Genomic DNA, 57,671 nt, shown 5'->3' with positions numbered 1-57,671 from the left:
ATTGCCTCGATCGCGGTGTCGAGGTGCAGGCTGACCCCTTCGCCTTCCAGATAGGAGGCTATGGTCTGCGCCGTGATCGAACTGACCGCGCGGCCAAGCAGGCGCGGGGCAAGTTCAACGACACTGACAGAAAGGCCCCGCGCGGCCAGCATGGCGGCGGCCTCCAGCCCGATGAAGCCGCCGCCGATGACGACCACGCGGCGCGCGCCGGGCAGATCGGCGCGCAGCGCGCGGGCATCCTCGGCCGTGCGCAGGCTGTGGACGCCGTCGAGCTCCGCGCCGGGGACGGTGAGCTTGCGCGCCCGCGTCCCGGTCGCCAGCACCAGCTTGTCATAGTCGAGGGCGCTTCCGTCGGAACAGATCAGTCGTTTCCGTTCCCGCTCAACGCGCACCACCTCCCGCCCGAGATCGAGCGCGATGTCGTTTTGGTCAAAGAATGCTTCGCCACGCAGTGGTTGCAGCGGCGCGTCCGGCGTTTTCATGAACGACTTGGACAGGGGCGGTTTGTGATAGGGCAGGTCCGGGTCAGCAGAGATAAGACGGACACGCCCCTCATACCCCGTCTCGCGCAGGCTTGCGGCAAGTTGCACGCCGCCATGACCTGCGCCGATAATAACCGTTCCTGGCATGATCAACGCCCCATGACCTTGAAGACCGTGCCTTCGATTTCGGTTGTCACCTCGATCTGACAGATCAGGCGGCTGGTCTCTCGCATCTCTTCGGCAGTGAATTCCAGCGTGTCGGCCTCGTCGCTTTCCATTTCGGGCAAGCCCCCCGGCGCCTCGCAGACAAGGCAGTGGCAGGTTGCGCACATGCACGACCCGCCGCATTCGGCGGCAATGCCCTCGATCCCGGCGGCTGTTGCGGCCTGCATCACGCTTTGGCCTCCATCCGCCTCGATTTCGCGGCGGTTTCCGGACGGTTCGATGAATGTAAGTTTGGTCATGGGGTCCTCAGATGAATTGCCGGCCGCCGTCGACGACCAATGTCTGCCCGGTCACAAAACCGGCTAGATCGGAGGCGAGGTAGAGCGCGCCGCCGACCATGTCTTCGGCCTGGGCAGCCCGCTTGAGCGCGCCCCGGTTGACGCCATAGCTCTCGGCGCCTTCGATCAACTCGAGGCTGGCCTCGGTCAGAGTGAAGCCCGGCGCCAGCACGTTGGCGCGGATCGGCACGTCGCCCAGCTCGCGCGCCATCGAGCGGGTCATCGCGATCACCGCACCCTTGGAGGCGACGTAGTGCATCCACTGCGGCGAGCCGGAAAACACCGTCGCCGAGGCAACGTTGACGATGGCGCCGCCACCTGCCTCGCGCATCAGCGGGGTCAGGGCACGGCTCATTTGCCACACACCCTTGACGTTGACTTCCATGACCTTGTCCCAGGTCGCTTCGTCGATCTCTTCGAAATCGCGCCGTTCGAGCCCGGCGTAGATCGCGGCGTTGTTGACCAGGATGTCGACGCCGCCAAGCATTGTGCGGGCCAAGTCGGCAAGCGCGCGGCAACTGTCGCCACGGGTGACATCCACCTCGGCGCCATGTGCCTCGGCCCCGGTTTCGGCGATCTGCGCGGCGGTTGCACGCGCACCATCGACATTGATATCGGCCACGATGACACGTGCACCAGCCCCGGCGAACCCTTCGGCAAAGGCTCTGCCCAGACCGCCCGCCGCGCCGGTCACGACCACGCGTTTGTCCGTCAATCCCAGATCACTCATCAGCCGCCTCTCCCATGTATCGATTGATTTGTGCCTCGGCCTTGATCGCCACGCACATTCCCTCAGCAAAGGCCCGTCCGGCGGCAGTCAGCATGTAGGGGTTGGACACCTGCTCCAGCGTTTCGACATGCTCGACCGGCGAGGTATCGTACCAGCCGCAAATCGTCTTCACGCCGTGCGGTGTCGCCCGCCAGCCCTTGTCGGCGTCTTTCATCACCGCATCGTTCACCGAGCGCGCCTGTTTGGTGGTGTCATGGCCGTCGATGATCGCCAGCACGGCCTCGACATCGACCCCCTCGGGGCGGTGGCGTTCCAGGATCTCGCGGGCGATCTCGACGCCGTGGATCTCGTGCTCGCGCACGAGGTCCTTGCGGGTCGGGTTTCGCCCAATGGCGAGCAACAGAAGCTCGGGATCGATCCGTTTCCAACCGACATCGTGCAGGAGGATCGCCGGCAGCACCACGCTCTCATCCGCTTGCGGCATTTCCGCCAGCAGCGCACGGGCCAGTCCATAGGCAACGATCGTGTGCTCGTCGTTGTTGCGCACGTCGAGATAGGGTTTGGCGTCCTGCCACAGGGGCAAATCGCGCGGCAGAATGACGCCCTCGTCGATCATTCCGGCACCTCGTAGCTGAGATACATGGTCTTGTATTCGAGGTAACTTTCGACCCCGTAGCGGCCCTTTTCGCGGCCCAGCCCGCTTTCCTTCATGCCGCCGAAGGGCACGTAATGGGACGAGCGGTGAATGTCGTTGAGCCAAACCGACCCGGCTTCCAGCCCTTCGCAGAGCGTCAGCCCCTTGGCCAGATCTCCGGCAAAGACAAAGCCGGCCAGCCCGTAGCGGCTGGCATTCGCGTGGGCCAAGGCGTCGAAGGCACTGTCGACCGGGCAGACACCGAGCACCGGGCCAAAAGTCTCTTCGGTCAGGATCAGCATCTCGTGGGTCGCATCGGCGATGATCGTGGGCGGGAAGTAGAAGCCGCCGTCGAACCCGTCGCCGGTCTTTCGGTCGCCCCCCAGCAGGACACGCGCACCTTTCTGGCGGGCATCGGCGACCTGAACCTCGCTGTTGGAATAGATCTTCTCGTTCACGAGGGGTCCGAGATCCCCATCGCCCCCGGCGGGCGCGAGGCTGAGCTTGCCTGCCTTTTCGGCCAGCCGCGACAGGAACGCCTCGTAGACCGGGCGTTCGACATAGACCCGGTTGACCCGGTAACAGAACTGCCCGGAATTGGCGAAACCGTGGCGGGCGATGGCGGTGGTGGCTTTCTCAAGATCGGCATCGGCACAGACAATGGCGGCACTTTGCCCGCCCAGTTCCAGTGTCACGCGCTTCATCGTGCCGGTCGCGGCGGCGGCGATGGCCTTGCCCGCCGCGGTCCCACCGGTGAAGGCGATCTTGCGCGGTACCGGGTGCTCGATCATGGCCGCGCCGATACCACGGCCCCGGCCGGTGACCACGTTGAACACGCCTGCCGGCAGCCCAGCCTTGTGAAAGATCTCGGCCAGCATCAGGGTCGAAAGCGGCGTATCCTCGGCCGGTTTCGCCACCATCGTGCAGCCCGCGATGACGGCGGCCCCGAGTTTGAACATCAAGAGCGTGATCGGGTAGTTGAACGGCGTGATCGCCACCACAACGCCCAGCGGCTCGCGGGTGACAATGGTTTTCTCGCCCGGGCCAGAGGCCAGCGACATCGTGGCCGACAGGCGCAGGCCCTCCTGGGCATAGACGTCCAGCAGGTCTGCGGATCGGGTGATCTCGGCGATGCAGGCGGCAAGCGGGCGACCAAGCTCGCGGTTCAGAACGGCGCCCACGGTCTCGGCCTTGTCGCGCATGGCCTGCGCACAGGCCTTCTGGACGCGCACGCGCTCGCTCATCGGCACCTTTTTCCAGGTCTCGAAAGCGCGCGCGGCGGCTTTGATGGCGATGTCGGCATCCTCGGCACCCCCGGCGGGCACCGTGTCGAAAACTTCGCCGGTTGCGGGGGCCGTCACATCCTGGCGCGCCCCCGAGGCGGCGGGGCGCCATGCGCCGTCGATAAACATGTCCATTGGGAAAGTCCTCAGATCACGTGAAGCATCAGGGCACGCCGGGTTTCGGCCAGCGTCTCGTTTGCCATGCGCCGCCCGGCTTCGGTTTCGAGGGTGTCTTTTTGCTTTTCCAGCCGGTCGGCATAACCATGCGGCGTGGTCTTGAACCAATCGCTGGCCACGGCAATGCCGGTAACCTCAAAGCGCCAGAGCTTGTCAGCATCGCGCACGATCCGGTCGTTGAGATGGCGCGGGTCGGGGCGGGTGTCGTGCCCGTCTATGATCTCGCAGACCTGCGCGATGACACCCTCGTCCCAGCCGGTCTCAGTCAGGACCTCCCTGGCCAGCCGCACGCCTTCGCTCTCGTGCAGGTAGCGCACGTCGGATTGCAGCATGTTGGGTCCGGAGAACCCCTTTTCGATGATGTCTTCCATGTCGATGGTGTACCAGCCGATATCGTGCAGCAGGATCGCCAGCGAACAGACGTCGCGGTCGGCCTCGGGGTGTTCGTCCAATAGTCGCTGAGCCCAGGCGAAAGACAGCGGGATATGCACGTCGTTCTTTCGGGCCCGCATGTAGGGTTCGGCCGCGCGCCAGACCGGGTTGTAACGTGCGATTTCGGCGGATTTGTCCAGCATCACTGTCTCCAAGGACGGGTAGGTCGGGGCGCGCTTTGCCTCACGCGCAGGCGCGCCCCGTGGGAGTCCGGTCAGTCGAGGATCGTGACCTGACCGGTGTTGCCATCAACCCGGATCCTCTGTCCGGTTTCGATCCGCGAACTGCCGTTGCCGGTGCCGGTCACGGCCGGAAGGCCGTATTCGCGGCAGACGATGGCGGCGTGGCTCATCATCCCGCCGATATCGGTTACGGTGGCCTGGATCTTGCCAAACACCGGCGCCCAGCTTGGCGCGGTCACCGGGGCGACAAGGATCTCGCCCTGCTGGATCTCACCCAGTTGCTCGGGGCTGCGGATCACCCGGGCGAGGCCTTCGACCGCGCCGGGGCTGGCGGCCATGCCGGTCAGGTCGCTGCTATTGTCGTCACCGCCGGTCCAGTTCTTGATCGAGTCCGAGGTGATGCCCCAGAGCATGATCGTGAAGGGTTCGGTGATCACCTCGGGCGGGTTGTTGAGCGCCGGCTGCGGGGCCTCGGTCGACAGGGCATCGATGATGCCGCGGCGGCGCTCGATTTCCTGCGGCCAGTAGCTCGGCCCGATCCAGTCGCCGCCGGTTGCCCAGGCATTGCCGTAGTCAAACAGCACGTCGCGCACCTCGTTGCGGGTGAGGTAGAACATGCCGTCCTCGGTCGGCCAGAAACCCTCTTCGGACAACAGCTTGGAAAGCTCGCGCATCTTGCGCCAGAACACGCCCATCGACCAATGCTCGATGTAGAAATTGTGGTCCTCGACGTACGGATAGACCACCCGCGCCAGCCCAAGCTTGCCCTGGAACACCTCCTGGGCTTCGGGCTCCATCATCTCCTGGTATTCGGAGGTGATGCGGTCGCGTTCGGCATGCAGTTCGGCGGTCGGCCGTTCGATGGTTCCGCCTGCTTCGGCGCGCGCGATGTAGTCGCGCAGATAGCCCATCGGGATATCAAGGTTTTCGATCCAGTACTTGTCGGTCGAATAGAACCCGTTGCCGGTGGTGTAGTTGAACCACGGATCCTTGGCCTCTTCCCAGGCGGCGAGCCATTTCTCGCCATTCGGACGGGTGCCAACCTGTGCCAGCGCCTCGTCGACCGAGCCGGACCGCAACGCGTCTGCCAAACCCAGCTCAATGGCCAGCCGGGCCAGTTTCTTCAGCTCGTCATCGGGGCGGAACAGGTCGCTGTCATGGCCCTGTACCATCTTGGCGATGGCCTGGTCGGGGATCGACGGGAACTGTTCCTTCATGAAACCGAACAGGTCGAGATAGGCGGCATAGCCGAGGTTCAGGAACTCGAAGTGATACTGCCAGGTCCGGTAGAGAAGCTGGATGGCGCGGTCATAGGTCTCGGTCAGCTTGGTGGTGTTATCCAGCCCGACGCCGCCCTTCACATCCTCGACCGACACGGTCTCGGGGAGCTTTTCGAACTCCAACGCTTCCATCTCGTCGATATTGGCGCGAACCTTCTTGTGCCAGTTTTCCAGCAGCGTCGGCCAGTTCTGGAAATAATGCCCCGCGCGGTCCATGAACTGGGGCACGCGGCCCTCGATCAGCTCCGGCGCAACGGCGATCGGCGACATGTAGCAATAGCCGTTGTGGATGCGGTAGTCGACGCCATTGGCGGGCGGTACCAGGTAGTGGCGGGTGTTGTACTGGCCAAGGCATTTAACCGCGAATTCCACGGTGACCGCGTCGAAAGGTTTGAACGGGTTCGGCCAGTGCTGGCTGTCACAGAACCAGAATTTCGCGTCTTCCTGTTCCCTCAGGTTCGGCTGGAACGTGAGGTAATAGGGGTAGAGCTCTTCCCAACCTTCGGCGCCCGCGGGGGCCTTCAGGTCATATGCACTTGGAAACATCGGTGATTGCGCGTCCATTGGAAAATTCCTCCCTGATTTCCGATGATTTTCTTAGTTTTTTGCGCCGATCGGATTATTCAGCGCACCCACGATCCCGGCCATGCCGGTGGCATAGGCGGATTTGGGTTTTTCCTTGGGTTTCTGCGACCAGACCGTCTCGGGCCGGCTTTGCAGCGCCAGAAGGTTCTCGCCCTCGGGCAGATCGGCGTCGAGCGCCCATTCCACGTCTTGCGGGCAGCCGTTCTGCTTCTCAAGCCGTTTGGCAAGCTCGGCCACGGCAAGGATTTCCTTGTCGCTCAGACACTGCGCTTTGCGCCGGTCTTCGGCGACGACGCGCTCGACAGTGGTTTCGGCCTTGGCGTCGGGGATCAGCTCGAGATGCTTGTCCGAGATCTTGCGATCTACGACCTCCATCAGGACTTTCTCGACCGAATAGTTGTCGGGGGTGACGATCCCGGAGACAACGAGTTCACCCAGACCGTAAGAAGCGTCGATCACGATCCTGGTTTTGTCGCCGGTCAGCGGGTCCAGCGTCATCGCCACGCCGGCGGCACGGGCGTTGACCATTTTCTGCACCGCGACGCTCATCAATACGTCGATCTGCCCAAGGTCGTGATCGTGCCGGTATTTCATCGCCCGGGCGGTAAACAGCGAGGCCCAGCAATCGCGCACATGTTCGATCACGTCATGGGCGCCGACCACCCACAGATAGGTGTCCTGCTGTCCGGCAAATGACGCATCGGGCAGGTCTTCGGCCGTTGCGGAAGAGCGCACCGCGACCGGCATGTCGGCCCCCATTCCCTCGTACCCGGCGCGAATGGCCTCTTCGACCGCAGCGGGAAGGTGGTGCGAGCGGAAGCGAACCTGGATCGCCTGCGCCGAGCGGTCGAGCGAATCCACGTCGTCGAAATCGGTGCGCGCGAGCTGCTTCTCGATCTCGCCGCACAGACCGGTTTCCTCCAGCATCGTCTTGTAGGCATCCGTGGTCACGGCGAAGCCAGGCGGCACCGCAACACCGGCTTGGGTCATCTCGCCCAGGCTGGCGCATTTGCCGCCGACACGGGCGTGATCCGCCGATCCAATGCTGTCGAAAGGCAGCGTGTAATCTGACATCTTCAGCCTCCGAGCCCCAGATCCACTTCCACCTTGAGCGGCACGCGGAACGAGATGTTTTTCAGGTAGTCGATGTTTTGCCCGTCCGTCAGTGTCATGTTCGGGAACCGCTTGGTCAGTTCGCGCAGCATGATGCCAAACTCCATCTTGGCCAGTTGAAAGCCGATGCAGAAATGGATGCCGTAACCGAAGGTCAGGTGATTGCGGGCGTTGGCGCGGTGGATGTCGAATTCCTCGCCGCCGGGGAAAACGCTTTCGTCGCGGTTGCCCGAACCCATCGCCATCAGGATCTTGGCCCCTGCGGGCACGTCGACACCGCCGATCTGGGTATCGGCCTTGGCAAGGCGCCGCCAGCATACGATCGAGGGCGAATAGCGCAGGATTTCCTCGGTCGCGGCGGGGATCAGCGAAGGATCTTCACGGATCGCGTCCCATGCATCGCGGTTGTGCATCAGCGTGATCACCGCGTTGGACATCAGGGTGGTGGTGGTTTCGTGCCCGGCAAACAACGTCGAATACATCAGGCCCGCGATTTCTTCGTCGGTGATGTCGGCACCTTCCGCCTGCGCCTTCAGAAGATCGCTGGGGAAATCATCGCCGGGGTTTTCCCGGCGGGCGTCGACCAGCGCACGGCAATAGGCCCAGTAGTCGACCATACCCTGTGCATGGACCACCTGTTCCTCGTCGCTCAGATCGCCCCAGGTCACCAGGGCGCGGCTGACAGCCCAATCCTTGACCTTGGGCACGTCCTCGTCCGGGATGCCCATCATCGTGAACAGCACCAGCGCCGGCACCGGGTAGGCAACCTGGCGGAAGAAATCGAACTGGCCCAGTTCGGCGGCCTCGTTCAGCGTCCGGTCGATGATCGCCTCGATCTTCGGTTCGATCGACTTGAACCGGCGCGGACCGAAGGCGGTCTGGGCGACCTTGCGAATACGGGTGTGATCCGGGGGCATCCGCGCCGAAAGGCCGGAGGTGAAACCGCCCTTTGCGATGATCCGTTTCGCCTCGTCGCAAAGGGGCTTCGTCGGCTCCTGGGCGATTTCCGCAGAAAAGGTCTGGTAGTCGTCAAACACCGCCTTGATGTCATCATAGGCCGTGACGACCCAGTATCCCGAGGCCGGGTCATGATAGACCGGCGCTTCCTCGCGCAGGGCCTTCCATGCGGCATGGGGCGCGCTGAGATCGAAGATGTCGATTTTTCCCGCCTCGCGGGACAGTTCGGCAACGCTCATCTCTTGTCCTCCCGAAAATGTGCGTTCGTTGCGAATCACAGTACGACCGCAACTTTGGTTTTTCTTTGGGATTGCGCAAGCTATTGATTTTTTGCGCTTTTGAGGAGCTTGGCCTGGAGTTCATCGAGCTCGGGTGTTGCGAATTCGGCGCCGATCGCCTCGATGGCGGCGCGCATCTGGCGGTATTGCCGGGTGATGGCCTCGGGGCGATTCTGGGCACAGAAGATCTGCATGGCCTCGGCGTGGGCGATCTCGCAGGTCGGATCCATGTTCAACGCCTTCTGGCAACATTCCAGCGCCTCGCGCAAATGGCCCTGGCGGCGCAGGATCTCGGCCTTGTCGCGCTGCACTTTCAGGGCCATGTCCTTGAACCACATCCGGCGCGGCATCACCCAATCCTCAATGTCGTTCTCGACGAAGTCGGGCAGCAGATCTTCGAATAACTCGCCGGTATAGAGCCGGTCCGCCGCGTCGAGCAGCGTGATCGCCTCGTCGGCCCGTCCGGTATTCGCCAGCACCTTGGCGCGGTGGCAGAGCTGTTCGAAGCTGCTGACGTCGATCCAGGTTCCGGTTGGTGGAAGCAGGCTGTAGTACTCGCCGGTGCGCAGCACGAACTCGCGCCCACCCAGGGTCTTGCGCAGCATGGCGACCGCGTGGTGCAGGCGAGAACGCTTGACGGTCTCGTCCGGTTCGTCGCCCCACAGAAGCTCCGCCAACTGGTCGGCGCGCGCGCCGCGTTCGCCACGTTGCAGCAGGTAGGCGAACAGGGCCTTGGATTTCTTCGGCGCACTGCCGGGGATACCCCAGCGGACCTGGCTCCCGTCGGACTGATAGATCCTCAACCGGCCGAAACAGCGGATCTTCCAAACATCGTCGCCGCCGGCACGTGGCCTGATCCGCCGCGGTGTCGTAATCCAGTTCGGGTCGGCTCCGGTTGCAGCGCCCTCGCCCAGTTCCGTTCCGGCGACGAGCCCGGCATAATCCGGCACCAGCCGTCCCAGAAGAAATGCCACCTGTTTGGTCAGCGTCGCACCCTCAAGGTATTCAGGCGGCAGCCAGTAGGGATTGGGGTAGATCCCGGACGGGGCTAGGAAATGGCTATGGCCGCGAAGCGCCGCGATTAACTGGTCTTCGATCAACAGGCTGCGGGCATAAACCGACACCACCGACAAGCCAAGATCGGCAACGAGCCGGTCGCATTGTCCGCCCCAACGTTCGAAATTGGCCGAGGCCGAGACCGTTTGCAGGCCCCAGCGCATATCGACGACGATCCGAGCCCCCATTGCCAGGGGCGCTGCGGCCTTCGAGATGCGTTCTCGCACGACGTCAAAGCGGATCGGAATTTCGTCCAGCCCCGCGGCGGTGTAGTCCAGTCGTTCCTGGTTTTGGAGATCTGGAAGGAAGCTGTCGTCATCCGAAAGGACCAAAACCGGCGAATCCTTTTGGGACAAGGCGACGAGGGCTTCCACCAGGAAGCCGACATCCGTTTCTTGGTAGATCAGAGAGGCGTTCACAGCGATGTCGGTCGTCTGTGCGGGGTCTGATCCAGTGCTGTCTCTGGATGCGCTGCGCGTCATGAACTCTCGACGATTGTTGGCATGAGGATCGGTCCCCTCAAATTTTTGGTGTCACCAGGAAGTTGATAGGTTTCACTTCGAATACGCAACGGGTTTCGCACTTGCCGAATGCGCCGCGCAGGTCCCGACCTTGCAGGGCAGACTCTGCGAATCCAATGTCGGGTTTGGTTGCTTCACGGGCATTCAGGCAAATTGCAGCACTGGCTATTTTGGGCTCAAAGCCGCCGTTAGCTGCTTATTGGCTTAACTTCCGCTAAGGGCCGTTTGCTTGATAGGTGCAGAGGACAGTGAGTGGCCATTTATTGCGGAATGCGCGAACGACAGTTCGCTTTCAACTGTTGGCTATGTGAGCAACAAGCGACAACTCAGGAAGGCAGGCGTTAAGGAAACTAGGGGCGCCTCCTTCCTCAAGCTTTTTTCGTGTGCCTCTCAAAAAAGCGCCGCCGCGTTCTGACCAAATACGAATTGCCATTCGCGCCCCTTGGAATCTCTCATGGTTCCAGCGCCTGACAATCCACTAGCAGTTCGCGTAGCTGAGCCAAGTGCAGTTGTACCGTCTTCACAAAGCAACGAGATTGGAATGGTCAGAGAGTAGTCCAAGGAATTGTAGTTCCCGGTACATGCTCCATAGGGGCCAGAAACAGATATTTCACCGTCACCATTCATCCGGGCTGTCGCTGTACCCTTCATAATCGTGCCAGTTTGGCCAATTGCAGCTACAGGAACGGTTATGTCGGCACACGCTGCCAAAGAGACTGCAGAAAGGGTGATTGCCAGTATTGGTCTAAATTTCATCACGAAGCCCTTTGTACATTCTAAAGCAGATATTGAGCCAGACAACAGTCAAGCAAGGTGGAAGAAGTTTGAGTTTAGTTGCTTGTAGCTTAGCCACCAGCCGTGGTGTTTTCAAAGGCCTATTTGTGCGCCGCTGCGATTAAGTGCAAAGGCTAGTTATTCGCAAACGATCTGTACGGTAAAGGCCTGAGCTTGCCTTGCCAGAGTTACCCCATCAAGGGGTAAGTCTGTTTCCCCATTGACCGGATCGACACCATTTTGCGAGAGGAATAGCTTGGCGATCTCACCTCTGACAGCAAAATTCACATTCTGAGGAACATCCCCCAAAACCTCTGAAACCAATTTGGCGTCAAGCTTCGAAACAACAACACCAACTACCTCACCATCGTCTCCCAGCAATGGACCGCCGGAGTTGCCAGATTGAATTGGTGCGGAAATCTGTAGTGTCGTTTCGTCCCCACCTAGGCCCTGCAATGCAGAAATGGCCCCGCGTGTAACGTTTAGCCCACCAAGTAACCCTGAATAGGGAAAACCTACAGCCGTCACATCCGAATTGAGTTGAGGGGGAGAGGGCGAAAATCGGGCGAATGTCCTACCTATTGGTAGCTCCGTTCTCAGTAGTGCCAAATCAAACGTCTTGGACTGTCCAACAAGCGTCGCGCTTTCCCCATCCACGGTGAAGCGACTACAAGTTTCTACGACATGGGCATTCGTCAGCACGTGACCTTGATCCGAAACAAAAAAGCCTGAGCCTTGAGAGCCCTGGCCACCCCTCTTAGCTTTCGGAGGTGTTGTAGCTGCCCGCTGGTCTCCTGGTTTCTCTTCTTCGCGCTCCATAGCGGCCAACAGTTCATTTGTCTGTTTTAGAATGTTTTCTAGGTAGCCGCCTTGAGTGAAGATAATTGGTGGAGCGTATCCTTTTTGTATGCTCGAAGACACCGCGCCAAGGACGTTGGCGTCATAGCGATTTGCGGACAGCATAATGGTCGACCATGCCCCGTTTATATAGTCGGATCTGGTGTAGAGGGCGGAACCATCTGGTTTGATGATGCTCGTGACAGCCAACCCTTTTTTCCGCACCACGTAAGGATCCTTTGTTCGACTAGCCTCCGACAGAGTGAATTCATGGAAGCGCACGGCAGTTTCGGTACGGTGAACACCTGTCGATATTGAAAGGGAGCTTTTTGTATGGCGTATGTTCGCGAAATACTCACTTGGCGGATCAATGACTACGGCTTCCTTTGGGATCAGGAACGATAATCCCAGTTTCGGAATGTACTCTATCCGCCACCCGCTCTCACTCCATTTACTAAAGAAGCCATAGGCCAGCATCGCCATATGCCAATCTTCAGAGGCTGTGCTGTACTCACGCCGCGAATATTGCTCCATCGCTCTTTGGCTTAGTCGCCCCCATGCCCCGTCTAACAGACCTATGTAGTCTCCTTCGAAAGCAAGCGCTGTTTGCAAGAATCGTTTATCGGCTTGCGTCAGAGCATTGCTATCGAAATCCCTAAGCAGCCTTTCGAACTGCTGTGAATAGGCTGGGAAGGAAAGCCCCACCACGAAAAAAATGATCTGCAAGAAACCAAGAAGTCTCATTTCCCCACCACGCATTCTGCCGCGAAGATGGTATCGGCATTCAGTAATTTCGCAACCCACAGCGTACGTCTAAATCGGTTCCACCACAGATGACAGAATTTGGCAGCCCCTCTGGGAAACGCAGATCCTGTTGCCGTCAGAAGGGCAATACCGCGTGGGCGACGCCGCCGTCCTTGCAGGATTTCTACGCTTCATCTGACGGATCTTTCTTGGTAGCTGCGCTGCGGCAAGCTGGACGGATTGAATGACTGCTCTGGGCCGATCACGATGCTGCTCTGGCTAAGTTTACTTCAATACTGCGGCACAAGCCGCGCCCTGTGACCAAGTCACTGCCGCCGGAATTCAATAAGAACCCGGAACTCATAAGCGCGGAATGAATTCCGGAAACCGGGTTGGCGGGCCAGCCGGGGCGCTATAGACGCTTCATTAGGCCCATGCGCGCCATGGGTTTCGGGTGAGCTTCCCCGCATTGTGGTCCGCCACATGATGCTCCGCGCTTTGTGCTCAGGAATTTGATGGAAACGGGCCAGTTCGTCGTCAAAATGGCCGGTCCATGGGGCCGTCAGAGAGCGATATTGCGATTATAATCGCGATGGTTTACGTCAACACCACGTCAACCACTCAACGTCTGTTTGCCTACATCTCAAAGCGTCTCAACGCACCCAATGTCGGTGGAAGTCGGTGAACAGATTGAATGAAAACAAAGGCTTATCGGTTAAGTGCTTGATTTAAAATAATAAATCAAAATCAAAGGGTTACGACTCATAACCTGAAGGTCGTAGGTTCAAATCCTACTCCCGCAACCAGGTCGGAAAAGGTCAACACAGACCCATCAAAATACAATTGACCAACAGCATCAATTGATTAACCTCTTCACCTCCCCACGCTCATAACATCAAAACACGAGCTTCAAATCCTAAAACCCAAAATAGAGACCCGCCTGAGGGAGCGTCAGTAGAATACGCAGCCCCTGAGCCGGGATGTTTGCGTCCGGTCGGGCCGTTGGGTTGATACCAACGGGCTGGAACAGAGGTTGGAGCTTCTGAATGAAGATGAAATCTGGGCCGAGGTGATCCCAGTTAAGCCATTTTCCGTGTGGCGATTTCGTACATTTAGAGAACTGCACCTGGATGGTCGATCAAATACTAAGCGTGAAAACACGCGTGTTTCTGTGGGAGCCGTTGAATCGGGCGGTCCGACCCGCACCCAAGCTAGAGAGCTGATTGCGTGCTCTCTAGTTCGCTTGCGAAAAAATATGCTCTAATGCCTATAGACATTCTGGGGGTTCAATGATGACAGAAACAAGTGCGTTGGACCTCTTCGGCAAGACGCTAATCCAAGAGTTCAGAGATCGGTCCATTGAGACCATGGAATGGAGCTTTATGGGCACTGCGCGTGCACCCTGCCTAACCTTCTGGTGGCCGGCACTCCCTGCCAGTCCTTTTCCGTAGCTGGCCTTCGCAAAGGCACTGCAGACGCCCGCGGCAATCTCACATGAACTCGTCGCTGCTCGACCTGATGGAAAACGCGCAGTCATCTGGGAAAACGTCCCTGGTGTCCTCAGCGACGAAGGAAACGCCTTTGGGTGCTTCTTGGCAGGACTGACTTGTCGGCGCAGTGAATGCCCTGCAGTCACCAGGAGACGGCAGCTGGCCCGGTGAAGGTATGGTGCAGGGGCCGCGGGCACGGGCGGCTTGGGCCGTTCTCGACGCCCAATGATTCGGAGTGGCGCAGCGTCGCCGTCGCGTGTTTGTTGTCATCGACTTTGGAAACTGCATTGATCCCGCAGCGATACTACTTGAGCTCGACCGCATGCGCGGGGATTCTCCGCAGCGCCGCGAAGAGGGGCAAGACTCTACCACGGGTGCTTCAGAAGGCCTGGGAGGCGGTCGCGAATACCCAATTGGAATCGCACCCACCATGAGGGCTGGGGGAAACAGAACTGGGGGCGACCGCCCATATGGGATGGATGTTGACACCTCCGACGGCCTCGTCCCGATTATGTCAGCCACACACACTCTGCGAGGCGAAGGGTTTGACGCCAGCGAAGACGGAACAGGGAAAGGAACGCCCATAGCCCCAGTGGCAGGTGAGTTGGCAGAGGCTGGGTGTACCGACCACCAAATCGCCGCCACTACTGGCCACAAAAGTTTGTCGATGATCCAGAAGTATTCACGCGGTGCGAGTCAAAAAGTCCTCGCTAAGCAGGCGCAAGCACTGCGAGAACAGAACAAAAACAAAACGTGACCGTGGGAAACTTTGTGGGAAACCATTTTTGGGGAAGAATGAACAGGACATCAAGTCCTTGATTTTACTGGCAGGGGCATCAGGGTTCGAACCCGAGACCTACGGTTTTGGAGACCGTCGCTCTACCAACTGAGCTATACCCCTGCAATGCCGGTTTAACTAAGGCACCTCCGGCTGACTCGCAAGAGGGAAATCATCAGAAAGGCGTTGCTTTTTTCGCGACGTAGTAACCAGGCTGGATCTCGCGAGTTCTGTATTCTATGACAAGTAAAAAAGGGATCCTCTATTGAGCTTGCGCAAAAAAATAGCTGACAGCCCCCGCTTCAATCGAATGATTGAGGCGTTTTTTGCAGGCTACGTTGCCTTCGCATATAAAACATCTCGCTGGCAGAGGTCCGGCTGTGCGGAGATGGATGCTGCCGTTGCAAGAGGCGAGCCTGTGATCTTTGTGCTCTGGCACCAACGCCTTATTATGGCGCCTTATCTGTTCGACACTTCTTTGGGCCCAATCTGCGCGCTAACATCGGCTGCCCGCGCAGGTCGATTGGCTGGGCAGATCCTGGTTCGATTGGGCTTCGAGACCATCCCGATGTCGAGCCATAAACGTCATGTCGCCTTGTCGCGCGAAGTGTTGCGGCGCACTAAATCTGGGTGTTCTATTGGCATTGCTGCGGATGGACCCCGCGGCCCGGCGCGGGTTTCATCTGGGGTGCCAATCACTTGGGCGCGCATGACTGGCTGTCGGGTTTTTACCGTGGCCTTTGCTGAACGGCATGTGTTGAAGCTTCCGACCTGGGACAAACAGATGTTGCCTTTGCCCTTTTCGCGCGGGGTCCTGATCTGTCAGGAGTGGACAGATGTGGTTCCTAAGAAGCCAAGTGAAGAAGAGGCGGAAGTCCTCCGGATGAGTTTGCAGGCCTCATTGGATGAGATCACAGATCGTGCAGATCGGGCTGTAGGGCGCGGCCAGGATGAAAACGGAACCTAGGCGGAAGACCGGGGCCCTATGGATTTCAGGCTCAGATCTGTCTGTCCCAGCCAAAGGCTGAACAGGGCAAGGGCGGCTCCTATAAACTGCATCTGAGTTAGGCTTTGCGCCAGCAATACCCATCCCAGGATAACCGCCGTGAGCGGGCTCAGCACACCCAGGAGTGAGACTTTGGCAGGCTCGATCCGTGCAATGCCGCGAAACCACAGGATATAGGTCAGGGCACCGCCAACCAAGCTCATATAGGCGAGGCCCAAGAGGTTGGCTCCGGTAAGCGAGAGGATATCTAAGAGGTTTGGAGCCGCAAAGGGGACCAACAGCACCCCACCTGCCGTCAATTGCCAGGCAGTAAGGGTGAGTGGTGGCACGGGTGGCTGCCATTTGCGGGTCAAGACTACGCCTGCCGCCATGGATGCAGCGCCGCCAAGTCCGGCGATGGCGCCCCACATGTCAAGTTTTGCCTCCGGAGTGAGAACCAAGAGGGCAACGCCTATGATGCCAAGGCTGCCGGCCAAAAGAGCAGCTGGCCTCATCGGCGTTTTCAGCGCATAGGCCGAAAGAAACACCACCAGCAGCGGCTGCGTTGCTCCCAGGGTTGCCGCGACGCCTCCTGGCAGACGGTAGGCTGAGACAAAGAGCAGGGTCCAGAACAGGGAAAAGTTGAGCATGGCTAGTATCAACAGTTTTGGTATCCAGCTCAGTGGCGGCAATTGGCGCACAAGCAGCAAGAGGATCAGCCCGGCAGGCAGGGCGCGTAGCAGGGCGACCAATAGGGGAGATTGGCCCGGCAGCAGGCTGGTGGTCACGATGTAGCTGCTGCCCCAAATTGCCGGGGCAAGCGCGGTGTAAAACAAATCCAAGCGGGCCATGTCGTGAGTCTCCATGTATTTATCTCGACGTCAAGATATATGTGTTTGTCTTGACATCAAGATATTTAGTGAACAGGCTATGTGCATGGATCATGTAGACTTTATCATTGACCAATGGACGCGTGAACGGCCCGATCTGAATGTCAGCGCGATGGGGATCATTGGTCGGGTGGCACGGTTGTACATGGCTTACCAGGAGGGCATGCAGCAGACCTTTGCCCGTTTTGGATTGAATGCCGCAAAATTTGACGTGCTTGCGACCCTGCGGCGTGCAGGGGCTCCGTATCAGCTGTCACCAGGGGAGCTGCTGAAGGCGACTATGGTTGCCTCTGGAACTATGACAAACCGTATTGCACGCCTCGAGGCGGATGGCCTGGTCCTACGTCAGCTCAACCCCGAAGACAGCCGCAGCTTTTTGATTGAGCTTAGCCCAGCGGGCCTGGATCTAATTGATCAGGTGGTAGAGGATCATGTTGTCACGCAGGAGCGCATGCTTGCAGCTATGCCAGAGGAAGAGCGGAGAGCTTTCAAAACCTTGCTATCTCGGGCTCAGGCTGCAGTGGAGCAGGCGGGCAGCTAAAGGAAACGCACTGGGTTTGGGAGCCCCGCCCGCCATCGGCGAGAAGGGCGAGGGGCGGGAGCGCCCTCTTGGAGCTCGAGGCTTCGTCTACAGTAGGCCTGCCTCGCGCAGCAGATCCTGCATATTGGTCTCAGGACGCGGGCCAATATGGCTGATGACTTCAGCAGCGCAGATATTGCCGATCTTCGCACAGGTCTCAAGATCCCGCCCTGTGGCCAGACCAAACAGGAAGCCGGCCGCAAATTGATCACCGGCCCCAGTTGCATCCACGGGCACCACCTTGGTGACAGGCACGTCGATCCGGGTGCCGTCTCCGATCACTGTGACGCCATCACCGGACCGGGTACAGACCACCAGTGGGCAGATTGCGCTGGTCTTGGCGAGGCCCACTTCGAGATCATCGGTCTCAAACAGGGATTTGATTTCGTCTTCATTGCCGATGACAAAATCCAGGTCATTCTCGATCAGCGACAAGAAATCCGTCCTGTGCCGTTCGACACAGAAAGGGTCCGAAATGGCGATGCCGGATTTGCCGCCGCCTTTGCGGCAGTCGCGGGCCGCTTCCATAAAGGCCGACTTCCCCTTGTCTTTGTCAAAAAGGTAGCCTTCCAGGAACATAATCTGAGCGTTACCGGCCACTTCATCGGGTACATCCTGGCTGCTCAGCTCTGACGAGATGCCCAGATAGGTGTTCATTGAGCGTTCCCCGTCGGGCGAAACAAAGATCATTGAACGCGAGGTTGGCAGTTCGCCGCCCTTAACCGGTGGATTGACAAAATCGACCCCCTCTTCGTTCATAGCATCAGCGTAGAAATGCCCCAGGGCGTCATCATGGACGCGTCCAATAAAGGCGGCGTCCAGGCCTAGGGCACCGGCACCAGCGATGGTATTGGCGACCGAGCCACCCGGGGTTTGTACCCGATTGTCCATGGCGGCATAAAGGACTTCGCCACGATCCCGTTCAATCAACTGCATGATGCCTTTCTCGATCCCCATATGGGCGAGAAAGTCGTCGTTGTTTTGCGAGATCACGTCGACAACCGCATTGCCGATGCCAACGATTTGGTAGGTTTTCATAAGTTCTTGTCCTCATATTGACAGAGATCGCGGATCAGGCAGGTGCCACACAGGGGCTTGCGCGCCTTGCAGTGATAGCGGCCATGCAGGATCAGCCAATGATGTGCATGTTGCTGGAAATCAGCAGGGATATTGTCCTCGACGGCACGTTCCACCGCATCGACGTCCTTGCCCGGTGCAATACCGGACCGGTTGCCAACCCGAAAGATATGGGTGTCGACGGCCTGGGCGGGCTGATGCCACCACATGTTCAAAACCACATTGGCGGTCTTGCGGCCAACTCCGGGTAGCGATTGCAGCGCGGCTCTGGAGTTTGGTACTTCGCCACCATAGTCATCCACCAAAATCTGGCTGAGTTTGATGACATTCTTGGCCTTTTGTCGGAACAATCCGATGGTCTTGATATGTTCGGTGACGCCCTCGATGCCAAGATCCAGCATCTTTTGCGGTGTATCGGCGATTTTGAACAGCGCCCGCGTTGCCTTGTTCACCCCGGCATCGGTGGCCTGCGCCGACAGGGCAACAGCCACCACCAGGGTGTAGACATTGACATGCTCCAGTTCGCCCTTGGGCTCTGGTTCTGCTGCCTGAAACCGCGAAAAGATCTCGCGGATGGTGTGATAATCGAGTTGCTTAGCCATTGCGGATCTTATTGCCGTTTTGGGTCACGTCCTGCAATGACAAAGCATCAGCGCGGTTTACAATGGCTTTCCAGCTGGTTCTTTAGCCACAGCCCTGGCCAGCTAACGGGTTGAGGTTGGAAGTTCTCGCAAGTTTCGGGTCGCTGGCGGGACCTTGATGGCCGTATGGTGAGGGCCAAACGTCAGAGCAGAAAGGCGCGGTGATGAATATTCAAGCAGGCGAGCAAAGCTACCACTACGGGGTCATGCGCCGTGCAATTGAATTGATTGATGCGGGGGGCGGTGATCTGTCTTTGGAGGAACTCGCAGGCCATATGGATATGAGCCCGGCGCATTTTCAACGCTTGTTTTCGGCATGGGTTGGAGTCTCCCCCAAACGCTATCAGCAATATCTCCGCCTGGGGCATGCTAAGGCTTTACTCCGTGAGCGATTTTCGACCCTAGAAACTGCGCATTCCGTAGGGCTTTCTGGGTCCGGCCGCTTGCATGATCTGTTTTTACGTTGGGAGGCGATGAGCCCCGGTGAATACGCCCGCAAAGGGCAGGGCTTGCAGATTTTCTGGGGCTGGTTTGACAGTCCCTTTGGTTTGGCTCTGGTGATGGGGACGTCCAAAGGTATCTGTGGCTTGGGTTTTGCGGCGGAAACAGGTGCCGAGCCGACACTGGCTGATATGCGCAGCCGTTGGCCACAGGCGGAGTTCATCGAAGATCCTACCGCGTTACGGCCCTTGGTTGACGCGGCCTTTGCTCAAAGGGGAGAAACGGCCCTGCATCTGATCGGTGCGCCGCTTCAGATCAAGGTTTGGGAGGCGCTGCTGTCGATCCCTGATGGGCATGTGACCAGCTATTCAGAAATCGCGAAATCTATCGGATCGCCCAAGGCGGTACGGGCGGTTGGGACAGCGGTGGGGCGCAATCCAGTAAGCTGGTTGATCCCCTGCCACAGGGCGCTGAAGAAATCCGGTGAATTGGGAGGCTATCACTGGGGGCAGCCGGTCAAACGGGCCATGCTCGCCTATGAGGCGGCCCGCGCGGACAGCCCAAAGCCCGAGGGAACAGAGATCTGAGGGGCTAAGGCAGGGTTTTGCGCAGTATTTCGCCGAAGAGAGCAGGCAAGAGCTTGAGCCAGATGCCGCGAGCGCCGATATAGGAGGAAAGGTGCAAAACCTGTACCGATGAGCAGATAAAGAGGTGTCGCAGTGACCGTTTTGAAAATCTCCAGCGCAGGGCTCTTGGCCGCGACCCTTGGGCTGACCGCCTGTACCGATACAGATGCGCTGCGCCAGCCCGGAGAAAAGGAACGCAACGGGTTGATCGCTGGGGCGATTGTGGGTGCAGGATTGGCCGGGCTGTCCAATTCCAGCAATAAGGGTGCTGCGGTGGTCGCTGGGGCTGCTGCCGGGGCGCTGCTGGGCGGTGTCATTGGCAGCCAGCTGGACAAACAAGAGGCAGAGCTGCGTGAGAGCCTCTCCAACAATGGCATTACCATCGTCAATACCGGCGATAGGCTGATTGTGTCCCTGCCCAATGATCTGACCTTTGCCAGCGATAGTGCAGCGATCTCTCCGGCGGTGGAATCTGATTTGCGTCAGGTTGCCCAAAGCATCGTGCGTTATCCCAATAGCTCGGTCCAGGTGATTGGCCATACCGATAGTGATGGGGATGCAAGCTATAACCAGACATTGTCAGAGCAGCGGGCCAATACCGTGGCGGATCAGGTTCAGGCGGGGGGCGTTCCCTATAATCGCTTGCAGACCTTTGGGCGCGGGGAATCCCAGCCCGTGGCCAGTAACTTGACCGCCGAAGGCAAGGCGCAGAACCGCCGGGTTGAGATTGTCATCGTTCCCACTGCCTAACAGGGGAGAGGAATGGCATCGTCAGATGCCGACGAAAGGCCACATATGGATGTGGTTTTTTGATTTGCGATCCTAATTTAGATGGTTGCTCTGGATGCGGCGGGGACTAAGGTTGCGCCATGACATATGCTCCGGAAACCGCCTCGCCCTCGACCACCGACCCAGTGTTTCGCAGCACTGATGTGATGGATCCAGCCCGCTCTGCCGCTCTACAAGTTGCGCTCGGGTTGGAGCCAGACATCAGTGCCGGATCAGAGCTGCCGCCGTTTTTCCATCAGCTCTATTTCTGGACGCCGGTGCCACCGGAACAGTTGGGGCGCGATGGCCACCCAGGTCGAAGCAAATCCGGTCTTATCCCCGATCTGGGGCTGCCCCGGCGCATGTGGGCTGGTGGCCGCTTGCAGTTTGAACACCCGCTTATCGCGGGGATTGCAGCGGAAAAACGTTCTGTTGTGGAACAGTCTAACCGTAAGATGGGGCGCAGCGGTCCTTTGGGCTTTGTCACTTTGAGGCATGAAGTTCACCAAGAGGGGCGGTTATGTGTGCGTGAATGGCATGACCTGCTCTTCCGTGAAGATCCCTCTCCTGAGGCGCCAAAGCCTGTGCCGCCCCGGGCGCGTGAGGACGAAGAAGAAGCGCGGCAGGTCAGTTTCAGCTCGACCCTGCTGTTTCGCTACTCGGCCCTGACCTTCAACGGTCATCGTATCCACTATGATCTTGATTACGCCCGCGACGTTGAGGGATACGCTGGGCTGGTGGTCCATGGGCCGCTTTTGGCACAGCAGCTGATGCTTCTGGCTGAAGAGGTGATGGGGCCGTTGGCAGAGTTTTCGTTTCGCGCGACAGCGCCCTTGATGCATTTTGAGGCGGCGACTCTGTGTTGCAAGGGGCGGGAACTATGGGTGCGGGCCCCGGACGGGCGCCAATGCATGCAGGCGCAAGCTGTCCCTAAGGGCTGAGTGAGGTCTTGAGTTTAATCGCAATAGCGCGGAGGCTCCCGCGCCTTTTTGACGACCAGCGGGGCTGATCATCAATAGAAGCCTTGGGCCCGGCGCCGCTACGCGGCGTAACAGGCTGCTGGGGAAGCGCTTGAGCGGCAGGATTGCCTCTCGAGACGCCTGGGTCCAGTTTAAGGGGCCCTGTACCGCCTCAAGGGTGAACCGCGCTCACGCGCGGCGGCTGCGCCGCCCTTGACCCACCAAAGGGCAAAAGCTGGGCTGGGGTGCTGGCTCAAAGGTTGTCTTCGATCCGGAAACCCGGTGGAATGTGGTCGTTGCCGTCTAACAGAAGGTCCGCCATGACTTGGGAGACCCCGGGAGCCATGCCAAACCCGATTTTGAAGCCGCCGTTGGCGATGAAATGCCCTGGGCGCCCCGGCCAAGGGCCGAGCATGGGCGCGCGGCTTTTGGCGCGGGGGCGGACCCCAGCCCAGCGTTCGATGATCCGAGCCTGCTGCAGAACCGGAATCGCTGCAGTGGCGCGGGCGATGACATCGTCGAGCTGGTTGTCAGGGGCACTTGGGTGGTCAAACAGGCGCTCGCTGGTGGAGCCAATGGCCACAGTTCCATCGTCATGTGGAATAATATGCAGACCATCCGCATAGAGCTGTGGCACCTCTCCGGCGTCATGGCGCAGTAGCGCAGCCTGGCCCTTAACGCCATTGCCCACAGTCCTGGCAAAGCGCGCGTTTAGGTCTAGAAGCCCTGCATAGCCCTTGGCATGCAGCACCTGGCCTGTGTCAGCCGCCTCGGCTGAGATAGTTACCCCCTTGCTGACAAGAGCCGCCGCGAGAGCGGCACAAGCCCGACGGGGGTGCATGCGGGCGCTCAGGGTATCGTAGACTACCAGCCCGGTTTCACTGGGTGGGCACCAGGCGCTAAAGTCCGAGGCTGGGCGGACCTGCCATTGCGCATGGTTCTGCCATAGGTCGCGGGCAGTGTCTTCGCGCTGCCGGGCAAGTACAACAGCGCGGGCGTCTTGGAGGGGTTGGAGGCGTCCGGTGCGACCATAACCGGCGGAGTGGCCTCCAGCGGCTTTAACCTCGGTCCAGAACTGCTGCGCCATAAGGAGGCTTTCCAACTGGAACTGCTTTTTCGGATTCCAGTTTTCTGGCACGTGCGGTGCCAGTGCGCCGACCAAACCACCACTGGAGCCCGCCCCGACGCCATGAGGGTCAACCACCTGAACCCGAGCGCCACGCTGGACACAGGCCCAGGCGATGGAAAGGCCAAAGATGCCTGCGCCTCGAACGGTGATATCTGCCATTGTCATTTGTCATGCCTTTCGCCAGTGTCGCGCCAGTTTCAAAACTTCATCTAGGGGATATTGCCATGGCAGACCAGCAGGCACAGCTCAGCTGGCGCGAGGAGCGCATTCCGGTTTCGGATCAGTTTGATGACCCCTATTTCTCGATCCAGGATGGGCTGGCAGAGACTGAGCATGTGTTTCTGGCTGGCAATGATCTGCCAGCTCGGTTTGCACCTGGTTTTCACATCGCTGAGTTGGGGTTTGGCACCGGGTTGAACATGCTGGCGACCTGGCGGGCCTGGGAGGACAGCGGCCAACGCACGGCCCTGCGGTTCACCAGTTTTGAGGCCTTTCCTATGGCACCTGCGGATATGGCAAAAGCCTTGGCGGCATTTCCTGACATCGCGCCCTGGGCAGATCGTTTTCTGGCACAATGGCAGGGCATCGGGACCTGTGATCTGGGTACACTCAAGCTGCAGGTGGTTGCCGGCGACGCAAGAGTGTCGTTGCCAGACTGGACAGGGGCAGCAGATGCATGGTTTCTGGACGGGTTCTCTCCGGCGAAAAACCCCGAGCTGTGGCAGCCGGATCTTTTGCAAGCGGTGGCAAATCATACCAAGCCGGGCGGTAGTGCGTCCACCTATACCGCAGCGGGCTTTGTGCGGCGCGGTTTGGAGGCGGCAGGGTTCGCTGTGAAGCGGACATCGGGGTTTGGACGTAAACGACATATGACCACGGCAGTCAGGGCAGAGGCGACATTGAAATGAGCAAGCCAATGGCAGGCACGACGCCCCAAAGCAACAATGTGCCCATGGGTATTTTGCTGATGATCGGGGCGACGATTGTCTTTGCCCTGCAAGACGGAATCTCACGCCATCTGGCGGGCACCTACAACACCTATATGGTGGTGATGGTGCGCTACTGGTTCTTTGCCGCCTTTGTCCTGTTCCTCGCAATGCGTGCTCCAGGCGGCATTCGGAGCGTGGCGCGCACAAGCCAACTGGGATTGCAGATCTTTCGCGGTGTCCTGTTGGTCGCAGAGATCTGCGTTGCTGTCTACGGTTTTACCCTACTGGGGTTGGTCGAAAGCCAAGCAGTGTTTATCTGCTATCCTTTGCTAGTGGCCGCACTTAGCGGTCCGGTGCTGGGCGAAAGCGTGGGGTGGCGGCGCTGGGCGGCCATTGGTGTTGGGCTCATCGGAGTGTTGATTATTCTGCAACCAGGCGTCGGAGTATTTGATCCGGCGGCTTTGATCCCCTTTGCCTCGGCCCTGATGTTTGCGGTCTATGGTCTTGTCACCCGCTATGCGGCGCGGCGTGACAGCACTGCCACCAGCTTTTTCTGGACCGGAATTGCGGGCATGGTGTTCATGACCTCAATCGGCATTTGGTTCTGGGAGCCAATGAGCCAGAATGATTGGCTGTGGATGGCCTTGCTCTGCGTTTCTGGGGTGACCGGGCACTGGTTACTGATAAAATGCTACGAGATGGCGGAGGCCAGCGCGGTGCAACCTTTTGCCTATTTCCATTTGATCTGGGCGGCCATTTTGGGGGTTTCCATCTTTGGGGAGGTTATCCGCCTCAACGTGGCCACTGGAGCCGCTATCATCATCGCGGCGGGGCTATTCACCCTTTGGCGTGAAAGCCGCAAGGCTCGCACCTGACAATTCCTTGGAAAAGGGCACTGGCAGGGGGACTTTGCCAAGGCGGGCGCGATAGGCTGGAAGGCTTTCGGTGACCCGCATCACGTAATTGCGGGTCTCGTTAAAGGGAATATGTTCGATCCAGTCGATGATATCCGGGCTGCCGCTGCGCGGATCGCCATAGCGTTGCATCCAGGCTGTCGGGCGGCGGGGGCCGGCATTATAGCCTGCCGCCATCATCACCACATTTCCATCGAACTCCCCTGCAAGCCCGGCCAGATACTGGCTGCCCAGTTTTGCGTTGTAGTCCCATTCTGCTGTCAGGCGGGAGTTGTCATGTTTGGTGAGGATGTCCAGCTCTTTGGCGACCAGTTTGGCCGTGGCTGGCATTAGTTGCATTAAGCCACGTGCGCCCGCATGGCTGATTACGACAGGGTCAAATTCGCTTTCGCGCCGGGAAATTGCCAGTGTCATCTCGGCGGCCATGGGGAGTTTTTGCTGTGCCACGGGGTGCAAAGGGTAGTAAGCGCTGTGGAGTTCAATCCCTGCTTGGGCCGCGCGTTTGGCGATCATCACCGCCAGGTGTGGTTCTTTCATATCGACCGCCATCTGTCCCAACTGCTGGGCTTCCAACGGGGACAGGCTTTCCACCTTATGGGTGAAGAACCGTTCTGCCAGCGTCAAATCACCGGCCTGCAACAGCAGTAATGCCGCTTCAATCACCGAGGACTCGAGGAACGCAGCGCTGCGCCAAGGGGGCAGCTGAGGCGGTGTCACAAGGGCAGGATCAAATGCCCGTCCCAGGTTTTCTGCTGCCAGAAGCCCATAAAAGGAGGTCTGATACTCCGCAGCCTTCGCATAGGCCGCATGCGCCTTGTCGACGTTCCCCAGCGCGGCATAGGCCCGGCCAAGCCAGTAACCTCCACGGCCGACGGAAATCGGCGTCTCAATTGAGGCCAGAAACCGCTCAAAGTGATACACCGCAAGCTCTGCATCCTTCAGTTTTTGCAGTGCGATATATCCTGCCAGCCATTCGCAATCGGAATAACCATAACCTGCTTCTGGGGCCGCAAAATGATGCGCTGCCAGCTGATAGGCGCGCTCATGCTTGCCATCTCGCATCAACTGCCGCGCCAAATCGCGCCGCCGTCGCAACCATTTTTCCGGCTGCCCGAGGGCCTTTGCGCTGGTGCTGCGATCAATCATGAGGGCAACAGCGTCGTCCTGGCGCCTTTTCCGGTCGCGCCAGACAAAGCGATCATAGGCGAGGCCAGGGTCGTCTTGGAACGCGGCCGGTATGGCTTGGATCTTCTCATCCACTCCCTTGGATTGTTTTTGCAGCGCAATACGTGCCTCTGCTAGGGCGCGGGGCCCATCTCCAACCAGTGACAGCATGCGCGTAGCGCTCGCATCATGCGCGTCCCACAACAACTGACTCAGGCGGGTGGCGTGGTGAGGGCTTAGCAGATTTGCGTGCTCCGCCAGATAGTCGGCCTGCGTCTCTTCGCTCATCGGCATTGTCTGCCAAGCGCGGATCAGCTCCGCATCGCCAAGGGACTGCGCGCCCTGGGCATAAAATGCACGCGCCAGGCTGGCCGCTCCTTCGGGAGTTTGCGGTGGATGATCGGCAAAGAAAGCGCGGACCCGTTTATGCGATTTCTCTATGATGATCTTTTCGCTGCGGCGGCGCAGATAGGGCAGGCCGGGCCAGTTGGGACGTCGCGCCAAAAAACGTTCCAGATCCTCAGCCGTGCCTTCCTTGGCCCGTAGCCTATGCCATTCAACTATGTCACGAGACACAGACCCTTCGGCTCCTGCAGCCTGAAGCGCTTGTGCCCAGTCTTCAGAGCGCACCAGCTCTAGCGCCTGTGCCAGTGGGCGCGTTTGCGCCTGCGCGGCGGATCCCAGCGTCAGGATCAGCGATAAGAGGAGAAGAATGCGTGTCATGGCTTGCTTTTATAGTGGATCAGGGGATAGAGGCATTGACGATAATTCGAGAATGGCCGGTATCAACACAAATTCCGGTCATGTCCACAATGAAGGCGGTACTCCGCCTGTCAAGACCACCAGCTAAGGGAGCGCACCCATGTTTAAAGGCTCTATGCCAGCCCTCGTCACCCCGTTTCAAAACGGCGCGTTGGATCTGGATGCGCTCAAACGCTTGGTTGAGTGGCATATTGATGAAGGGTCAAGCGCTTTGGTGCCGGTTGGCACCACCGGCGAAAGCCCAACCCTCACCCATGATGAGCACGAAGCGGTTATTGCAGAAGTGGTCAAAGCCGCAGCCGGGCGAGTGCCGGTGATTGCCGGTGCCGGGTCGAACAACACGGTTGAAACGATTCGGTTTGTCGAATTTGCCCAGAAGGTTGGCGCCGATGCTGCTCTGGTTGTGACCCCCTACTACAACAAACCGACACAGCGCGGTTTGCTGGCACATTTCCAGGCCGCCCATGACTGTGCAGATGTGCCAATCATCATCTACAATATCCCTGGCCGCTCGATCGTTGACATGACACCTGCCACCATGGGCGAGCTGGCCAAGCTGCCGCGCATTATTGGGGTCAAGGATGCCACTGGTGATATTGGGCGTGTCAGCCAGCAACGCGCCAGCTGTGGCGCCGATTTTGTTCAGCTCTCCGGCGAAGATCCCACCGCGCTGGGCTTTAACGCCCATGGTGGCGTAGGCTGCATCTCAGTGACAGCAAATGTGGCACCAAGACTCTGCGCCGAATTCCAGGCTGCAACCCTCGCGGGCGATTACGCCAAAGCTCTGGAGTATCAGGATAAGCTCATGCCGTTGCATGAGGCGATCTTTATTGAACCAGGTCTAGTCGGCGCGAAATACGGCCTCAGCAAACTAGGGCTGTGCTCCGAGGAAGTGCGCTCTCCCCTGACTGGCCTCGAAGACAGCACCAAAGCCGCCATAGATGCCGCGATGCTGCACGCGGGTCTTTTGTAATACTGCACTGCTGCAATCAATCCTTCAAAAGCCCCGCATGCGCAGCGGGGCTTTTTCTTTGGTTTCACTTTTCTCAAAATATTCCGGGGTGAATGCGCCCCTAGGCGCAGAGGGGCTGGCCCCTCTTAGTGGAGCTCAGGGCAGCGCAAGACTTTTGGGGAGTAACCAAGGCCTCACCTTTTCCCATAATAGAGTCCCACAACATGTTCCGCCTGGGCAAAGAACAACCAGCGAGAGACAGCAGCCCCGACCATATGGCTCAGTACAGCAAAAGCGGCCATCAGATGTTTGACCAGGCTGGATTCTACAGGCAGCACCAAAAAGACAATGGGTAAACCAAAGCCGAGGAGGAGCGCAATTACGCGTAGTTTCTGGGCGTGTTTGCGCCCCACCACATGCACAAACTCACGTAATAGGTAGTTGCTGCCCGTATGGGGCGGTTCAAAAGCCCGCACAGTTCCTTCTCCCCCCAGACCAGTGGCGGTTTTTATGGTGGTGCCAGAGGCAGCAAAGGCTTTGTCTCCTTTGGCCCAATAGGCCAGTTGAACGGCGCCAGCTGCGAGCAATAACCAGATCGACAGGCTCTCTTGCCCGGCCAAAAGAGCCCCCCCAGAGATGGAGAAGCTGAGGAACACCACCGGGGTGAGTGCCATGTTCCAGCGCGGAATGGTCTTGAGCTGGGTGTAGATCATCGAGGTGGTGAAGACCGTGGCCAGGCTCAGACCCGCCCCAAGCAGTCCCAAGAGGCGCCAGTCCCTTTCCAGGAAGATGGCGCCTATGGCAAAGAGCCCCATGATCAACAGCGCCGCCACGGCGCAAAGGCCTTCACGGCTGAGCCAGCTGCTGCGCCATTGGCTAAAGGCTTTCAGCGCGCGTTCGGGGCGGCCAAGGTGGAAGGTGGAGGCCAGCAGCCCTCCGACGGCCAAAGCATAGGCAATCGCGTAGAAAACAAAGGCGACCCAACCGGTGACGCCGGGATAGCCGATGCCAAGGAAGGTCAGCAGGCCAAAGCCCAGACCAGAGAGGGTGGTGAAGAGAATAACGGATGGTGCAGGATGCATCAGGTGGATCCTCCAGAAGATTGGCCGGAAGCGTGACCTGGGAGTTTGTCGAGCGCCTTGTCGAGCCAGCCGAGGAACCCGCCGGGCCCTTGGGTGACAGGAGCCAGCAAGGGAGCCAGCACGTCGATCTGTTCATCTAGCTGATCCTTGGGGCGGGGTGGCAGGTATTTGTTCACAGGTTTGGTGCCCATCTCAGGCATCAGATCCATGCCACCGCGTTCGGCAACCAATTGGCTGACCTGGCTCTCTGGGTCCCCGAGGTCACCAAAATGGCGGGCCCCGGCGGGGCAGGTCCGCACGCAGGAAGGGACACGATCCACTTCGGGTAAGTTTTCATTGTAGATACGATCAACGCAGAGGGTGCACTTTTTCATTACTCCCTCAGCCAGGTCGAGTTCGCGGGCGCCATAGGGACAGGACCAAGCGCAGAGGCCACAGCCGATGCAATTGTCCTCGTTCACCAAGACGATGCCATCCTCGACGCGTTTGTAACTGGCGCCGGTGGGGCAAACGGTGACACAGGGGGCGTCTTCGCAATGCAGGCAGGATTTGGGGAAGTGGATCAATTGGGCCGCTGGATCCGGTTGGCTGGGCGTTGCAGCTGGCTGGACCTCGAAGCTATGCACTCGGTTCAGGAAGGTGCCTGAGGGATCAGCGCCGTAGGCGTCTTGATCTGACAGGGGGGCGCCGTAGTTTTCGGTGTTCCAGCCTTTGCAGGAGATCACGCAGGCATGGCAGCCAACGCAGGTGTCCAGGTCGATGACCAGACCCATTTTGCGGTTGGTGCTGGTGGGGAGTTCGGTCATCAGAACATACCTCCGCTCATTTTGACGTGCAGGACCGGGGCGCTGCCCCGGACCCCGGAATATTTTGGGAAAAGTGAAAGGAGGATCTTGGTCATTTGCCCACCTTCCATGTCAGATCTTTGGGGCCAGTGCCGACGGGAGATTTAATGGGCTCCAGCGCGGGTTGGCTTTCGGTGAAATCTTCTGGGGCACCTGCTTTTTCAATTTTCACTTTGAGATCAAACCAGGCGGCCTGGCCGGTGATGGGATCGGAGTTGGCCCAGCGAAGCCCGTCGCCCTTGGGCGGCATCAGCTCGTGAATCAGATGGTTGAGCAGGAAGCCTTTGGTGGCCTCGGACGCATCTTCCTGCAGGCCCCAGGTGCCCTTGCGCTTGCCAATAGCATTCCAGGTCCAGACGGTATTGTCGTTCAGCGCCGCCATTTCCATCACGGGTACGGTGATTTCCCCATGGGGAGAGGAGACGCGGGCCCAATCGCCATCTGCCAGATCGTGTTGTCGCATCAGCTTTGTCGGCAGATAGAGCGGGTTGCGGCCATGCAGCTGGCGTAGCCAGGCATTCTGTGTGCCCCAGGAATGATACATCGCCATCGGGCGCTGGGTGAGGGCGTTGACGGTGAAACCCTCGTTGCCCTGTTGATCGGTCTCATACCAGATCGGCAGCGGGTCCATGGTGTCTTTGATGCGCTGGCGCAGATGCTCAGGGGGCTGGCGCTCGCCGTGGCCCTCGGCGGCCAGCTGAAACTTGCGCATCGGTTCGACATAGAGCTGGAACAGATAGGGCTGCGGGCTGTCGTAGAGCCCAAGGTCTACGGCCCAGTCCTGATAGGCGCGGTTCCAGGGTTTGAAATAGCTGGCCTCGGCCGGGATATGTTCGACAAAGAAACCGCCGTTTTTGATGTATTTGTCCAGCTGCTCTGGGTTTGGCTCACCGCGCCCGGATTTGTCACCATCGGGGCCGCGGAAACCGGCCAGCGGGCCGATACCCGGTTTGCGCTCATGGTTGACGATGTAATCGGCGTAGTCCTGCCATTTGGCGCTGCCGTCCTCAGCGGTAAAGCCGGGCAGTTTCATCTTGTTGGCCAGCTGCACCAATACGGTTTGGAAACCGCGCACATCCCGGTCCGGTTCGATCACTGGCCAGCGGATCGCATCGGCGGCGCCATCGGCCTCGCAGATGGGGCGGTCCAGCATCGAGATGCAGTCGTGGCGCTCCAGATAGGTGGTGTCGGGCAGGATTAGATCGGCATAGGCCACCATTTCCGAGGAATAGGCATCGGAATAGATGATGCGGGGGATCTTGTATTCGCCGTCCTCGCTCTTATCCGTCAGCATGTCGATGACACCGCCGGTGTTCATCGAGGAGTTCCACGACATATTGGCCATATACATGAACAAGGTGTCGATCTTGTAGGGGTCGCCCGCATGGGCGTTAGAGATCACCATATGCATCAGCCCATGGCTGGACATGGGGTTTTCCCAGGTAAAGGCCTTGTCGATACGCGCTGGGCTGCCATCACTTTTCAGCGCCAGATGTTCGGGGCCGTGCACAAAGCCCAGATGCGGACCATCCAGGGGTTTGTTGGGGGTGACGCGGCAATGGGGCGCCGGGTGGGCTTCAACCGGTTTGGGATAGGGCGGTTTGAAGCGGAAACCGCCGGGGGCCTCCACGGTGCCGAGCAGGATTTGCAGCACATGCAGGGCGCGGCAGGTTTGAAAACCGTTGGCATGGGCAGAGATCCCGCGCATGGCGTGCATGGCGACGGGTCGGCCGATCATTTTGTCGTGTTTCTCGCCGCGGAAATCTGTCCATTCCTGATCGAGCTCAAAGGCCTCGTCAAAGGCGACGCGGGCCAGCTCTGCGGCAATGGCGCGGATGCGTTTGGCTGGGATGCCACAGCGCTCGGCCACGGCTTCGGGGGCGTATTCGTCCTTGAGGTAGCGGTCTGCCATCAGTTGAAAAACAGAGACATGGGTGACATCACCCATCTTGAAGCTGCCGCCCAGATCAGGCCGTACGCCTTTCATGTCAAAGGGCGCAAGTTTGCCGGTGGTGCGGTTGATGACCAGCGGCGTGCCGTGGTCGTCGCGCAGGAACAGGCCCTTGTCTGGAGAGTTGGGATCCTGGTTCACCAGAACCGGCGCATTGGTGTAGCGGCTGAGGTAGTCCAGATCGATCTTGCCGGCCTTCATCAACTCATGCACCAGCGCTAGAATGAACAGCCCGTCGGTGCCCGGGGTGATGCCCACCCAATCGTCCGCGATGGCATTGTACCCTGAGCGGATCGGATTGACGCCAATCACCCGTGCGCCACGGGCCTTGATCTTGCCCAGGCCCATTTTGATCGGGTTGCTGTCGTGATCTTCAGCAACGCCAAACAGCATGAACAGCTTGGTGTGGTCCCAGTCAGGCTGGCCGAACTCCCAAAAAGCGCCGCCCATGGTATAGATACCGGCGGTCGCCATATTGACCGAGCAAAAGCCGCCGTGGGCTGCGTAGTTGCAGGTGCCAAAGTTCTGCGCCCAGAAGCCGGTAAAACTCTGGGATTGGTCCCGACCGGTAAAGAAGGCCAGTTTGGAGGGGTCATCCCGGCGGATTGGCTCCAGCCATTCGGTGGCAATGTCCAGCGCCTCCTCCCAAGAGATTTCCTCGAACTCTCCTGAGCCCCTTGGACCGACCCGTTTCAAAGGTGCCTTCAGACGCGAGGGCGCATTGACCTGCATGATGCCTGCTGAGCCCTTGGCGCAGAGCACACCCTTGTTGACGGGATGATCCCGATTGCCCTCGATATAGGCAACTTTGCCATCCTTCATGTGCACGTTAATGCCACAGCGGCACGCGCACATGTAGCAGGTGGTCTGACGGATCTCGTCGGATACCTTGGGGGATGTTTCCACCCGGGGTTGCTGGAACGTCATCTGGCCTCCCTTGTCTTTGTTTGCCTGGCCCCTCTTTGGGTATCAGGTAAGGATCGTGATCCCTGCCAGGATAAGCCCGGCAATGAACAGTGTTTCTACGATTATGAGGGCGATGGCAGCGCCTCCGACGGCCAGCACCTGTTTCAGATTTGTCTTCATGCCGACGGCGGCAATGGCCGTCAGCAAGAGCCACCGTGAAACCTGGCTGAGCGTGTCGCTGATTACTGCCGGGATAAACCCAAAGGAATTGAGCAGCGCCAAACCCAAAAAGGCAACAACAAAGCCGGGCAACAGCGGCGGACGGGTGCCATCTGTCGGCAGCTCAGCAAAGGAACGGATCATCAGAGAGGCCATCAAGACGATGGGTGCCAGCATGGCGACGCGCATCAGTTTGACCAGGGTGGCCGTATCGCCAGTTTGTTCTGAGATGGAAAAGCCTGCGCCAACAACCTGGGCCACATCATGGATGGTCCCACCAAGGAAAACGCCTGCCTGAACCGAGTCCAGATCAAGAAATTTCACCAAGATAGGATAAGCAATCATGGCAACGGTGGAGAGTACGGTGACTCCCATCACGGTAAAGATTAGTCGCTCTTCGGAGCGGTCATCGCGGGGCAGTATGGCGCTGATTGCCATGGCGGCCGAAGCCCCGCAGATCGCGACAGATCCGGCTGTGAGCAGGGCAAAGCGCCATTTGTGGCCAAAGAACCGCGCCACCAGCAGGCCAAAGCCAATGGTGGCGATCACGCCTCCAACCACCAAGGCGATCAGATCCCAGCCCAGGCCCACCATCAGCATCATTGAGACCCGTACGCCCAGAAAGGCAATTCCCAGACGCAGCAGTGCGCGCGCAGAAAAGGCAATGCCAGCAACAGTTTTGCCTTCTTCACCAAGAAAGCTGACAGCGATGCCGAGCAGCAAGGCCAGCAACATGGCGGGGGTGGCGTAATGCTCTGCCAGGAACTGCGCGGTAACAGCGACAATCAGCGCCACTGCAACACCAGGAAACAGTTCCTTTGCATGGCCGCGCAGGGTCTGTGCCATCTGCATGGAACGGTTGCGGAGGCTCGTGTCGGTCACGGCAGGTCTCTTCGGCTTGAGCCGCATTGCTGCAGCAGTGACGGTCTCATGCGCCCACCTCCATCAGGGCGCTGGCATTCATAGCGATCTCACGCTCTTCTTCTGCTGCAACGATCCAGGCCACCGTCGCAGCGCCAGGGAGAGTCAGGCTGGGCGCGTTTCGGGCATTCTTCCCAGGATCGATGTCACAGCCAAGCCAGCCAAACCCTTCCATGATGCGGGCGCGAATGTTGCGGGCGTTTTCGCCAATGCCGCCGGTAAAGACAATTGCGTCGCAGCCGCCCATGGCTCCAATCATGCTGTGTCCGTGCCGGATGGCCCAGTAGCAGAAATGCGCGATGGCAAACTGAGCCTCGGGCGTGTCTGCTTTTTCCAGGGCGCGCATATCCGACAGCCCACCCGACAGGCCCGCAAGGCCGGAGCGGTTGTTTAGCAGCGCCTTGGTCTCTGTAAGGCCGATTTCCTCGACAAGCCTGAGAGTGGCATTGGGGTCAAGGGTGCCCACACGGGTGCCCATGGTCAGCCCTTCCAAGGGGGAATACCCCATGGTGGTGGCGACCGATCGTCCGTCTTTGATGGCGCAAATTGAGGCCCCGTTGCCCAAGTGAAAGGCAAGCAGACGCGATGGCAGCAGAGCGCCAGATACTTTTGGCAGGCAGCGGCAGATAGAGGCGTAGGAGAGGCCATGGAACCCATAGCGACGCAGGCCCAGGGCTTCGGCCCGGGGCGGCAGAGCGTAGCGACGCGCCACTTCGGGGGCGTCGGCATGGAAGGCGGTGTCAAAACTGGCGTATTGCGGCAGATCCGGCGCCAATTGTTCCAGAGCGTCAATCGCCGATAGCGCATGGGGGTTGTGAAGCGGGGCCAGGGGTACGCAGGCTTGGATTTCGGCCCGTACCGCGGAGGTGACACGGGAGGGAGTGGTGAGCGAGGTGCCTCCATGGACCACCCGGTGGGCCACTGCGCGTAGGCTGTCTGCTCCCGCGCGCGCCTTGGTTAGACGCTCTAGGATGGCCGCGAGAGCCCGACCGTGGGTGGGCAGCTCCAAGGCTTCTTTTTCGGCTCCGACACGTAGGTGACCACGGCCACCTATGCCCTCAGCTACGCCGCTCATCTGCTCTTGCAGCTGGGCGTCGAAGACCGCAAATTTCACTGAAGAAGAGCCTGTATTCAGCACCAGAATGTCGGCTGGGTGAGTCATAGCGCCACCTTCAGGATGTTGAGAACGGAAAACAGGGTTAGCAAGATTACGATTGCCCGGCGAAACTGCGCCTGAGAGGCTGATGAAAACCGCAGTCCCCCGGCCCAGATGCCGACCCCCAAAATGGGGAAGGCCAGCAGAACCCCCATGAGGGTCTCTGTCCCGGTCAGACCATTGGCATGCATGACGGGCAGGGCCATCAGATCAATTCCGGTGAGAAATACAATCATTGTGGCACGAAACACCGCCGGGGCCAGAGGTTGCGCTGTCAGAAAAGCCGCCGCAGGCAGGCCTCCAACTCCGGCGCTGTTGACCATGCCAGAGAGAAGGCCAACCGATAGATTGCCGCCAAAGCCAATCTCACGACGCAACTGCCAGCCACTGAGCAGAATGAGGCTGAGGCCTAGAATGACGGCAGAGATCGCCAGACGTGCCTGAGCCTCCCCGAGATGCGCCATGACAGTCACAGAGGGGATAGTTGCAATCGCGGCGCCAACCAGCAAAGGACGCATTCGGGACCAGTCTACATGGGCCCGAATGCCACGCGCCTGAAATAGCGTCATGGCGATTTCGCAGGAGAAAATCACCGGGATCAGTGGCAGCGGATTGGTGGTCAGTGCCGCAAGAATGATAAAAATCGCGGAAAACCCAAAGCCGGAGTAGCCGCGAACATAGGCCGCCGCAAACAATGCGGCGGCCAGATATGCCCCTTGGCCTGCTGTCAGATCAAAGGGCAGCTCCATCAGTTTCAGACCTGCTGTTCGCGCATGTCTGCAGGATCGATACCGGCCACCTCGACGGGCTTTTTCATCGCGTCGCGACGGAACGGCTCCCCCAGTTCCTGGTTGATCATGGCCTCAATGAGAGTGGTGATCCCGTTCTTTTGGTCTTCAACCGACTGCGCGAGCGCAGCGGTCAATTCATCCATGGTGCGGGCAACGACGCCTTTCAGACCACAGGCATTGGCGATGCCTGCGTAAGACACCTGTTGGTCCAGTTCGGTACCTACAAAGTTGTCGTCAAACCAGAGGGTCGAATTGCGCTTTTCCGCGCCCCACTGGTAGTTGCGGAAGACCACCTGTGTCACGGCGGGCCACTCGCCGCGGCCAATTGCGGTGAGTTCGGTCACGGCAATGCCAAAGGCGCCATCGCCGGAAAAGCCAACTACCGGGACGTCAGGGCAGCCGATTTTGGCGCCAACAACGGCTGGCAGGCCATAACCACAGGGGCCAAACAGGCCGGGGGCAAGATACTTGCGGCTTTCATCGAAGGATGGGTAGGCGTTGCCGATGGCACAGTTGTTGCCAATATCAGAGGAAATGATTGCCTCTTTCGGCAGGGCCGCCTGGATGGCACGCCAGGCCATGCGGGGGCTCATCCACTCTGGCTTGTCGGCACGGGCGCGCTCGTTCCAGGTGGTGCCTGGATCGTCATCTTCGTGATCCATCGAGGAGAGCTGCTGTGCCCAGGTGGATTTTGCAGTGGAGATCAGGTTCATGCGATCATCACGACCTTCATCCCCGGCAGTGTCAGAGAGTTTTTCGAGGATCGAGGTTGCGACTTTCTTGGCGTCGCCAACGATACCAACACTGACCTTCTTTGTCAGGCCGATGCGGTCGGGGTTAATATCGACCTGGATGATTTTTGCATCCACCGGCCAGTAGTCGATGCCATAGCCAGGAAGGGTTGAAAACGGGTTCAGCCGGGTGCCCAGGGCAAGGACCACATCGGCCTTGGCGATCAATTCCATACCGGCCTTGGAGCCGTTGTAGCCTAGCGGACCGGCAAAGAGTGGGTGCGAGCCGGGGAAGGCGTCATTGTGTTGGTAGCCGACACAGACGGGTGCACCCAGACGCTCAGCAAGTTCCTTGGAGGCTTCGATACCACCGGCCAGAACCACGCCGGCACCGTTCAAGATCACTGGGAACTTGGCCTTCGACAGCAGGTCGGCAGCCTCCTGCAGCGAAGCTTCGCCGCCGCCGGGACGTTCGAATTCCACGATCTGAGGCAGGGTGATGTCAACGACCTGGGTCCACATATCGCGTGGGATGTTCAACTGGGCTGGGGCAGAGGCACGTTTGGCCTGCATGATCACACGGTTCAGGACCTCGGCCACGCGAGAGGGATCGCGCACCTCTTCTTGGTAGCAGACGCAGTCGGCAAACATGCGCATCTGTTCCATTTCCTGGAAACCACCCTGGCCGATGGTCTTATTGGCGGCCTGTGGCGTCACCAACAAGAGCGGCGTGTGATTCCAATAGGCGGTTTTCACGGCGGTGACAAAGTTTGTGATGCCGGGACCGTTTTGGGCAATCATCATCGACATTTTGCCAGTGGCGCGGGTATAGCCGTCTGCCATCATGCCGCCGGATCCTTCGTGGGCGCAGTCCCAGAAGGTAATACCAGCTTTGGGGAAGATGTCAGAGATCGGCATCATGGCCGAACCAATAATCCCAAATGCATGCTGGATACCGTGCATTTGCAGGGTTTTTACAAAGGCTTCCTCGGTGGTCATTTTCATGGCGGGTGCTCCTAAGTGAGACGCATAGAGCCCCGATCAGTCGCCGGGGATTAACACCGGTTTAGGCAGACGGAGCCGTGTCAGATAGGGCCAGTTCCAAACGCGGATAGATCCAAACATCGACGCTCTCGATCCAAGAGCGAAATTTTCTAATCCCTTCAAGGGGTCGCATGTTGTCTTGATGTGGTTTGTTGAAAATTATTGAGATGAAATATCTCATTAATTGCTGAAATTGCTCTCTGCCCCGTGGGGCGGCTGGGCCGATTACCTCTTTTTGAGCGCCTTCGCCAATAGTTCCATACCCGGCGCGATGCGGTTGGCCGAGATGGAAGAATATCCGAGCCGGAAGTAGTTATGTTGCCGATTCTGGGCCGAAAAGAACGGAGCCCCGGGTTCAACAATGACGCTGTCGGGTTTGAGCCGTTCCGCAACCTCTGCCATGTCGACGCCTTCCGGCGCATGCATCCACAGGGATGACCCGCCATAGACCCCGGCACCCGAGACGGTGAGGTCATGGGCGGTAATGGCCTCTTCGATGACATGGCGGCGGTCCTGCAGAACCTTGGCCGTCCGGCGGATCTGGGCGTCATAGTGGCCCAGCGACAGAAAATAGGCGACGGTGCGCTGCACATGCCCGGGAGGGTGACGCAGCACATTGGCACGCAGGGCACGGGCCTGGCGAATAAAGGCTTCGGAGCCAACCATGTAGCCCAGCCGTAGGCCCGGGAACAGCGATTTGGAAAAACTGCCGACATAGATGACCCGACCGTCGCTATCGAGCGATTTCAGCGCGGGCGAGGGAGCGGTCATGAAAGACATCTCAAATTCATAGTCGTCTTCGACAATGACCGCGTCAATATCATGGGCCCGTTGCAACAGTTCGCGGCGACGTGCCATGGGCATGGTCGCGGTGGTTGGGCTTTGGTGGCTTGGGGTGCAGAAAATCACATCTGTGTCGTCCGAGATTTCCTGAGGCGGCAAGCCGTCCTTATCCACGGGTATACACTCGACCTGACACCTGACGTGGTGCAACTGGTCGCGCAGGGTGTAATAGGTGGGATCCTCGATGGTGGCCTTGCGTCCCCGGTTCAGCAACAACTGACCCGCGAGCCAGAGCGCGTTCTGGGCACCAAGGGTGATCAGGATTTGTTCGGGGCGCGCAATGACGCCGCGCCGGGGCAGAGTATGGCGGGCGATATATTCGATCAGCAGCGGATCATCCTGGTCGAAATAGTCATCCGTTAGGGCGGCAAAATCCTTTTGTCCCAGGGCCCGCAGGGAACAGAGCCGCCAGTTGGCATGATCAAACAGGGATGGGTCGGCCTGCCCGTAAATAAAAGGGTAGCGATAGCTGCGCCAATCGCGGGCTTTGCGCGGTGTGTCGCCACCGGTGAAGGTGCGCACCAGCATATGCCCCCAGTCCACGGCTTCCTCTGATTGAACCGGCGGGGTGTAGCTCGGCGGCACTGGCGCATTTTCTGACACATAGTATCCGGAACGGCCGCGCGAGGTCAGGTAGTCATTTGCCAGTAACTCGGTATAGGCCAGGGTTACAGTGATGCGGCTAATGCCCAGGTGTAACGCCAGTTTGCGTGAAGAGGGCAGTTTCTCACCAACGAGAAAGCGTCCCGAGAGGATGCCTTCGGCAATCATTTCCTGGATCTGCGCCTGCAGGGTGCCCTGTGCGTCTGGGTTCAGGAAGAATGTGTCAACAGATATAGCCATGCCAGGCACCTTAGGGTGGACATAAACCCGGTGCAATCTGGACTTACGACACTGTGAAGGGTTTTGGCGGCATAATTGAGGCTTGCAGAGAGGCTTTAATAACCATATAACTAGTTTTATCGAATCAATTGGGGTTTCACAATGCAGTGGGAAGAAGCGGCACAGGGCTTTGCCGCAATGGGATCAGAGGCACGCCTGCAGGTGCTGCGCTGCCTGATCCGGGCTGGCCAAGAAGGGCTGACAGTGAGCGAGATTCAGGAGCGCACGGGCATCGCGCCCTCGACCCTGGCGCATCACCTCAAGTTCCTCAGCGGAGCCGAGGTCATCGAACAGGAACGCGCGGGGCGCAGCATCCTCAACCGGGCCAATTTTGATCAGCTGGAGCAACTGGCTGGTTTCATCCTCAGTGAATGTTGTGCTGACGTTACAAAAAAGGCGGCAAATGATGGCTGATCTTTCTCAAAACTCATCGGGCCCGGCGCCCAAGGCCTCTGGTGTGTCTCTTGCCTGGCTCAAGACCCCCTGGACACTAAGCGTTCTGATCCTGATTGCCGTGGCCATACTGGATCCGGGCAATTTGCGGGCGGTGATTTACTTTGCTGCTGGGGCTCTGGCCCATACCGGGCAATACATCCTCTTTGCGGTTCTGCTACTGGCCTATCTCAAGGCCACCGGCGCCGAAACCATGGTGGCGCGGGCCTTTGTGGGGCGTGAAACCCGGATGATCTTCCTTGCGGCAATTTTTGGCGGATTGGCGCCCTTTTGCTCCTGCGAGGTGATTCCATTCATTGCTGGGCTGTTGGCGCTGGGCGCGCCGCTGTCGGCTGTCATGGCCTTTTGGCTGGCTTCACCCCTGATAGATCCGCCGACTTTGCTGATTACCGCAGGGGCACTGGGCTGGGACTTTGCCATTGGCAAGGCGGTGATTGCTGTGTCTCTGGGGCTGTTTGGCGGTTTCTTTGTCAAAGCCCTGATGGGGCAGGGTGCCTTTGCCAATCCGTTGAAACAGGCGCAGAGTTGCTCGAGCTGCTGCAGTGCGGGGCCAAAACTGGATGATAAGCCGCATTGGAAATTCTGGCAGGAGTCTGCGCGTCGGCTGAAATTTCGTGAGGAATTTGTCAGCAATGGGTTGTTCCTGCTGAAGTGGTTGGCCCTGGCCTATGTGCTGGAAGCCATCCTGGTGAATTATGTGCCCGCAGACCTGATCGCCCAGGCGGTTGGTGGCGAAGGGGTCCTGCCGATTGCCGTCGCGGCTTTGGTTGGCATGCCAGCCTATCTGAACTCCTATGTGGCACCACCTTTGTTGGCGGGACTGATGGAGCAGGGGATGACGGCAGGCGCCGCAATGGCCTTTATGGTGGCGGGGGCTGTGAGCTCTATCCCGGCGATGGCGGCGGTCTGGTCACTGGTCAAGCCGCGGGTCTTTGCCACCTATCTGGGGCTTGGGGTCAGCGGTGCAATTGTTTCGGGCATCCTGTTTCAATTGGTCTGAGCGTAAGGGGCTTCGGGCGGGGCTCCCGCCCGGAGTTGTCATTCAAAGAATGCCTGCCTCCCGTTGGGCCCGGCGCCGCGCTGATGCGCGGCGCTGTGACGCTTAGGGCCAGCGGAAGGGGCCAGATTTGCCACTTTAGCGGGTCAGCTGGTGAGTCAGATGGGCCTGCACGGTGGGCCATTCTGGGGCGATGATCGAATAGACTGCGGTGTCGCGAATGGTGCCATTGGCCATCTTCATATGGGCCCGCAGGATGCCATCAAGCTTGGCTCCGACTCGTTCGATGGCGCGACGGCTTTGATGGTTGATCACATGGGTGCGGAACTCCACCGCGATCGCATTGAGATCTTCAAAGGCATGGCGCAGCATCAGCAGTTTGCATTCGGTGTTCAGCCCGGTGCGTTGCACGGATTTGCGGTACCAGGTTGAGCCGATCTCCAGGCGCTGATTTATGTGGTCGATATTCATATAGGTTGTCATTCCAACGGCGCGGCCCGCGCTGTCCAGAATGGCAAAGGGCACCATGCTGCCGGCCTCTTGCAGCGCGAGTCGCCGGTCAATCTCTGCAGGGACCTCCTCTGGCGTCGGGACCATTGTGTACCATAGAGCCGAGAGATTGCCATCGGCGCTTGCCACGGCGAGATCGGCAGCATGGCTTTGCGAAAGAGGTGCAAGCGTGACCTGTTGGCCGGAGAGTGTGACGGGGTGGGCCCACATGGGAAAATTCCTTAGTCGAGGCGGTGTTTGGGGCAGACTGAGGAAAGACCGGTCAGATGAAAAGAGCCACTTTTGCTACAAATGATCAATCCAATTGAGACGCCCCGATCAGCGCGGATGTTACCAGTCCTTGCACTTTTGGGCTGGGACCAACCTGTAGCGGAAATATTCGCTGGCTTCTGAACGTCTGCGTTCAACACAGGCGCGGTCAGAAATAGATCCATAGGTTGAGCCATGAACTGCTATCAAATTGCGACGGCTTCCATCGGGGAGGACAACGCCAACGATAACTCTGCTATACTTAACACCTGCATCGTGGAATATGCCGGTTACGCCAACCACATTATAACCGTCGTGGACGTATTTTTCCGGATCAAACCACAGTACCAATGCGGTCATCCCGGCAATCCCGAGAATACCTGCAATGCTAAGACTTGCATATTCTCTGACATAGTACCGCAGCACTTCTGCCCTGTATTGGCCGAGTATGCGCACCAGAAAGGAAAACATCGCAATCCTTAAAAAACTTCCTGAATCCTAAATGGAGAAGGTAGGGCTGCTTTTCAAGGTGGGTTTTCTGCTTTGGGTTGAAATGAAAAACGCCCCGGAAAAACCGGGGCGTTCCTAACTTGACTAAGGCTCGGGTGGCTTAGCCAAAGACTTTGGTCAGCGCCTTGTCGACCGCATCGGTGATGGCGTCGATGTCATCGGCCGTGGCGATCAGCGCTGGGCTGAAGCAGAGCGTGTTGTTTTTGCCGGGAACCGAGCGGTTGGTGACACCGATGATAACCCCCTGGGCGCCACAATCGGCCACAACCTGCTGGGCGAGCTTTTCGTCCACCGGCTCTTTGGTTTCGCGATCCGAGACCAGCTCGGCACCAAGGAACAGCCCCTTGCCGCGCACATCGCCAATCACGGCGTGCTTTTCCTGCAGCGCCTTGAGGTTGTTCATCATCCGCTCGCCCATGGCGGTGCAGTTGTCCAACAGGCCTTCTTCTTCGATGATGCGCATGTTTTCCAGCGCCGCAGCCGGGCCGGCGGTGCAGCCACCAAAGGTGGAGATGTCGCGGAAGTAGTTCATCGGATCAGAGGCATCGTCTTTGAACATGTCAAAGACCTCCTCAGTTGTGACCAACACGGCGATGGCGGCATAGCCCGAGGCAACGCCTTTGGCCATGGTCACGAAGTCAGGCTTGATGCCATAGTGCTGATAGCCAAACCAGGTGCCGGTGCGGCCAACGCCACAGACCACCTCGTCGATGTGCAGCAGGATGTCATACTGGGTGCAGATTTCCTGCACGCGCTCCCAATAGCCTTCGGGGGCCTCAATAACACCACCGCCTGCGGTCACGGGCTCTAGGCAGAGGGCGCCAACAGTTTCGGGACCTTCGCGCAGGATCACCTCCTCAATCGCATTGGCGGCCGCGATGCCGAACTCACGGCCCGACAGATGCTCAAGACCCAGCTCGTGCTTGCGGTATTCCATGCAATGCGGCACGCGGATAAAATCAGGTGCAAAGGGACCATACTGGGCGTTGCGTTCATCCTGGCCACCAGCGGACATCGCCGCCAGGGTGGAGCCATGATAGTCGCGGTCGCGGTACAGGATCTTAGTTTTCTTACCGCCGTATTTTTTGTGCGCGATCTGGCGCACCATCTTAAAGGCTTTCTCGTTCGCCTCGGAGCCAGAGTTGTTGTAGTAGACGCGGCTCATGCCGGGCATTTTTTCGATCAGTTTTTCGGCAAAGAGTGCGCCGGGGATCGAGCCTGCAGACTGGGCGAAATAGCACAGCTTCATCATCTGGTTATAGACGGCCTTGCAGATGTCTTCGCGGCCATAGCCAACGTTGACGGTCCAGACACCGCCGGACACAGCATCAAGGAATTCCTTGCCGTTCTGGTCCCAGACCCGCATGCCCTTGCCTTCGACGATGATGCGGGGATCATTTTCTTCAAAGGGTTTGTGCTGAATCAGGTGGTGCCAGACATGGGCCTTGTCAGCCGCAACTACCCGGCTGAGATCGTTTTCGTTGAACGTGCCGTCCATGACATGTCCTTCCATAAAAGTAAGAGTGGGGTGTCTGCCAGCTGCCTGTCAGCCGGAGTCGTTCTACTGTGACGAAACGCCAAAACGGGCGGATACTCTAGGGCCAGTTGGTGGCGTGTTTTGCATCCAGTTTCGACGTATTTCCCAGTGGAACCTCCCCATTAAATTTTAACCATATGGTAAAAAAGAAACTTTCCTCTGGCGCTGCAGGTCCGGGTAATCGCAGCGGCCAATAGCGGCGGCGTAGTTTGATGACCAGAAATGCCCGCCTGGATCACATTGCGGTGAATCATAAGTAAAAGAACAAATGTTCTGAATTCACCATCTTGAGATCGCTTTGCGCGCCACCCAGTGTTTAGGTCAAGACAGTGCACGAGGTCAGATGTGGCAGATTATCAGGTAACAGTGGCGCCCAATGGGGCACGGCGGCAACAAAGGGATCATCCCATGCTCCCGATAACGCCACAGGAATTGGCACAGACTGCGCGGCAATGCCAGGCGGCGGGGGCCAGTAGCCTACATCTGCATGTCCGCGATGGGACGGGTGGGCATTCCCTTGATGCCGGGCGCTACCGCGAAGCCATGGCCGCGATACGCACCGCTGCACCCGGTATGGGCATTCAGATCACCACCGAAAGCGCCGGGATCTATAGCCCAGAAGCGCAGCTGGCCTGTTTGGAAGCCTTGCGCCCAGCGGCGGCATCGATTGCAATTCGTGAAATGGCCAGGGCGCCTGAGATCGCAGCGCGCGCCTATGCGCTGAGCGCTGAGGCAGGAACGCAGGTTCAGCATATTCTGTATTCACCGGCCTGTATTGCCCAACTCACGTCCTGGTATGTCGCTGGCGTTGTCCCTGCGGCGATGCGGGATGTGATTTTTGTGCTGGGGCAATACGCGCCTGCGACACCGGGCCGGGCCGAGGGGCTGGTAGAATTTGTGTCGGCCGCTCAGGCGCTGGAACTTAGTTGGAGCCTTTGTGCCTTTGGCCGAGACGAGCGCGCCTGCCTGCTGGCGGCGATCCAAGCAGGCGGCCATGTCCGCGTAGGGTTTGAGAATAACCTCGAGACCCCAGAGGGCAGAGTGTTGAAAGATAATGCCGCTTCTGTCGCGGCGCTGGTCAAGGCTGCCTCACTGGCTGGCCATACCCTAAAAAGGACCTGATCCATGAGCCATGTTTTTCCACGCCATACCAAGGCTAAGCTCCCAACAGCGGTTGGGGGCGATGGCTGCTATCTGATCGATTCAGAGGGCAAGCGCTACTTTGACGGCTCCGGAGGTGCGGCGGTGTCTTGCCTGGGGCACTCAGACGCGGCGGTCATCGCGGCCGTGCAGGAACAGGTCGGAAAGCTGGCCTTTGCCCATACTGGGTTTATGACCTCTGAACCAGCTGAGGCGCTGGCGGATCTGCTGATCGAACAGGCACCGAAGGGATTGGACCGGGTCTATTTTGTCTCTGGCGGCTCCGAAGCCACAGAGGCGGCCATCAAGCTGGCGCGACAGTATCATCTGGAACGCGGCGCGCCAGAGCGTCGCCACCTTATCGCGCGGCGGCAGAGCTACCATGGCAACACCTTGGGTGCCCTGGCGGCGGGCGGCAATGCTTGGCGCAGGCAGCAGTTTGATCCGCTGTTGATCGGGATGTCGCATATTGCGCCTTGCTATGAATATGCCGAGCGCGAGGGGGGCGAGAGCGCCTATGACTATGGTCAGCGTGTCGCCAATGAACTGGAAGAGGAAATCCTGCGATTGGGGCCGGAAACGGTCATGGCGTTTATGGCCGAGCCGGTTGTTGGGGCCACCTGTGGCGCGGTGCCTGCGGTGCCGGGGTATTTCAAGCGCATCCGTGAGATCTGCGATAAATACGGGGTTCTCTTGATCCTGGATGAGGTCATGTGTGGCATGGGGCGCACGGGACATCTGTTTGCCTGTGAAGCGGAGGGGGTCGCACCTGATATCCTCTGTATCGCCAAAGGCCTGGGGGCCGGCTATCAGCCCATCGGCGCCATGCTCTGCAGTGGGCAGATCTATGACGCCATCGCCGGGGGGAGCGGATTTTTCCAGCATGGCCACACCTATATTGGTCATCCCGTCGCCACCGCCGCCGGGTTAGCCGTAGTAACGCAAATGCGAGAGCGCGATCTGATTTCGCAGTGTCGCACGCGCGGGGAACAGCTACAGGCTGCCCTGATAGACCGGTTTGGCGAGCACCCAAATATCGGCGATATTCGCGGGCGAGGCTTATTTCGTGGCATCGAATTGGTTGCGGATCGGGTGAAAAAAGCCCCGTTTGACCCCAGCGATGGCATGGCAGCCAAGGTGAAGCGCGCCGCTTTTGAGGCCGGGTTGATTTGCTATCCGATGTCAGGAACGCGCGATGGTCGCCTGGGCGATCATATCCTACTGGCGCCCCCCTTCATCATGACGCAAACCCAAATTGGCGAAGTTGTCGACAAGTTGGATCTTGCTATATCCTCCGCTTTGCACTCGGCGTGATGTTGTTGCGAAAAGCAGTGGGTTAGCAAAGAAAAGGATCGCGCACATGGTGCGCGATCCTGCGAGCTGGCTAGCACAGAGGACGGGTTATGCAGCCCAGGTTTCCCCGTCGAACACGGCATCTGCCTCGACAAACTCTTCGGCCGTTGGACTGTCGGTGGGCAGTTCAAAATTCGAAACGATCTGAACCAAATTGTTGGCCTCATCCCGCAGCATTTGACCCGAGGCTGCAGTTTCTTCCAGCATTGCGGCGTTTTGCTGCGCATCGCTGTCCAGCGCATCCACCCTGCTATTGACCTGAGCAATGCTCTTAGATTGCTCTACGGTGTTATCAGCGATCTCATTCACCTTTTCGACCACTTCTTCGACCATGGTGAGAATTTCCTCCAGTGACGAACCGGTCTGCCCCACCAGTTTGACTCCATCGGCAACTTCTTTCTCGCTGGTGGAGATAAGGTCATTGATTTCTTGCGCAGCTTCCGCAGAACGATGGGCAAGAGAACGCACCTCGGAGGCGACAACGGCAAAGCCCCGCCCGGCTTCCCCCGCACGGGCGGCTTCGACTCCGGCGTTCAGGGCCAGGAGGCTGGTCTGGAAGGCAACGTCTTCGATCATGCTGATGATCTTCGCGATCGCCCCAGAGGAGGCTTCGATCCGCTTCATGGCCTGGTTGGTTTGCTGAGCAATCTCCTGCGTGGTACGGGCACGCTCTTGTGCGCTGGTGACAATCGTGCGGGCCTGCTGCGAGTTTTCCGCGGTGTCTTTTACAGTTTCGGCCAGAGTTTGCAGGGTTCCTGCGGTTTCTACAATGGATGCGGATGTGCGTTCGCTACGCTGAGAGGCATCATCTGCTGCGGCAGCTATTTCGTTGGAGGTGTTCTTTAGCATATCACTGCTGTTGGTCAGCTGTGCAACCATGCCGCCGAGGCTGTGGTTCAGGTTCTCGGTGGCATCGGAAATCTCCTTAAAGATCCCCTTTTGCCCTTCTGGCATGCTTTTGGTTAGATCGCCTTGGCTTAGTGCGGCAAGCGCCGAGAGCACATCGCCAAGACCTTTCTGCGCAACCTCACCAATGGAATTCACGCCTTTGCCCAATTCGGCAAAGGTGCCGTCGGAGTCATCTGTGGCGATCCGGCGGCTGAAATCGCCCTCTGCGCAGGCAGAAATTACCTCCGAGATGTCCTGAGTGAGTTGGTCCTTCTTCATCTCTCCCTGGCGGAAGACAGCCACCGCGCTGCTGATTGAGGCGATTTCGCCCAGGCGGGATTTTGGCGGCTCTTCGGCAAAATCATGATCTACGATGCCCTGCAGAACTGACTCCAGTTTGCTCAAGGGGCGCGCGATGCTGCGTGCCAGTAGGAAGGCAAGCACCAGGAAGACGGCAGTGCCGATGGCGCTGGTGAGCAAGGAGTAGTACTTTGCATCGGCACTGGCGACATGTGTGGCCTCAACAATATCGGCGAGACGCGCTGCGGCAGCTTTGTGAATGTCGACCAGGATTGGCTCAGCTTCTGAATACCGGGCCGATAGATCCCTGCGCAGGGCCGTTTCCTCCATGCTCACCTTTACATAAGAGGCAAAGGCAGTCTGATAAGTCTGCAACAGAGATTCAACTTCGCTGCGCTGGTCTGCACTGTTGTAATAGCTGTCCGGGAAGGCCAGGAACTCGTCTACGCGGGCGTTCAACCGGTCCAGATATTTGGTATTTTTGCGCATAATGAAGTCTTTTTCATGCCGACGCATCATCAGCATTTTGACCGTCATTTCAGCGTTCCCCATCTCGGACAGGCGTTCTTCGATCCCGTGAACCGCCGAGCGCAGTGCACCCTGCAGACCGGATTTTTCATCGAGACCCAGGGTGTTGTGGCTGTCGACCAGGGTTGCAAAGCTTTGGTCATAGGATTTCGCCGCTGCCATCAGCGCGCGCAGAGGCTCGATTTGATCCCGCATGCTGTCAAGCAGCGGCATTTCTTCTTCGAGCATGTGTTCTGTATCGTAAAGATGCTGCATCGCGCTGGCGTGGTGATCAATGTATTTGGGATCCATTCGCAGCAGAAAATCTTTTTCAAAGCGCCGCGCCATGAGGAACTCGATCTCCATCTTGTCCAGAGATTGGTATATATGCTCGATTACGAGAACATCCTCTTCCAACTCATCGCGAACTTCGTGGGTGTAGTAGGAGATCCCAGCAAGACCAAACATGACGGCGCCAGCCATGAGGATGATAAAGAGGAAGATGAAATTTACTGAGACTTTCATGGTATTGCACTCGTCATTCAGAACCTGTTGAGAGTGCATTTAGACTTGAGAAGGTTAAAAAGGCGTAGTTCGGCCTCCCAACAAGCGCTTCAAGGCAAAGTCGCTAGAGGGCTGTAAGCTGTTATCAGTCAACAGTAATTCTCATAATGATACTTCTGAAAGTCACATTTGTAGCGCTTTAGTTGTGACTTTCTGCCTAAAGTTGCTTTTGCGCGCGTAAAATTTCACTATGCGGAATATTTGTGCAGCAAACCGGTGTCTCAAATTGTATCTATATTCTCGGAGGCCCGGCAAAACTGACGGGCCTCCGAGATGTGTCACATGGAATTCCTGTGACTTTGGCGCATCGGCTATGTCATATCAAAGCGGTCTGCATTCATTACTTTGACCCAAGCTGTTGCAAAGTCCTGTGCGAACCGTGCCTTCGCATCATCCTGCGCATAGGTCTCTGCGATGGCGCGCAGCTGCGAATTGGAGCCAAAGACCAGATCTACACGGCTTGCGGTCCATTTTGCGGCTCCGCTGGCACGATCAGTTCCGGCATAGCTGCCATCTCCCTGTGGTTCCCACTGGGTCCCCATGTCCAGCAGATTGACGAAGAAGTCGGTGCTCAGGCTACCAGGGTCGGAAGTGAACACGCCCATGGCAGAACCACCGTGATTTGCGCCCAAGACTCGCAACCCACCGATCAGAACGGTCATTTCCGGTGCGGTCAGTGTCAACAGCTGGGCCTTATCCAGCAGCATCTCTTCGGGAGAGATTGTATACTGTTTCTTCTGATAGTTCCGGAAACCGTCCGCTTCAGGTTCCAATACAGCAAAGCTGTCAACGTCTGTCTGCTCCTGCGTTGCATCGGCGCGACCTGGTGTAAATGGCACGTCGATATCCTGACCTGCCTCTTTTGCCGCCAGCTCTACCGCAACTGAGCCTGCCAAAACGATCAGATCCGCCATTGAGATCTGGCTCTCACCGGATCCAGCGTTGAAGGCGCTGCGGATCGCTTCGAGCTTTTCCAGGACCCCGGCCAGTTGGGCGGGTTGGTTCACGTCCCAGTCTTTCTGCGGGCTGAGTTGGATACGGGCCCCATTGGCACCGCCGCGCTTGTCGGATCCCCGGAACGTAGAGGCGGAGGCCCAGGCCGTGGAAACCAGCTCAGCAACTGAGAGGCCAGAGGCCAGGATTTGGGCCTTGAGGGCCGCGATATCCGCGTCATTGACCAGCGCGTGATCAACGGCGGGCACACAATCCTGCCAGATCAGCTCTTCTGCGGGGACTTCCTCACCGAGATAGAGCGCACGTGGCCCCATATCGCGGTGGGTGAGTTTGAACCAGGCGCGGGCAAAGGCATCGGCCAGCTCTTCGGGGTTTTCATGGAAGCGTTTGGAGATCGGACCATAGATCGGATCCATGCGCATCGCCATGTCAGCCGTGGTCATCATGGTCTTGACCTTCTTGCTGGCGTCATGCGCTGCGGGGGCCATGTCTTCTTCGCGCACATTGACCGGCTCCCAGATCCACGCGCCCGAGGGTGATTTGGTCAGGTTCCAGTCATAGCCGAACAGCAGGTCGAAATAGCCGTTGTCCCATTGGGTCGGGTTGGCGGTCCATGCACCTTCGATGCCGCTGGTGGTGGTATCGTCGCCTTTGCCGGTGCCATGGCTGTTGATCCAGCCCAGGCCCATGGCCTCGATCGGTGCGGCCTCTGGTTCGGGGCCAACCAGGGCCGGATCCCCGGCGCCATGGGCCTTCCCAAAGGTATGGCCGCCAGCAACCAGCGCCACGGTTTCCTCATCGTTCATCGACATGCGGGCAAAGGTTTCCCGGATATCACGACCCGAGGCCAGGGCATCGGGCTCCCCGTCCGGGCCTTCTGGATTTACATAGATCAGGCCCATTTGTACGGCGGCCAATGGGTTTTCCAGATCGCGCTCGCCGGAATAGCGGCTTTCTTTTGCGGAACTATCCGCCAGCCATTCGTCCTCACGGCCCCAATAGACGTCTTCTTCGGGTTCCCAGACATCGGCTCGGCCTCCGGCGAAGCCAAAGGTCTTTCCGCCCATGCTTTCAATGGCGCAATTGCCCGCAAGGATCATCAGATCGGCCCAGCTGATCTGGTTGCCGTATTTTTGCTTGATCGGCCAGAGCAGGCGGCGGGCCTTATCGAGGTTGCCGTTGTCTGGCCAACTGTTGAGCGGCGCAAAACGTTGTTGGCCAGTGCCGCTGCCACCACGACCGTCTGAGGTGCGATAGGTGCCGGCACTGTGCCAGGCCATACGAATGAACAAGCCGCCGTAGTGGCCATAATCTGCGGGCCACCAATCCTGACTATCTGTCATTAAGGCCACGAGATCCTGTTTCAATGCTTTCAGGTCAAGCGATTTGAAAGCGTCAGCATAGTTGAAGCCAGGGGCCATAGGATCCGACTTTTCGGAGTTCTGATGCAGAATTTTCAAGTTTAGCTGGTTGGGCCACCAGTCCTGGTTCGACCTGACACCGGATGAGGCGCTTTTGGCGCCGCTGTGCATCACCGGGCATCCACCTGTTTTGGGGGCGTCGTTTCCGTCCATTTTGATCTCCGATCTGGCTTATTTCTTGTGCGCTGGTGAGAGGGGAGGAGCATAGGATTCGATGCTTCCCTTCAGTTATGAGCCAAGCCTAACAAGGCTGGATGATAAATTGAAATCGCAGTTTTGTATGTTGCTGATAGGAAAAAACTATGACTCATCTCGGAAGTCCAAAACGCCATAAAAAAAGCAGTACGCGCTGCTTTGTGGACAGGTTCAGCGCGCCGCCGACAAGGTAGAAAGCCCGTTGTGAAAGGCTAAATAAAAGATTATTTTCAGCTGGTTAGTGATGATATGCGTTCACAGATTTGCATGTACATGGTTGCGCCACGAAAATCATCCGGCCGAACCTGTTTCAACCCTATTCCGTCAAACCGGGCTGATCCGTTGATAAGCCGGGAAAAAAAAGTATGGATGTTCCGGTCATCCATCGCCGAAATGCGCTGGGTAATCGCTTCTTCCAGGAAAACCCCACGAAAATTAGGATCATAGTCCAACAGGGCCGGGTAGAGCCGATTTTGCCATATGTCGTGGCAAATATTGAATTGGCGTGAAGCGGTTCCCTGACTCCCCCATTCCGGAAGGCGCCCATTTGGCAAAATACGGACCAAAGGAACAATCTGTGCGTCGGAGGCATTTCTTTCATTACGTTCTGGGCGGGGGATTTGGTGGGGGCGAGGTGCAGCGGCATCTGCCCAATGACGTGGATGTGGCCAGAGCGGCGAAGGCATTGTTTCTGCGGAATCATAGGACAAGGCAGCACAAGATTTTTGGCGTCTGGTGAGAACAGCGCTTTGGCCATTTTGTGCCAGAAGATCCTCAAAATTCGCCAGTCGCAGTTCTAACTTTTCCAGTATTGGTGCCATTTCGTTCGCAATGACGCTCTGGCCCGTGCGATTAGGCCCTGTGGCAGAGGCGATCTGGCCGCCAATCTGTAACGCAACGGCCTCACCGGATGTGGCGGAAACCCAAGCTGAACCGCTGTCGCCGGCGGAGGAGACCTTTCCACCTTCAACAGGGATATCTGCCTCATAGACTAGGTTTATTCCTTCGATATCGCGACAATCCATCATGCCCGGGCGGGTTTCATATTGCAGACGATAGAGCCCCTTACCGTCTACTTTTGCCTGGGCAGAATTGGAGGCTTGCGAGTTCTTGTTGAGGATTTCCCCCAAATTGGCGGCGCGGGTCTTGGTGATGCATTCAAAGCCACCAAACTGCAGCGGTAGCCAAGGCTGGTCAGGCAATAATTCAGCCAGAGCAGCGTCTCCGCTCCGCTCCAACATCCAGCGTTTCAAATTGGCAATGTGATTGCGAGGGTCGAATTCATCGTTACGCTCTCCCAGTTGCATGATAGGATCATTGCGGCGGGCTCTTGGTCCGGCCAAAACATGCCAATTTGACAGAATGCCCGGTTTCCCGGTGGTCCTGTCAATGACAACCAGGCCAATTGTGCCTGCGCCTTCCCCTGATCGGCCACAGCAAAGCCCACCCATGGTATAGGGTTGCGGGGTGGCTGCCTGACGCGAGGCGCCGGGCTCCAGCGAAGGCTGATAAGCGGCCTCGATGACGTCAAGCGCTATGCCGGCGACATGGCTGGGCAGGACCTGTGAAGGCAGCAAGGCATCGATGGGCAACTTGCGTTGAACATGCATGCGTAGGCAGATTTCATCGGTGCGCTGCCCGCGTCGCCAGCGAAACCCTATATCGATACCGCGAAAGTTGGACCGGTTTCCAAAGGCCAGATAGGCCTTTTTCAGACCCTGATCCAAATCCTCAGAAAAAGCGCTTTTTTCAACTTTGTCAGCTGTGTGCAGGTCAGCCATATCTTTCTCCCGGTGTCACCAATCAGGTGTTTTTCGGAACACTCTAAGACAGGGCTGTGAAGGCAGCGTGATTTTGCAGTCAGGAGGGGGTGCGAGCGTGAAGGATCTCTTTGTTTTTGGCGGCGTACAGATCAAAGGCGAGTTTTGGCAAAAGAAACACTTGGAAAGGGAGTGATTGGGGCTAAAGTGACAGAGATTCAATCTGCGAGAGTTTGAGAAAATGTTTGATTTGACCACTGCCACCGCCGACCAATTTGATGAATTCCAAGATCAAGAGTTTGTGGTCATCTCGGTCTCTGAGCCGATCACTTTGAAATTGATCGAAGTGAAAAAACTCGGCTCGGGAGAGCGTGACGGTGGGGCGTTTTCCCTGTTGTGGCAGGGGCCAGCGACCCCGATCCTGTCGCAGGAAATTCACAGAATTTCTCACCCGATAATCGGCGAGCAAGAGATCTTTCTGGTGCCCGTGGCAGAAAAAGATGTAGGGCTTCAGTATGAAGCGGTTTTTACCTGATGCGTTGAATGCGTCGCGCTTTGTGGGCTCCAATATAGCAGGTCATAGACGCCTTTTTCCTCAACGGTGGTAAACCCAAGCCGACGATAAAGTGTCATAGCCGGATTGGCCTTCTCCACATGAATGCCAATACCCCGTGAATCATCAGCGGCTGCGCCTCTTTGCAGATCCTGTAGCAATGCGGCCCCAATTCCCTGGCCGCGCGCCTCTGGTATGAGGGCGATATCAATAATCCGATGTTCCTTTGGCCACCGTTCAAGGTAGAGCCGACCGATGGGCTTGCCGACTTGTTCGATCACGAGCCAAAGCGCATCGGTATAGTGTTTTTGATAATGGCTGTGCTGAGCGTCAAACTGCATCTCGCAAAAGGCTTGTTTTTCGGCCTCGCTCCAGCTGACGCGGTCCAGTTCTGCTTCACGGGTTGAGCGATAGAGCTGAGCGAGAAACCCCATATCTTGTTCTGTGATCTTACGAAAACCGATGTGGTGCTGGGTAGAATGGTGCAGCTGGGGCAGTGCGGTCATAAATGCGCCTCATATTCGGACATAGCTGCGGTCGAGGGGCACCAGCCTGTGGGAGAGGATGCAACGCCAACCGCATTTGGCAGCAGGCGCCGCCAGATGGCAGCGCCGTTTGGACAAACAGATAGATCGATCAACAGGCTAGCCGCGAGAAGGATAGAGCCCCTGTAACGCTATGATAAAGTTCATGGTCAAAAAGGGCTGCACGTTAGTATGCGCTTGGCTGCCGCCGGTTGTGCTGACGGCTTCACTTGCCAAGTCAACAATATTGGCGGTACCGGAGTTGTACAACGCGTCACCCAGCCGACTTCTGGCCAGCGCGGTCGTGTTTGTTGGCCCCTGGTTCACAGCGCCTTGCGTCGTGGTTGCGCGCGCAGTGTGATTATGGGACGGAATTTGAGCCTCCGACAAGGAGACATTTTCAACCCCTACGCGCTCGCCCAGTCGCCGCGCTGTTAGGCCTGGTCCACGCCCAGGATGCATCGGAGCACGACCCTGTAGATTAGGTAGAGCGGTTGTTGAACGCCCATCTCCCCCATAGGTGGTTCCAATGAGGGAGAAAAGCGCGGTGTTCTGTGAGACAGGCAACAACTGCCCATCGCAAAAGGCCCAGCTGCGCGGCGCAAAGTTCCCGGCAAAAATGCGAATTTCTGCAATAAACGGTTCTGACATCTAATAAACCTCCTAATGACGGCTTGGGTAAATTCCAAACAGCGCGATTATGAAATTGACACAAAGTGTGGGCATCAGGTTCGTGTGGCTGCGGGACCCCCCTGTGTTGGTGATCATGTTTGAGGCCATACTGGTGTTTTGATTTTCCGCCAGAAAATAGCTAACGCCAACGCCTTGAGAGACAACTTTACCCTGTGGGTTCTTTGTCGTGGCAGCTGCGGTGTTTGCATTAAAATCATGCGAATGGCTGGCCAATTGATTGACTGTCAGAGTTTCTTTTTCTGAACCTGCCTTGGCCCCAAGCCGACGGGGGCTCAACCCCGGGCCAGAGCCCGCATGGAGCGGTATGCGTCCTCGTAAATCAGGTAGGCCAAATGTGGTTCGACCATCGCCGCCATAGATGGTGCCAAGAAGTGAAAAAAGCGCGTCATTTTGAGAAACTGCCAACAACTGGCCATCACAAAAAGCCCATCCGCGAGGCGCAAAATTACCCGCGAACATGCGAATCTCGCCAACAAAAGGTTCCGACATTCAATGTCCTCCGAGGTTAATTGCGTGAAGGGAAAAGCCCTTGAAGCGCGATACAGAAATCAACAACAAGGTAGGGTTGCATATTGTTGTGCGCCTGTCCCCCGCCTGCATTGGCGATCGTACCGCTGCGCAGCGCGGTCATGCTACCGGCTTCCGGATCGCGGTAGGCCATCTCCGGGTCCGCTTCGGCCGCCAGTAGTCTTCCCTGTGGCGAGGCGTTGTTGCCCTGGGTCGATATTGCCTGCGCTGCGTGGCTGTGTGCTGCGATCTCTGCCGCCGTCAGGGTGACAGTCTCCGCTCCACTTTTCTGACCCAGCGTATGCCCTTCTCCCACATGAATTGGCGTGCGACCACGCAGATCTGGCAGGGCGAACGACGTGCGCCCATCACCCCCATAGATCGTACCCAAAAGAGAGTATAAAGATTGATTTTGATTGATGGGTAGAATTTGGCCATCGCAAAAGGCCCATCCCCGAGGGGGGAAATTAAATCCCACCATTCTCACTTCGGCAAGAAAGGGTTCTGACACTCAAACCTCCAATATCCCGACGTGGGGACTATGCTGACGAATTGGGTCTGATCACGTTGCAGAGAAAAGGCAACAGGATCCAAAGGTTAATGATAAGTTAATGTGCGTAAGTGCTGAAAAGCTTGCATTTTTACAATTTTTGCGCAATCCAAAATTGAAAAAAATTTTCAAATACAGGTTGTCTGGGGAGATATGCAACCCTGGGTTCCTCATGTAATCCTAGGGTAGGCTATTGAATAAAATGAAAAATTACAAATGGGCTTCTCTGGGTGGACGGATTTTCCTCCCCGCATTCATATTTGTCGCTTTGATTCTTTTGTTTGTCTCTCCGAGATCAGCTCAGGCGGCCTTTACTGATTGCCCTTCGGTGTCTTCACCAAACCAAATCGCCATGAACATGACCGATGACAACTGTTTTGACACAGGGGGGGCCTTTCCAGGCGGAACCTCCGGGAACGAGGATTTTATCTTCATTCAGGCTGCCAACGGTTCTGGTTCCACGAACTTTGAAATTCAGGATGAAAACCTAGACGATACGCGGGATCTCTCTTTCCAGGTCAATGGCGGGTCTGTCTTGACCAGTACCGGCCAACTTCAGACCGTAAATTGTTCTGCCGGATGTACGGTGACGGGGTCTATAGGCGGTACGTCAATCAACTTTACCTACACATTCTCTGGTGGCAGCGGTGCGGTAAATGGTGCGGTTGGGCCTCCAGCGGCCTTTTCCTCGCCCAGCGGCGGCGGCCAAAGCGCTACAATTTCGACGGCCTTCAGCACCGCTCTGTCTGTCACTGTCGAAGACGCAAGTAACAACCCGGTCTCTGGCGTTTCTGTCACCTTCACAGCCCCAGGATCGGGTGCAAGCGGTACCTTTGGTGGCGGTGGTGCTTCTGAAACCGTCACGACGGATGGATCTGGCGTTGCAACCTCTTCGACCTTTACCGCCAATAGCACCGCAGGAGGCTACAACGTAACGGCTTCCAGCGCGGGTATTTCCGATCAGACCTTTGGTCTGACCAATACGGCGGGGGCCGCGGCGACGCTTGCGGTGAGTTCCGGCGCAGGGCAGAGCACGGCGATCTCGAGCGCATTTGGCACGGCGCTGGTGGCGCTGGTGACGGATGCCGGGGGCAATCCTGTGTCCGGCGTGACGGTGAACTTTGCCGCACCGGGCTCTGGGGCCTCAGCCGGTCTGTCGGCGAGTTCGGATGTGACGGATGGCTCTGGCCTGGCCTCGGTGACAGCGACGGCGAATGCCACGGCGGGGGCTTATAATGTGACGGCCAGCGCCACGGGGGTGAGCGATGTAAGTTTTGGGCTGACCAATACGGCGGGGGCCGCGGCGACGCTTGCGGTGAGTTCCGGCGCGGGGCAGAGCACGACGATCTCCACCGGTTTTGGCACGGCGCTGGTGGCGCTGGTGACGGATGCCGGGGGCAATCCTGTGTCCGGCGTGACGGTTAACTTTGCCGCGCCGGGCTCTGGGGCCTCAGCCGGTCTGTCGGCGAGTTCGGATGTGACGGATGGGTCCGGCCTGGCCTCGGTGACAGCGACGGCGAATGCCACGGCGGGGGGCTATAATGTGACGGCCAGCGCCACGGGGCTGAGCGATGTAAGTTTTGGTCTGACCAATACGGCGGGGGCAGCGGCGACGCTTGCGGTGAGTTCCGGCGCAGGGCAGAGCACGGCGATCTCGAGCGCATTTGGCACGGCGCTGGTGGCGCTGGTGACGGATGCCGGGGGCAATCCTGTGTCCGGCGTGACGGTGAACTTTGCCGCACCGGGCTCTGGGGCCTCAGCCGGTCTGTCGGCGAGTTCGGATGTGACGGATGGCTCTGGCCTGGCCTCGGTGACAGCGACGGCGAATGCGACGGCGGGGGCTTATATTGTGACGGCCAGCGCCACGGGGGTGAGCGATGTAAGTTTTGGGCTGACCAATACGGCGGGGGCCGCGGCGACGCTTGCGGTGAGTTCCGGCGCGGGGCAGAGCACGGCGATCTCCACCGGCTTTGGCACGGCGCTGGTGGCCCTGGTGACGGATGCCGGGGGCAATCCTGTGTCCGGCGTGACGGTGAACTTTGCCGCGCCGGGCTCTGGGGCCTCAGCCGGTCTGTCGGCGAGTTCGGATGTGACGGATGGGTCCGGCCTGGCCTCGGTGACAGCGACGGCGAATGCCACGGCGGGGGGCTATAATGTGACGGCCAGCGCCACGGGGCTGAGCGATGTAAGTTTTGGTCTGACCAATACGGCGGGGGCAGCGGCGACGCTTGCGGTGAGTTCCGGCGCAGGGCAGAGCACGGCGATCTCGAGCGCATTTGGCACGGCGCTGGTGGCGCTGGTGACGGATGCCGGGGGCAATCCTGTGTCCGGCGTGACGGTGAACTTTGCCGCACCGGGCTCTGGGGCCTCAGCGGCGCTGTCGGCGAGTTCGGATGTGACGGATGGCTCTGGCCTGGCCTCGGTGACAGCGACGGCGAATGCCACGGCGGGGGCTTATAATGTGACGGCCAGCGCCACGGGG

At 58.4% G+C, this 57,671-nt stretch carries 50 protein-coding genes and 1 tRNA gene (1 of these 51 running past the window's edge); 15 read left to right on the top strand and 36 right to left on the bottom strand.

All coding sequences use genetic code 11. The annotated features are described in order from the left end of the window. From MED193_RS11920 to MED193_RS11870, 12 genes are all read right to left on the bottom strand, one after another. Positions 1-629, bottom strand: partial view of an NAD(P)/FAD-dependent oxidoreductase gene (locus MED193_RS11920; RefSeq protein WP_009809983.1) — the 5' portion only. It extends 601 nt beyond the left edge of the window; 629 of the gene's 1,230 nt are visible here — the first part of the coding sequence; the start codon lies at positions 627-629; the stop codon falls past the left edge of the window. A gap of 2 nt (positions 630-631) precedes the next feature. Next, on the bottom strand, positions 632-946 hold the full coding sequence (locus MED193_RS11915; protein WP_009809982.1) for a 2Fe-2S iron-sulfur cluster-binding protein: 315 nt from the start codon (positions 944-946) through the stop codon (positions 632-634). A gap of 7 nt (positions 947-953) precedes the next feature. Beyond that, positions 954-1,715, bottom strand: coding sequence for an SDR family NAD(P)-dependent oxidoreductase (locus tag MED193_RS11910; protein ID WP_009809981.1), 762 nt, complete (start codon positions 1,713-1,715; stop codon positions 954-956). After that, positions 1,708-2,331: an HD domain-containing protein gene (locus MED193_RS11905; protein WP_009809980.1), complete on the bottom strand. Its 624-nt coding sequence runs from the start codon at positions 2,329-2,331 to the stop codon at positions 1,708-1,710. Before MED193_RS11905 ends, MED193_RS11910 begins: the two co-directional genes overlap by 8 nt. After that, a complete protein-coding gene (locus tag MED193_RS11900) occupies positions 2,328-3,767 on the bottom strand; it encodes an aldehyde dehydrogenase (RefSeq protein WP_009809979.1) in 1,440 nt (479 codons plus the stop codon). Before MED193_RS11900 ends, MED193_RS11905 begins: the two co-directional genes overlap by 4 nt. 11 nt (positions 3,768-3,778) lie before the next feature. Then, on the bottom strand, positions 3,779-4,384 hold the full coding sequence (locus tag MED193_RS11895) for an HD domain-containing protein (RefSeq protein ID WP_009809978.1): 606 nt from the start codon (positions 4,382-4,384) through the stop codon (positions 3,779-3,781). Positions 4,385-4,455: 71 nt separating this feature from the next. Then, on the bottom strand, positions 4,456-6,267 hold the full coding sequence (locus MED193_RS11890; protein WP_009809977.1) for a PEP-utilizing enzyme: 1,812 nt from the start codon (positions 6,265-6,267) through the stop codon (positions 4,456-4,458). Between the two features lie 33 nt (positions 6,268-6,300). Next, positions 6,301-7,362, bottom strand: a complete 1,062-nt coding sequence (locus tag MED193_RS11885; RefSeq protein ID WP_009809976.1) for a PEP/pyruvate-binding domain-containing protein — start codon at positions 7,360-7,362, stop codon at positions 6,301-6,303. Positions 7,363-7,364: 2 nt separating this feature from the next. Further along, entirely contained in the window at positions 7,365-8,597 is a 1,233-nt protein-coding gene (locus MED193_RS11880) for a cytochrome P450 (protein ID WP_009809975.1), read from the bottom strand. A gap of 80 nt (positions 8,598-8,677) precedes the next feature. Next, the gene (locus MED193_RS11875) at positions 8,678-10,174 is read right to left on the bottom strand and encodes a BTAD domain-containing putative transcriptional regulator (protein WP_009809974.1); all 1,497 of its coding nucleotides are present in this window, start codon (positions 10,172-10,174) and stop codon (positions 8,678-8,680) included. 429 nt (positions 10,175-10,603) lie between these two features. Next, on the bottom strand, positions 10,604-10,969 hold the full coding sequence (locus MED193_RS22960) for a hypothetical protein (protein WP_157041348.1): 366 nt from the start codon (positions 10,967-10,969) through the stop codon (positions 10,604-10,606). Positions 10,970-11,125: 156 nt separating this feature from the next. Further along, a complete protein-coding gene (locus MED193_RS11870) occupies positions 11,126-12,568 on the bottom strand; it encodes a S1C family serine protease (RefSeq protein WP_009809973.1) in 1,443 nt (480 codons plus the stop codon). Positions 12,569-13,940: 1,372 nt separating this feature from the next. Between MED193_RS11870 and MED193_RS23230 the strand changes: the two genes are divergently transcribed. After that, entirely contained in the window at positions 13,941-14,066 is a 126-nt protein-coding gene (locus tag MED193_RS23230) for a DNA cytosine methyltransferase (RefSeq protein ID WP_254655452.1), read from the top strand. An 817-nt stretch (positions 14,067-14,883) separates the two neighbouring features. Here the strand turns inward: MED193_RS23230 and MED193_RS11860 are convergent. After that, a tRNA-Trp gene (locus tag MED193_RS11860) sits at positions 14,884-14,959 on the bottom strand. A 142-nt stretch (positions 14,960-15,101) separates the two neighbouring features. Between MED193_RS11860 and MED193_RS11855 the strand changes: the two genes are divergently transcribed. Continuing rightward, positions 15,102-15,803, top strand: a complete 702-nt coding sequence (locus MED193_RS11855) for a lysophospholipid acyltransferase family protein (protein WP_039966151.1) — start codon at positions 15,102-15,104, stop codon at positions 15,801-15,803. On the opposite strand, the gene MED193_RS11850 is transcribed toward MED193_RS11855, so the two are convergent. Next, positions 15,800-16,672 carry an EamA family transporter gene (locus MED193_RS11850; RefSeq protein ID WP_009809969.1) on the bottom strand — a complete coding sequence of 291 codons (873 nt, stop codon included), beginning with the start codon at positions 16,670-16,672 and terminating at the stop codon, positions 15,800-15,802. The two genes, MED193_RS11855 and MED193_RS11850, sit on opposite strands and share 4 nt — an antisense overlap. 85 nt (positions 16,673-16,757) lie before the next feature. Between MED193_RS11850 and MED193_RS11845 the strand changes: the two genes are divergently transcribed. Next, positions 16,758-17,252 carry a MarR family winged helix-turn-helix transcriptional regulator gene (locus MED193_RS11845; RefSeq protein ID WP_009809968.1) on the top strand — a complete coding sequence of 165 codons (495 nt, stop codon included), beginning with the start codon at positions 16,758-16,760 and terminating at the stop codon, positions 17,250-17,252. A gap of 87 nt (positions 17,253-17,339) precedes the next feature. Here the strand turns inward: MED193_RS11845 and MED193_RS11840 are convergent, their stop codons facing one another. Further along, positions 17,340-18,329: an adenosine kinase gene (locus MED193_RS11840; RefSeq protein ID WP_009809967.1), complete on the bottom strand. Its 990-nt coding sequence runs from the start codon at positions 18,327-18,329 to the stop codon at positions 17,340-17,342. Continuing rightward, on the bottom strand, positions 18,326-18,970 hold the full coding sequence (gene nth / locus MED193_RS11835) for an endonuclease III (protein WP_009809966.1): 645 nt from the start codon (positions 18,968-18,970) through the stop codon (positions 18,326-18,328). The genes MED193_RS11840 and nth overlap by 4 nt, the downstream gene beginning before the upstream one ends. A gap of 203 nt (positions 18,971-19,173) precedes the next feature. Here nth and MED193_RS11830 point away from each other — a divergent pair, with 203 nt between their 5' ends. The 3 genes from MED193_RS11830 to MED193_RS11820 all read left to right on the top strand — a co-directional run bounded on the left by MED193_RS11830 (position 19,174) and on the right by MED193_RS11820 (position 21,785). Further along, complete coding sequence (locus MED193_RS11830) at positions 19,174-20,037, top strand: bifunctional helix-turn-helix domain-containing protein/methylated-DNA--[protein]-cysteine S-methyltransferase (protein ID WP_009809965.1); 864 nt, start codon at positions 19,174-19,176, stop codon at positions 20,035-20,037. Between the two features lie 132 nt (positions 20,038-20,169). Then, entirely contained in the window at positions 20,170-20,826 is a 657-nt protein-coding gene (locus MED193_RS11825) for an OmpA family protein (RefSeq protein ID WP_009809964.1), read from the top strand. Between the two features lie 119 nt (positions 20,827-20,945). Further along, positions 20,946-21,785 (top strand): acyl dehydratase, encoded by an 840-nt coding sequence (locus tag MED193_RS11820; RefSeq protein WP_009809963.1) that lies wholly within the window; start codon positions 20,946-20,948, stop codon positions 21,783-21,785. A 271-nt stretch (positions 21,786-22,056) separates the two neighbouring features. On the opposite strand, the gene MED193_RS11815 is transcribed toward MED193_RS11820, so the two are convergent. Then, entirely contained in the window at positions 22,057-23,097 is a 1,041-nt protein-coding gene (locus MED193_RS11815) for an FAD-binding oxidoreductase (RefSeq protein ID WP_009809962.1), read from the bottom strand. A 59-nt stretch (positions 23,098-23,156) separates the two neighbouring features. Between MED193_RS11815 and mnmD the strand changes: the two genes are divergently transcribed. Both mnmD and MED193_RS11805 read left to right on the top strand, forming a co-directional pair. Beyond that, complete coding sequence (gene mnmD, locus MED193_RS11810) at positions 23,157-23,840, top strand: tRNA (5-methylaminomethyl-2-thiouridine)(34)-methyltransferase MnmD (RefSeq protein WP_039966150.1); 684 nt, start codon at positions 23,157-23,159, stop codon at positions 23,838-23,840. After that, the gene (locus MED193_RS11805; protein WP_009809960.1) at positions 23,837-24,736 is read left to right on the top strand and encodes a DMT family transporter; all 900 of its coding nucleotides are present in this window, start codon (positions 23,837-23,839) and stop codon (positions 24,734-24,736) included. Before mnmD ends, MED193_RS11805 begins: the two co-directional genes overlap by 4 nt. Here the strand turns inward: MED193_RS11805 and MED193_RS11800 are convergent. Next, the gene (locus tag MED193_RS11800) at positions 24,695-26,662 is read right to left on the bottom strand and encodes a lytic transglycosylase domain-containing protein (RefSeq protein ID WP_009809959.1); all 1,968 of its coding nucleotides are present in this window, start codon (positions 26,660-26,662) and stop codon (positions 24,695-24,697) included. The two genes, MED193_RS11805 and MED193_RS11800, sit on opposite strands and share 42 nt — an antisense overlap. Before the next feature lie 139 nt (positions 26,663-26,801). On the opposite strand from MED193_RS11800, the gene dapA reads away from it, so the two are divergent. Beyond that, complete coding sequence (gene dapA / locus MED193_RS11795) at positions 26,802-27,674, top strand: 4-hydroxy-tetrahydrodipicolinate synthase (RefSeq protein WP_009809958.1); 873 nt, start codon at positions 26,802-26,804, stop codon at positions 27,672-27,674. Positions 27,675-27,847: 173 nt separating this feature from the next. Here the strand turns inward: dapA and MED193_RS11790 are convergent, their stop codons facing one another. The 8 genes from MED193_RS11790 to MED193_RS11755 form a co-directional block, all read right to left on the bottom strand. Then, on the bottom strand, positions 27,848-28,735 hold the full coding sequence (locus MED193_RS11790) for a DmsC/YnfH family molybdoenzyme membrane anchor subunit (RefSeq protein ID WP_009809957.1): 888 nt from the start codon (positions 28,733-28,735) through the stop codon (positions 27,848-27,850). Next, a complete protein-coding gene (locus MED193_RS11785; RefSeq protein WP_009809956.1) occupies positions 28,735-29,541 on the bottom strand; it encodes a 4Fe-4S dicluster domain-containing protein in 807 nt (268 codons plus the stop codon). The genes MED193_RS11790 and MED193_RS11785 overlap by 1 nt, the downstream gene beginning before the upstream one ends. Before the next feature lie 91 nt (positions 29,542-29,632). Further along, entirely contained in the window at positions 29,633-32,458 is a 2,826-nt protein-coding gene (locus MED193_RS11780) for a molybdopterin oxidoreductase family protein (protein ID WP_039966149.1), read from the bottom strand. Between the two features lie 42 nt (positions 32,459-32,500). Next, positions 32,501-33,508: a YeiH family protein gene (locus MED193_RS11775; protein WP_009809954.1), complete on the bottom strand. Its 1,008-nt coding sequence runs from the start codon at positions 33,506-33,508 to the stop codon at positions 32,501-32,503. 76 nt (positions 33,509-33,584) lie between these two features. After that, positions 33,585-34,739 carry an acetate/propionate family kinase gene (locus MED193_RS11770; RefSeq protein ID WP_009809953.1) on the bottom strand — a complete coding sequence of 385 codons (1,155 nt, stop codon included), beginning with the start codon at positions 34,737-34,739 and terminating at the stop codon, positions 33,585-33,587. Beyond that, complete coding sequence (locus tag MED193_RS11765) at positions 34,736-35,482, bottom strand: TSUP family transporter (RefSeq protein ID WP_009809952.1); 747 nt, start codon at positions 35,480-35,482, stop codon at positions 34,736-34,738. The genes MED193_RS11770 and MED193_RS11765 overlap by 4 nt, the downstream gene beginning before the upstream one ends. Before the next feature lie 5 nt (positions 35,483-35,487). Next, positions 35,488-37,260 (bottom strand): sulfoacetaldehyde acetyltransferase, encoded by a 1,773-nt coding sequence (gene xsc, locus MED193_RS11760; RefSeq protein WP_009809951.1) that lies wholly within the window; start codon positions 37,258-37,260, stop codon positions 35,488-35,490. Between the two features lie 264 nt (positions 37,261-37,524). Further along, positions 37,525-38,985 (bottom strand): PLP-dependent aminotransferase family protein, encoded by a 1,461-nt coding sequence (locus tag MED193_RS11755; protein ID WP_009809950.1) that lies wholly within the window; start codon positions 38,983-38,985, stop codon positions 37,525-37,527. Positions 38,986-39,126: 141 nt separating this feature from the next. Here MED193_RS11755 and MED193_RS11750 point away from each other — a divergent pair, with 141 nt between their 5' ends. After that, positions 39,127-39,438, top strand: coding sequence for a helix-turn-helix transcriptional regulator (locus MED193_RS11750; RefSeq protein ID WP_009809949.1), 312 nt, complete (start codon positions 39,127-39,129; stop codon positions 39,436-39,438). Beyond that, complete coding sequence (locus MED193_RS11745) at positions 39,431-40,477, top strand: permease (RefSeq protein WP_039966147.1); 1,047 nt, start codon at positions 39,431-39,433, stop codon at positions 40,475-40,477. Before MED193_RS11750 ends, MED193_RS11745 begins: the two co-directional genes overlap by 8 nt. 135 nt (positions 40,478-40,612) lie before the next feature. Here the strand turns inward: MED193_RS11745 and MED193_RS11740 are convergent, their stop codons facing one another. The 3 genes from MED193_RS11740 to MED193_RS11730 form a co-directional block, all read right to left on the bottom strand. Beyond that, a complete protein-coding gene (locus MED193_RS11740; RefSeq protein ID WP_009809947.1) occupies positions 40,613-41,194 on the bottom strand; it encodes a GNAT family N-acetyltransferase in 582 nt (193 codons plus the stop codon). A gap of 120 nt (positions 41,195-41,314) precedes the next feature. Beyond that, positions 41,315-41,704, bottom strand: coding sequence for a hypothetical protein (locus tag MED193_RS11735; protein WP_039966145.1), 390 nt, complete (start codon positions 41,702-41,704; stop codon positions 41,315-41,317). 139 nt (positions 41,705-41,843) lie between these two features. Beyond that, entirely contained in the window at positions 41,844-43,241 is a 1,398-nt protein-coding gene (locus tag MED193_RS11730) for an aspartate aminotransferase family protein (RefSeq protein WP_009809944.1), read from the bottom strand. A gap of 384 nt (positions 43,242-43,625) precedes the next feature. Here MED193_RS11730 and MED193_RS11725 point away from each other — a divergent pair, with 384 nt between their 5' ends. After that, positions 43,626-44,402, top strand: a complete 777-nt coding sequence (locus MED193_RS11725; RefSeq protein ID WP_039966142.1) for a 3-keto-5-aminohexanoate cleavage protein — start codon at positions 43,626-43,628, stop codon at positions 44,400-44,402. A gap of 3 nt (positions 44,403-44,405) precedes the next feature. After that, on the top strand, positions 44,406-45,734 hold the full coding sequence (locus MED193_RS11720) for an aspartate aminotransferase family protein (protein WP_009809942.1): 1,329 nt from the start codon (positions 44,406-44,408) through the stop codon (positions 45,732-45,734). Between the two features lie 87 nt (positions 45,735-45,821). On the opposite strand, the gene MED193_RS11715 is transcribed toward MED193_RS11720, so the two are convergent. The 3 genes from MED193_RS11715 to MED193_RS11705 all read right to left on the bottom strand — a co-directional run bounded on the left by MED193_RS11715 (position 45,822) and on the right by MED193_RS11705 (position 52,383). After that, entirely contained in the window at positions 45,822-47,993 is a 2,172-nt protein-coding gene (locus tag MED193_RS11715) for a methyl-accepting chemotaxis protein (RefSeq protein ID WP_009809941.1), read from the bottom strand. Between the two features lie 350 nt (positions 47,994-48,343). After that, entirely contained in the window at positions 48,344-50,560 is a 2,217-nt protein-coding gene (gene katG, locus MED193_RS11710; protein ID WP_009809940.1) for a catalase/peroxidase HPI, read from the bottom strand. A 272-nt stretch (positions 50,561-50,832) separates the two neighbouring features. Further along, the gene (locus MED193_RS11705; protein ID WP_009809939.1) at positions 50,833-52,383 is read right to left on the bottom strand and encodes a hypothetical protein; all 1,551 of its coding nucleotides are present in this window, start codon (positions 52,381-52,383) and stop codon (positions 50,833-50,835) included. A 220-nt stretch (positions 52,384-52,603) separates the two neighbouring features. Here MED193_RS11705 and MED193_RS11700 point away from each other — a divergent pair, with 220 nt between their 5' ends. Continuing rightward, positions 52,604-52,897: a hypothetical protein gene (locus MED193_RS11700; RefSeq protein ID WP_009809938.1), complete on the top strand. Its 294-nt coding sequence runs from the start codon at positions 52,604-52,606 to the stop codon at positions 52,895-52,897. Here the strand turns inward: MED193_RS11700 and MED193_RS11695 are convergent. The 4 genes from MED193_RS11695 to MED193_RS11680 all read right to left on the bottom strand — a co-directional run bounded on the left by MED193_RS11695 (position 52,873) and on the right by MED193_RS11680 (position 55,150). Further along, positions 52,873-53,421 carry a GNAT family N-acetyltransferase gene (locus MED193_RS11695; RefSeq protein WP_009809937.1) on the bottom strand — a complete coding sequence of 183 codons (549 nt, stop codon included), beginning with the start codon at positions 53,419-53,421 and terminating at the stop codon, positions 52,873-52,875. The two genes, MED193_RS11700 and MED193_RS11695, sit on opposite strands and share 25 nt — an antisense overlap. A 138-nt stretch (positions 53,422-53,559) precedes the next feature. Then, entirely contained in the window at positions 53,560-54,090 is a 531-nt protein-coding gene (locus MED193_RS11690) for a phage tail protein (protein ID WP_009809936.1), read from the bottom strand. Positions 54,091-54,102: 12 nt separating this feature from the next. Further along, on the bottom strand, positions 54,103-54,621 hold the full coding sequence (locus MED193_RS11685; RefSeq protein WP_009809935.1) for a phage tail protein: 519 nt from the start codon (positions 54,619-54,621) through the stop codon (positions 54,103-54,105). Between the two features lie 16 nt (positions 54,622-54,637). After that, the gene (locus MED193_RS11680) at positions 54,638-55,150 is read right to left on the bottom strand and encodes a phage tail protein (RefSeq protein ID WP_039966140.1); all 513 of its coding nucleotides are present in this window, start codon (positions 55,148-55,150) and stop codon (positions 54,638-54,640) included. Between the two features lie 391 nt (positions 55,151-55,541). On the opposite strand from MED193_RS11680, the gene MED193_RS23090 reads away from it, so the two are divergent. Next, positions 55,542-57,671 (top strand): Ig-like domain-containing protein (locus MED193_RS23090; protein ID WP_009809933.1); only part of this gene is annotated, 2,130 nt, incomplete at its 3' end.

The organism is Roseobacter sp. MED193 (assembly GCF_000152965.1).
In the GTDB taxonomy this organism is placed as follows: Bacteria; Pseudomonadota; Alphaproteobacteria; order Rhodobacterales; family Rhodobacteraceae; genus Pseudophaeobacter.
This window is presented reverse-complemented; position numbering and strand designations above follow the sequence as displayed.

Coding starts and splice junctions, on each gene's coding strand:
- MED193_RS11915 (WP_009809982.1), bottom strand. CDS start 946: ATGACCAAACTTACATTCATCGAACCGTCCGGAAACCGCCGCGAAATC.
- MED193_RS11910 (WP_009809981.1), bottom strand. CDS start 1,715: ATGAGTGATCTGGGATTGACGGACAAACGCGTGGTCGTGACCGGCGCG.
- MED193_RS11905 (WP_009809980.1), bottom strand. CDS start 2,331: ATGATCGACGAGGGCGTCATTCTGCCGCGCGATTTGCCCCTGTGGCAG.
- MED193_RS11900 (WP_009809979.1), bottom strand. CDS start 3,767: ATGGACATGTTTATCGACGGCGCATGGCGCCCCGCCGCCTCGGGGGCG.
- MED193_RS11895 (WP_009809978.1), bottom strand. CDS start 4,384: ATGCTGGACAAATCCGCCGAAATCGCACGTTACAACCCGGTCTGGCGC.
- MED193_RS11890 (WP_009809977.1), bottom strand. CDS start 6,267: ATGGACGCGCAATCACCGATGTTTCCAAGTGCATATGACCTGAAGGCC.
- MED193_RS11885 (WP_009809976.1), bottom strand. CDS start 7,362: ATGTCAGATTACACGCTGCCTTTCGACAGCATTGGATCGGCGGATCAC.
- MED193_RS11880 (WP_009809975.1), bottom strand. CDS start 8,597: ATGAGCGTTGCCGAACTGTCCCGCGAGGCGGGAAAAATCGACATCTTC.
- MED193_RS11875 (WP_009809974.1), bottom strand. CDS start 10,174: ATGACGCGCAGCGCATCCAGAGACAGCACTGGATCAGACCCCGCACAG.
- MED193_RS22960 (WP_157041348.1), bottom strand. CDS start 10,969: ATGAAATTTAGACCAATACTGGCAATCACCCTTTCTGCAGTCTCTTTG.
- MED193_RS11870 (WP_009809973.1), bottom strand. CDS start 12,568: ATGAGACTTCTTGGTTTCTTGCAGATCATTTTTTTCGTGGTGGGGCTT.
- MED193_RS23230 (WP_254655452.1), top strand. CDS start 13,941: ATGGAGCTTTATGGGCACTGCGCGTGCACCCTGCCTAACCTTCTGGTG.
- MED193_RS11850 (WP_009809969.1), bottom strand. CDS start 16,672: ATGGCCCGCTTGGATTTGTTTTACACCGCGCTTGCCCCGGCAATTTGG.
- MED193_RS11845 (WP_009809968.1), top strand. CDS start 16,758: ATGGATCATGTAGACTTTATCATTGACCAATGGACGCGTGAACGGCCC.
- MED193_RS11840 (WP_009809967.1), bottom strand. CDS start 18,329: ATGAAAACCTACCAAATCGTTGGCATCGGCAATGCGGTTGTCGACGTG.
- nth (WP_009809966.1), bottom strand. CDS start 18,970: ATGGCTAAGCAACTCGATTATCACACCATCCGCGAGATCTTTTCGCGG.
- MED193_RS11830 (WP_009809965.1), top strand. CDS start 19,174: ATGAATATTCAAGCAGGCGAGCAAAGCTACCACTACGGGGTCATGCGC.
- MED193_RS11820 (WP_009809963.1), top strand. CDS start 20,946: ATGACATATGCTCCGGAAACCGCCTCGCCCTCGACCACCGACCCAGTG.
- MED193_RS11815 (WP_009809962.1), bottom strand. CDS start 23,097: ATGACAATGGCAGATATCACCGTTCGAGGCGCAGGCATCTTTGGCCTT.
- mnmD (WP_039966150.1), top strand. CDS start 23,157: ATGGCAGACCAGCAGGCACAGCTCAGCTGGCGCGAGGAGCGCATTCCG.
- MED193_RS11805 (WP_009809960.1), top strand. CDS start 23,837: ATGAGCAAGCCAATGGCAGGCACGACGCCCCAAAGCAACAATGTGCCC.
- MED193_RS11800 (WP_009809959.1), bottom strand. CDS start 26,662: ATGACACGCATTCTTCTCCTCTTATCGCTGATCCTGACGCTGGGATCC.
- dapA (WP_009809958.1), top strand. CDS start 26,802: ATGTTTAAAGGCTCTATGCCAGCCCTCGTCACCCCGTTTCAAAACGGC.
- MED193_RS11790 (WP_009809957.1), bottom strand. CDS start 28,735: ATGCATCCTGCACCATCCGTTATTCTCTTCACCACCCTCTCTGGTCTG.
- MED193_RS11785 (WP_009809956.1), bottom strand. CDS start 29,541: ATGACCGAACTCCCCACCAGCACCAACCGCAAAATGGGTCTGGTCATC.
- MED193_RS11780 (WP_039966149.1), bottom strand. CDS start 32,458: ATGACGTTCCAGCAACCCCGGGTGGAAACATCCCCCAAGGTATCCGAC.
- MED193_RS11775 (WP_009809954.1), bottom strand. CDS start 33,508: ATGCAGATGGCACAGACCCTGCGCGGCCATGCAAAGGAACTGTTTCCT.
- MED193_RS11770 (WP_009809953.1), bottom strand. CDS start 34,739: ATGACTCACCCAGCCGACATTCTGGTGCTGAATACAGGCTCTTCTTCA.
- MED193_RS11765 (WP_009809952.1), bottom strand. CDS start 35,482: ATGGAGCTGCCCTTTGATCTGACAGCAGGCCAAGGGGCATATCTGGCC.
- xsc (WP_009809951.1), bottom strand. CDS start 37,260: ATGAAAATGACCACCGAGGAAGCCTTTGTAAAAACCCTGCAAATGCAC.
- MED193_RS11755 (WP_009809950.1), bottom strand. CDS start 38,985: ATGGCTATATCTGTTGACACATTCTTCCTGAACCCAGACGCACAGGGC.
- MED193_RS11750 (WP_009809949.1), top strand. CDS start 39,127: ATGCAGTGGGAAGAAGCGGCACAGGGCTTTGCCGCAATGGGATCAGAG.
- MED193_RS11745 (WP_039966147.1), top strand. CDS start 39,431: ATGGCTGATCTTTCTCAAAACTCATCGGGCCCGGCGCCCAAGGCCTCT.
- MED193_RS11740 (WP_009809947.1), bottom strand. CDS start 41,194: ATGTGGGCCCACCCCGTCACACTCTCCGGCCAACAGGTCACGCTTGCA.
- MED193_RS11735 (WP_039966145.1), bottom strand. CDS start 41,704: ATGTTTTCCTTTCTGGTGCGCATACTCGGCCAATACAGGGCAGAAGTG.
- MED193_RS11730 (WP_009809944.1), bottom strand. CDS start 43,241: ATGGACGGCACGTTCAACGAAAACGATCTCAGCCGGGTAGTTGCGGCT.
- MED193_RS11720 (WP_009809942.1), top strand. CDS start 44,406: ATGAGCCATGTTTTTCCACGCCATACCAAGGCTAAGCTCCCAACAGCG.
- MED193_RS11715 (WP_009809941.1), bottom strand. CDS start 47,993: ATGAAAGTCTCAGTAAATTTCATCTTCCTCTTTATCATCCTCATGGCT.
- katG (WP_009809940.1), bottom strand. CDS start 50,560: ATGGACGGAAACGACGCCCCCAAAACAGGTGGATGCCCGGTGATGCAC.
- MED193_RS11705 (WP_009809939.1), bottom strand. CDS start 52,383: ATGGCTGACCTGCACACAGCTGACAAAGTTGAAAAAAGCGCTTTTTCT.
- MED193_RS11700 (WP_009809938.1), top strand. CDS start 52,604: ATGTTTGATTTGACCACTGCCACCGCCGACCAATTTGATGAATTCCAA.
- MED193_RS11695 (WP_009809937.1), bottom strand. CDS start 53,421: ATGACCGCACTGCCCCAGCTGCACCATTCTACCCAGCACCACATCGGT.
- MED193_RS11690 (WP_009809936.1), bottom strand. CDS start 54,090: ATGTCAGAACCGTTTATTGCAGAAATTCGCATTTTTGCCGGGAACTTT.
- MED193_RS11685 (WP_009809935.1), bottom strand. CDS start 54,621: ATGTCGGAACCTTTTGTTGGCGAGATTCGCATGTTCGCGGGTAATTTT.